We start from the raw sequence: 57,225 nt of genomic DNA, 5'->3' as shown, positions 1-57,225 counted from the left end.
CCGCTGGTGCGCACCCTCGCCTCCCACCTCGCCTACTACCAGCGCTGGGCGAAGACCTGGGAGTTCCAGGCCCTGCTCAAGGCGCGCGCGGTCGCCGGCGACCCCGAACTGGGCGCCCAGTACATCGAGGCCATAACTCCGCTCGTGTGGCAGGCCGCCGAACGCGAGAACTTCGTGGCCGACGTCCAGAAGATGCGCCGCCGCGTCGTCGACAACATCCCCGCCGCCCAGGTCGACCGCGAGCTCAAACTCGGCCCCGGCGGCCTGCGCGACGTCGAGTTCGCCGTCCAACTGCTCCAGCTCGTGCACGGCCGCAGCGACGCCACCCTCCACTCCGGCACCACCCTCGACGCCCTGCACGCCCTCGCCGCCGGCGGCTACGTCGGTCGCGCCGACGCCGCCCAGCTGCACGACGCGTACCGCTTCCTGCGCGCCATGGAACACCGCATCCAGCTCTACCGGCTGCGCCGCACCCACCTCGTCCCCGAGGACGAGAACGACCTGCGGCGCCTGGGCCGGTCCATGGGCCTGCGCACCGAACCGGTCGCCGAACTCAACAAGGCCTGGCGCCGGCACGCCTCCGTGGTCCGGCGCCTGCACGAGAAGCTCTTCTACCGGCCGCTGCTCGACGCCGTCGCCCAGCTCGCCCCCGGCGAGACCCGGCTCTCCCCGCGCGCCGCCGGCCAGCGCCTGGAAGCCCTCGGCTACGCCGACCCCGCCGCCGCCCTGCGCCACCTCGAAGCCCTCGCCTCCGGCGTCAGCCGCAAGGCCGCGATCCAGCGCACCCTGCTGCCCGTGATGCTCGGCTGGTTCGCCGACTCCGCCGACCCCGACGCAGGACTCCTCAACTTCCGCAAGGTCTCCGACGCCCTCGGCCGCACCCCCTGGTACCTGCGGCTCCTGCGCGACGAGGGCGCGGCCGCCGAGAACCTCGCCCGAGTGCTGTCCGCCGGGCGCCTGGCCCCCGACCTGCTGATGCGCGCGCCGGAGGCGGTCGCGCTGCTCGGGGACCCCGAAGGCCTCCGGCCCCGTACGCACGAGGCGCTCGAACAGGAGGTCCTGGCGGCCGTCGGGCGGGCCGAGGACCCGGAGACCGCCGTCGCCGCGGCCCGCGGGGTCCGCCGCCGGGAGCTGTTCCGTACCGCCGCCGCCGACATCATCGCCTCCTACGGTACGGAGGACAGCCCCGCCGAAACGGACCACGGCGCCCTCGTCGACCGGATCGGCCGGGCTGTCTCCGACCTCACCGCGGCCACCGTCGGCGGAGCCCTGCGCGCCGCCGTACGGTCCCACTGGGGCGAAACCCTGCCCACCCGCTTCGCGGTCATCGGCGTCGGCCGCTTCGGCGGACACGAGCTCGGCTACGGCTCCGACGCCGACGTCCTGTTCGTCCACGAGCCCCGCGAGGGCGTCGACGAGCAGGAGGCCGCGAAGGCCGCCCAAGCGGTGATCGCCGAGATGCGCAGGCTGCTCCAGCTGCCCACCGCCGACCCGCCGCTGCTCATCGACGCCGACCTGAGGCCCGAGGGGCGCTCTGGCCCGCTGGTGCGCACCCTGGCCTCCTACGCCGCGTACTACCGCCGCTGGTCGCTGACCTGGGAGAGCCAGGCCCTGCTGCGCGCCGAACCGGTCGCCGGCGACCCCGAACTCGGGGCAAGGTTCATCGAGTTGATCGACCCGCTGCGCTACCCGACGGACGGCCTGGGCGAGAACGCGGTCCGCGAGATCCGCCGGCTCAAGGCGCGCATGGAGACGGAACGGATGCCGCGCGGCGCCGACCCCACCCTCCACACCAAACTCGGCCGCGGCGGGCTCAGCGACGTCGAGTGGACGGTCCAGCTCACGCAGATGCGCCACGCCTGGCACGAGCCGGGTCTGCGCACGACCCGGACCCGTGAGGCCCTGGCCGCGGCGCACGCGGCGGGTCTCATCCCGGCCGAGGAGGCGCAGATCCTGGACGAGGCCTGGGTGCTGGCCACCCGCGTCCGCAACGCCGTCATGCTGGTCCGCGGCCGGGCGGGGGACACCTTCCCCTCCGAGGCGCGCGAACTGGCCGCGGTGGGTCGCTACCTCGGCTACGCGGAGGGCACGGTCGGCGACATGCTCGACGACTACCGCCGCATCACCCGCCGGGCACGAGCGGTGGTGGACGAGCTGTTCTACGGCGGCTAGCACGCGCCCCCGGACCCGGCACGCGCGCCGGCGCAGGTCCGCCCCGCGCGCCCAGCCGGGAGAGATCGGGAGAGGGCGGCAGGACCTAGCGCCGGAAGCGGTGCACCAGCGCGGCCGTCACCGGGTGCGGGTCCGTGGCACGGGGGTGGCGGGGCAGCCGGTGGGGGAGGGAGCGGTACCAGAGGCCCGAGGCCGTGTACCCGAACGCCAGGCAGAGCATGCCGCCCGCGGCGTCCAACCAGAAGTGGTTCGCGGTGGACACGATGACCACCAAGGTCGCCGCCGGGTACAGCAGGCCGAGCACGCGGGCCCACGGGGCGGACGCGACCGCGAAGATCGTCAGCCCGCACCAGAGCGACCACCCTATGTGCATGGACGGCATCGCCGCGTACTGGTTCGACATGTGCTTGAGGTTCCCCGAGGCCATCGAACCCCAGGTGTGGTGGACCAGCACCGTGTCGACGAAGTGCTGCCCGTTCATCAGCCGGGGCGGCGCCAGCGGGTAGAAGTAGTAGCCGAGCAGCGCCACGCCCGTGGTCGCGAACAGGACGAAACGGGTGGCCGCGTAACGACCCGGGTGGAAACGGTAGATCCAGACCAGTACGCCGATCGTCACGACGAAGTGGAGCGTGGCGTAGTAGTAGTTCATGCCCACGATCAGCCACGTCACCGAGTTGACGGCGTGGTTGACGCTGTGCTCCACGGCGATGCCGAGCGTGTGCTCGGCCCTCCAGATCCAGTCGGCGTTCGCCAGCGCCGCCGCCTTCTGCTCCGGTACCGCGTTGCGGACCAGCGAGTAGGTCCAGTAACTGATCGCGATGAGCAGGACCTCGAACCAGATCCTCGGGCGACGCGGCGACCGCAGACGGGCGAGGAGAGAGCCCTGCGGCCCCGGGCGGGTCTCCTGCTCGGTCACGGGGGGTGACGAGACGTCCGTCCGGGTTTCCAGTGTCTTCACGCTCGCTTCACCCATGGGGAAAGAGTCTGCCAGATGGCTTCCTGCCCACGATCATCCCTCGGGACGGTCTTGGGCGCAGCCGCTCAGCCCTGGGGAGTACCCCGCACCCTTACGTGGCCCGCCGCTGACCCGGCCCCGAGGCGGTCGATCCGCGTACCACCAGCTCCGGCAGGAACACGAACTCGCTGTGCGGCGCCGGAGTACCGCCGATCTCCTCCAGCAGCGTGCGGACCGCCGCCTGCCCCATGGCCTGCACCGGCTGCCGGATGGTGGTCAGCGGCGGATCGGTGAACGCTATGAGAGGGGAGTCGTCGAAGCCGACCACCGACACGTCCTGCGGCACCCGCAGCCCCTGCTGCCGCGCCGCCCGGATCGCGCCGAGCGCCATCATGTCGCTCGCGCAGACGATCGCCGTGCAGCCGCGCGAGATCAACGCGGCCGCCGCGGCCTGACCGCCCTCCAACGAGTACAAGGAGTGCTGGACCAGCTCCTCCGTCTCGGCCTCGCCCAGACCGAGCCGCTCGCGCATGCCGAGGCGGAACCCCTCGATCTTGCGCAGCACGGGCACGAACCGCTTCGGACCGACCGCCAAGCCGATCCGGGTGTGCCCGAGGGCGCTCAGGTGCGTCACGGCGAGCTGCATCGCGGCCCGGTCGTCGGGGGAGACGAACGGGGCCCGCACCTTGTCGGAGAAACCGTTGATGAGTACGAAGGGGACGCCTTGGCCGCGCAGTTGGTCGTAGCGACCCATGTCGGCGGTGGTGTCCGCGTGCAACCCCGAGACGAAGATGATCCCGGAGACCCCGCGGTCGACCAGCATCTCCGTCAGCTCGTCCTCGGTGGACCCACCGGGCGTCTGCGTCGCCAGCACCGGCGTGTACCCCTGCCGGGTCAGCGCCTGACCGATCACCTGGGCGAGCGCCGGGAAGATGGGGTTGTCCAGCTCGGGGGTTATCAGTCCGACCAGGCCGGCGCTGCGCTGGCGCAGCCGTACGGGCCGCTCGTAGCCGAGCACGTCGAGCGCGGCCAGCACGGACTCGCGGGTGCCCGCGGCCACACCGGGCTTGCCGTTGAGCACGCGGCTGACTGTGGCTTCGCTGACCCCCGCCTGGGCTGCGATGTCGGCTAGCCGTGCGGTCACGGCATTGGACTGTACCGGTCGCGCGTCACAATGCCCACCACGTGCACGACTCCGCCGGCAACAGCACCGTGCGCCCGTCCGTCTCCACCGGCGCGCTCGACAGCACGGGCCGCCCGGGCGAGGGCAGTTCGAGCGGCGTCGGCCGGCTGTTGAGGGTGCAGGCGAAGCCGGGCCGGGTGAACAGGAGCACCCCTTCGGGGGCCGGCAGCCAGGTCAGGGCACCGGCCTCCGGCGCACCCAGCCCCGGCAGCGCGCGGCGCAGCTCCAGGGCGGCCCGGTACAGCTCCAGCGTCGAATGCGGGTCACCGGTCTGGGCGGCGACGCTGAGCCCCGCCCAGTCCGCCGGCTGCGGCAGCCACGTACCGCCGGGTCCGAAGCCGTACGGGGGCTCCTGGCCGGACCAGGGCAACGGGATGCGGCAGCCGTCGCGCAGTCCCTCCTGCCCGGCCGAGCGGTGGAACGCCGGGTCCTGTCGTACGGCGTCCGGCAGGTCCACCACCTCCGGCAGGCCGAGCTCCTCGCCCTGGTACACGTACGCGGAGCCGGGCAGCGCGAGCATCAGCAGCGCGGCGGCCCGCGCCCGGGCCAGGCTCCCGTACCGGGTGCGGTGCCGTACGACGTCGTGGTTGGACAACACCCAGGTCGTCGGCGCCCCCACCGAGGCGGTGGCCGCCAGGGACTCGTCGATCACGGTCCGCATCGCCGCCGCGTCCCACGGGCAGTTCAGGAAGCGGAAGTTGAAGGCCTGGTGCAGCTCGTCGGGCCGGACGTACAGGGCGAGCCGCTCGGAGGTCGGCGCCCACGCCTCCGCGACCCCGATCCGCGCGCCCCCGTAGGAGTCGAGCAGCCGTCGCCACGAGCGGTGGATCGCGTGCACGCCGTCCTGGTCGAAGAACGGCAGGGGCTGGGTGCCGATCAGCGTCGCCTGCGCGCCGTGCCCGATGTCGGGCAGGCCGGGGGCCTTGACCATCCCGTGCGCCACGTCGACCCGGAACCCGTCCACGCCGAGGTCCAGCCAGAACCGCAGGACCGAGGCGAACTCCTCGGCCACCTCGGGGTGGTCCCAGTCGAGGTCCGGTTGCTCGGGCGCGAACAGGTGCAGGTACCACTGTCCGTCCGCGACCCGCGTCCACGCGGGGCCGCCGAAGACGGACTCCCAGTCGTTGGGCGGCAGCGAGCCGTCCGCCCCGCGCCCCGGCCGGAAGTGGTAGCGGGCGCGCGCCGCGGGGTCGACGAGGGCCTCGCGGAACCAGGGGTGCCGGTCCGAGGTGTGGTTCGGCACCACGTCCACGATGACCCGCAACCCCAGCTCGTGCGCGGCCCGGACGAGGTCGTCGGCGTCGGAGAGGTCACCGAACAGGGGGTCGACGGCGCGGTAGTCGGCGACGTCGTAGCCGCCGTCCGCCTGCGGGGAGACGTAGAAGGGGGTCAGCCAGAGGGCGTCGACCCCGAGCCGGGCCAGGTGCGGCAGCCGTTCGCGCACGCCGCGGAGGTCGCCCACGCCGTCGCCGTCGCTGTCGGCGAAGGACCGGACGTACACCTGATAGATGACGGCATCGCGCCACCAGCCGCCGTTCGCGGTCCCGTCGCTGGAAGCGCTTGCAAGGCGGGACGCGGTCAGCTCATGGGTCATATCGGGGTCAACGCGAGCACACGGCCCCTGGTTGCGGGCCTGACGACTCGAAGGTGGGTCGAACCAACAGCAAGGCGCGGCAACCGTACGGACACACGGATGTAACGATCACCAGCGCTTGCAGAAAATTGCCGCAAGGTCTTTCGGTCGGCTTTCAGTCTTGTTACGTTCCTGGCAACTCGGGACCGCGAGGGCGCGGCCGGGATCATCGAAGGAGTTCATATGCGGCGTGGCATAGCGGCCACCGCGCTGGTCGCGACCCTGGCACTCGCGGCGACGGCTTGCGGCGGTGGTACCAAGGACGACGGCGGCGACACCCGGTCCGGCGGGGAGCTCTCCGGGACCGTGACGTGGTGGGACACCTCCAACGACGCGGAGAAGGCCAGCTTCCAGAAGATCGCCGAGGCGTTCACCGCGAAGCACCCGAAGGTCACCGTCAAGTACGTCAACGTGCCCTACGGCGACGCCCAGAACAAGGTCAAGAACGCGTTCAGCAGCGGTTCCGAGGCCCCTGACGTGATCCGCGCCGACGTCGGCTGGGTCGCCGACTTCGCCTCGCTCGGCTACCTCGACGAGGTCCCGGCCGACACGGTGAAGAAGGTCGACGCCGAGTTCCTGCCCCAGGCCGCGGCCAGCGGCAAGTACGAGGGCAAGACCTACGCCGTCCCCCAGGTCATCGACACCCTCGGCCTCTTCTACAACAAGAAGATGCTCGCCGACGCCGGCGTCGAGCCCCCCAAGACGCTGGAGGAGGTCAAGACCGCCGCCGCCGCCATCAAGGCGAAGACCGGCAAGGCCGGCCTGTACCTGCGCGGCGACGACTCCTACTGGTTCCTGCCGTTGATCTACGGCGAGGGCGGCGACCTCGTCGACGCGAAGAACAAGACGGTCACCGTCGACAACCCGGCGGGCGTCAAGGCCTTCAAGACGGCCCGTGACCTGGTCACCTCCGGCGCGGCGATCACCAACGCCACGGACGGCTGGACCAACATGCAGACCGCCTTCAAGTCCGGCGAGGCCGCCATGATGATCAACGGTCCCTGGGCCGTGGCCGACACCTACGCGGGCGACCAGTTCAAGGACAAGACCAACCTCGGCGTCGCGCCCGTCCCGGCCGGCTCCGTCAAGGCCGGTTCCCCGCAGGGCGGTCACGACCTCGCCGTCTACGCCGGTTCCAAGAACCGCGCCGCCTCGCACGCCTTCGTGGAGTACATGACCTCGCAGGAGGTGCAGGTCCAGTCCGCGAAGGAGCTGAGCCTGCTGCCGACCCGTACGGCCGCCTACGAGCAGCCGGACGTCAAGTCCAGCGAGATGGTCCAGTTCTTCAAGCCGGCCGTGGACAAGGCCGTCGAGCGTGCCTGGATCCCGGAGAACGGCTCCCTCTTCGAGCCGCTCAAGGTCGAGTACACCAAGGCCATCACCGGCGCGGCGACCCCCGAGGACGCGGCCAAGGCGGCCGGAGTCGAGTTCCGCAAGATCCTCAAGGGCTGGAAGTAGAGAAGAAGATGGCTGCTCACACCAGCCAGTCGGTGGCGAAGGCCGCGGACGGCGAGGGCGTCGAAGCCCTCGCCGTCCGCGGCCGGAGCCGCAGGACTGACAACCGCGGGGGAGCGAGGCGCGCCCTCGCCACCCACTGGTACGCCTGGGCCATGATCGCCCCGGTGGTGCTCGTGCTCGGCGTGATCATCGGCTGGCCGCTCGTCCGGGGCGTCTACCTCTCGCTGACCGACGCCAACGAACGCAACGTCGGCCGCACCATCGGCGCCAACCACATCGAGGCCACCTACAAGTTCGTCGGCCTCGACAACTACGCGGACGTCCTCGCCGACCCGGTGTTCCTGCAACGGCTGGTGTGGACCGTCGCCTGGACCGTCCTGTGCGTGTCGATCACCTTCGCGCTCGGACTGGCCCTCGCCGGCATGCTCAACCGCGAGTTCCGCGGCCGCGCCGCCTACCGGATGGCGCTCATCCTGCCCTGGGCCGTCCCGGGCTTCGTGTCCGTCTTCGCCTGGCGGTTCCTCTTCAACCGCGACAGCGGCATCCTCAACAAGCTCCTCGAAGGCGGCGGGATCTCCGCGATCCCGTGGCTCGACGACCCGACCTGGGCCAAGGTCTCCGTCATCGCCGTCAACGTCTGGCTCGGCGTCCCCTTCATGATGGTCGCCCTCCTCGGCGGGCTGCAGTCCATCCCGGGCGAGCTGTACGAGGCCGCCGAGATGGACGGGGCCGGCCCCTGGCAGCGGTTCCGGCACATCACGCTGCCCGGACTGCGCGCGGTGAGCATGACGGTGATCCTGCTCTCCACCATCTGGACCTTCAACATGTTCCCGGTGATCTTCCTGCTGACGCGGGGCGGCCCCGGCGACTCCACCGAGATCCTCGTGACCCAGGCCTTCCGCGAGGCCTTCGTGGCCAGCCCGCGCGACTTCGCCGGCTCCGCCACCTGGGGCGTGCTGATCCTCGCCCTGCTCATGATCTTCGCGCTGGTCTACCGGCGCTCGCTGCGCAAGCAGGGAGAGGTGTGGTGACGACCGTGACGACCCCGCGCACGACGAACGCCGGCGGCAAGGCCCCGCGCGGCAGGGGGCAGCGCTCCCCGCTCGCCTCGGCGGGCCTGCACCTCACCCTGATCGTCGCCTCCGTGATCGCCGTCTTCCCGGTGCTGTGGGTCCTCCTGACCTCCGTCAAGCCCGCGAAGTTCGCCATCTCCACGGACTTCGTGAAGGAACCCACCCTCGACAACTACCGCTACCTGGTGGAGTCGACCTCCTTCTTCACCTGGTTCGCGAACTCGGTCCTGGTCGCCGGGATCACCACGGTCCTCGGCGTGTTCATCGCCGCCACCACCGGCTATGCGGTCAGCCGGTTCAAATTCCCCGGCATGAAGCCGCTGATGTGGACCCTGCTCATCACGCAGATGTTCCCGATGGCCATCCTCATCGTCCCGCTCTACAACCTCATGGGACAGCTCGGTCTGCTCAACCAGCCGATCGGCCTGGTCATCACCTACCTCACCATCGCCGTGCCGTTCTGCGCCTGGATGATGAAGGGCTTCTTCGACACCATCCCGATCGAGATCGACGAATCCGGTCGGGTCGACGGACTCAACCCGTTCGGCACCTTCTGGCGCCTCATCCTGCCCCTGGCCAAGCCGGGCCTCGCGGTCACCGGCTTCTACGCCTTCATCACCGCCTGGGGCGAGGTCGCGTACGCCTCCGCCTTCATGGTCGGCGACGAGCACCTCACCCTCGCCGGCGGCCTGCAGACCTTCGTCACCCAGTACACCTCCAACTGGGGTGCGATGAGCGCCGCTTCCGTCCTCATCGCCATCCCCGCGGCGTTCTTCTTCCTCTTCGCCCAGCGTCACCTCGTCGCCGGGATGACGGCGGGCGCGACCAAGGGCTGACCACCCTGCCCGCTTCCCGTTCCGGCCCGACCTCTCCAAGGACACCATGACCCAGCACCTCGCCGACGCACTCCCCGCCCCGACCGCCACGCGGCCCGGCTGGTGGAGAGAAGCGGTGATCTACCAGGTCTATCCGCGCAGTTTCGCCGACTCCAACGGGGACGGCATGGGGGACCTCGAAGGCGTCCGCAGCAGGCTTCCCTACCTCAAGGAGCTGGGCGTCGACGCCGTCTGGCTCAGCCCCTTCTACGCCTCCCCGCAGGCGGACGCCGGCTACGACGTCGCCGACTACCGGGCCATCGACCCCATGTTCGGCACCCTGCACGACGCCGACGCCGTGATCCGCGAAGCCCACGCGCTGGGCCTGCGCATCATCGTGGACCTCGTCCCCAACCACTGCTCCGACCAGCACGAATGGTTCAAGCAGGCGCTGCGCGAGGGGCCGGGCAGCCCGCTGCGCGAGCGCTTCCACTTCCGCGCCGGCCGGGGCGAGGACGGCTCCCTGCCCCCGAACGACTGGGAGTCGATCTTCGGCGGGCCGGCCTGGACCCGGGTGCCGGACGGACAGTGGTACCTGCACCTGTTCGCGCCCGAACAGCCCGACTTCAACTGGGAACACCCGGCCGTGCAGGACGAGTTCCGCTCCATCCTGCGCTTCTGGCTCGACCTGGGCACCGACGGCTTCCGCATCGACGTCGCGCACGGCCTCGTCAAGGCCCCCGGCCTGCCCGACCTCGGCCGCGACGAACAGCTCAAGCTGCTCGGCAACCAGGTGCTGCCCTTCTTCGACCAGGACGGCGTCCACGAGATCTACCGCTCCTGGCGCACGGTGCTCGACGAGTACGCGGGCGACCGCATCGGCGTCGCCGAGGCGTGGACGCCGAGCGCGGACCGCACCGCGCTCTACCTGCGCCCCGACGAGCTGCACCAGGCCTTCAACTTCCACTACCTGAACACCGGTTGGGACGCGGACGCGTTGCGCGCCGCCATCGACGAGTCGCTCGACGCGATGCGGCCGGTGGGGGCGCCGACGACCTGGGTGTTGTCCAACCACGACGTAGTACGGCACCGCACCCGGTACGGGAGCCTGGCCCGGGCGCGGGCCGCCGCGCTGCTGATGCTCGCGCTGCCCGGCTCCGCGTACGTGTACCAGGGCGAGGAGCTCGGCCTGCCGGAGGTGGTGGACCTGCCGGACGCCGTGCGCCAGGACCCGTCGTTCTTCAAGGAGAACGGCCAGGACGGGCTCCGGGACGGCTGCCGCGTGCCGATCCCGTGGTCCGGGACCGAGGCGCCGTACGGCTTCGGGGACGGCGGCAGCTGGCTGCCGCAGCCGGCCGAGTGGGCGGCGCTGAGCGTCGAGGCGCAGACCGACGACCCCTCCTCCACGCTGGAGCTGTACCGGGCGGCGCTGCGCATCCGCCGCGAGCGGGCGGAGCTCGGTGCGGGCGACGCGGTGGAGTGGCTGGACGCGCCGGCCGGCGTCCTGGCCTTCCGGCGGGGCGGGTTCGTGTGCACGGTCAACACGACGGGAGACGCCGTACGGATGCCGGCGGCGGGCCGGGTGCTGCTGACCAGCACGGACCTCACCGAGCCGGATGTCCTCCCCGCCAACAGCGCGGTGTGGTGGCTGGGGTGACTTCCCCGCTGCGGCTGACGGACATCGCCGCGCAGGCCGAGGTCAGCGAGGCGACCGTCAGCCGTGTGCTCAACGGCAGGGCGGGCGTGGCGGCCGGCACCAGGCACAAGGTGCTGGCCGCCATGGACCTGTTGGGCTACGAGCGGCCGGTGCGGCTCAAGCGCCGCAGCAACGGCCTGGTGGGGCTGCTGATCCCGGAGCTCACCAACCCCATCTTCCCGGCGTTCGCCCAGGTCATCGAGCAGGCTCTGGCGGGGCACGGGTACACGCCGGTGCTGTGTACGCAGACGCCGGGCGGGGCCACCGAGGACGAACTGGTGGAGCAGTTGGAGGAGCGGGGGGTCACGGGCATCGTCTTCCTGTCCGGCCTGCACGCGGACGCGTCCGCCGACCCGGCGCGCTACCAGCGGCTCGCTGCTCGCGGCGTGCCGTTCGTGCTGATCAACGGTTTCAACGAGGCCGTGAACGCCCCCTTCATCTCCCCGGACGACCGGGCGGCGGCCGACATGGCCGTGCGCCACCTGGAGGACCTGGGACACCGGCGGATCGGGCTGGCCATCGGACCGACCCGGTACGTGCCTTCGGCGCGCAAGGAGCAGGGGTTCCTGGCGGCGGTCCCGGGGGCGGAAACCGAGGGCCTGATCCAGCGCACCCTGTTCACGGTCGAGGGAGGCCACGCGGCGGGCGGCGCCCTGCTGGAGCGCGGGTGCACCGCGATCGTGTGCGGCAGCGACCCGATGGCGCTCGGGGTGATACGGGCGGCGCGTGAGCGAGGGCTGAGGGTGCCGCAGGACGTGTCGGTGGTCGGCTTCGACGACTCCCCGCTGATCGCCTTCACGGACCCGCCCCTGACGACGGTCCGCCAACCGGTCCGCGCGATGGCGACGGCAGCGGTCGGAGCGCTCCTGGAGGCGGTCGCCGGCACCCCGGTCCAGCGCACGGAGTACGTGTTCCAGCCGGAACTGGTGGTCCGCGGCTCGACGGGCCAGGCGCCGGAGTCCCAGTGAGGCCCGCCCGGAGCCCCGGCGTCTCCCGCCTCGCCGGGGTGTGAGCTCCGCGTCCGGGGCGGAGCCCGGAGGGCCCCCGAGCGTGGCGATGTGACACAGCCGCGGGCGCGACGTATCACTACGCGCGCCCGCGGCTGCCCGGTGACCGCGGCCCGTCGGGGCCGGGGCGAGGCCCCGGCCCCGACGGGTCAGGCCGGGGATCCGAGGAGGGCCGAGGCGGCTTGCAGGGGGGTGAGCCTCGGGGCCGGGCGGGGCGCGGCTTCCGTACGGCAGGTGAAGCCGAGCGCGGTCATGGCCCGGAGGACCTCGGCGGAGCTGAAGTCGCGCCGGTCCTGGCGGGTGACGACCTCACCCACCTGCTTCACGGGGTACTGGCGACGCCCGATGATCACGGAATCGCCCTTGACCGGTTCGGGCTTGACGCCCTTCATCGTCTCCAGCACGCCGTTCTTGGTGAGCTCGAAGGGGAAACGGGCGATGACGCAGCGCATGGGACCTCACAGGGGAGTGGGAGGGGACTGTCGGAACGGCTGTGAGTGGTGCTACGCCGCCGTGCCGAAGGACCGACGGTTGCCGCCGGGGCGGCGACCGCGGCGGGCCGCGCCACCGCGGGAGGGGCGGGCGGAGGGCGGCGCCGTGATGGTGACGGGGACGCCGGACGGGGCCTGGGCGCCGGTGATGCGGTTCAGCTCCGCCTCGCCCGAGCGGACCTGCGTGGTCTGCGGGGTGATCCCGGCGGCGGCCATCAGGCGCACCATGTCGCGCCGCTGGTTCGGGGTGACCAGGGTGACGACGCTGCCGGACTCCCCGGCGCGGGCGGTGCGGCCGCCGCGGTGCAGGTAGTCCTTGGGGTCGGTCGGCGGGTCGACGTTGACGACGAGGTCGAGGTTGTCGACGTGGATGCCGCGCGCCGCGACGTTCGTGGCGACGAGGACGGTGACGTGCCCGGTCTTGAACTGCGCGAGGGTGCGGGTGCGTTGCGGCTGGGACTTGCCGCCGTGCAGCGCCGCGGCCCGCACGCCGCTGTTCAGGAGGTCCTGCGTCAGGCGGTCCACCGCGTGCTTGGTGTCCAGGAACATGATCACGCGTCCGTCACGGGCGGCGATCTCGGTCGTGGTGGCCATCTTGTCGGTGCCGTGGACGTGGAGCACGTGGTGCTCCATCGTCGTGACCGCGCCGGCCGAGGGGTCCACCGAGTGCACGACCGGGTCCGTCAGGTAACGGCGGACCAAGAGGTCGACGTTGCGGTCCAGGGTCGCGGAGAACAGCATCCGCTGCCCCTCCGGGCGCACTTGGTCCAAGAGGGCCGTGACCTGGGGCATGAAGCCCATGTCGGCCATCTGGTCGGCTTCGTCGAGCACGGTGACGGCCACCTGGTCGAGCCGGCAGTCACCCCGTTCGATGAGGTCCGCCAGGCGGCCCGGGGTCGCGACGACGACTTCGGCGCCGCCGCGCAGCGCGCTCGCCTGTCGGCCGATGGACATGCCGCCCACGACGGTGGCCAGCCGCAGTTTCAGCGAGCGGGCGTAGGGCGTCAGGGCGTCGGTGACCTGCTGCGCCAGTTCGCGGGTGGGTACGAGGACCAAGGCGAGCGGCCGGCGGGGTTCGGCGCGCTGTCCGGCGGTGCGGGCCAGCATCGCGAGACCGAAGGCCAGGGTCTTGCCCGAGCCGGTGCGGCCGCGGCCCAAGGCGTCGCGTCCGGCCAGGGTGTTGGGGAGCGTCGCGCCCTGGATCGGGAACGGCACGGAGACCCCCTCGGCCGTCAGGGCGGCCAGCAGCTGCTCCGGCATGTCGAGGTCGGCGAAGGCCTCGACGGCCGGGAGCGCCGGCGTGTGGGTGACGGGCAGGGCGAATTCGCCCTGGAGCGCGGAGGGGCGGCGGCCGTAGCCGGCGCCTGCCGGGCGGCCGCTGCCGGCCGGGCGGCCCGAGCCGCCGGAGCGGGCGGGAGCCGGGGAGCCGAAACGGCTGCCGCGGCCGGCGGAGCCGGCGCCGGCGCGGGTACGGGAAGAGCGGTCGTTCGTGCGTGTGCGGTTCATGCTGAACCTTCCTCGATACGGGGCGGCACGCGTCGAGGAAATTCAGCGGCGAAATAGTCGCGCGAATTCACAGGAACGAGCCGATGGAATGCGGACGGCGGTGGCGGCGTCGAATGCCGGCCGAAATGCCGTGGTGTGGGGCGCCGCCGTGGATGCCGGGGTGCGACCGCTTTTCGGGCGGGAAATCCGGGGGAAGACGGGCGCCCGGTGCGTGCTCGCGCGGGCCGTCGCAGGCGGGCGGAGCCGGGGGGTAACGCAACGAGCCGGGGCCCGCACCCCAAGGTGCGGGCCCCAGCTGCGTGGTGATGCTTCAGCGTCAGGCGGTGACGATGTTCTCGGCGGTCGGGCCCTTCTGGCCCTGCGCGATGTCGAAGCTCACCTTCTGGCCTTCCTGAAGCTCACGGAAGCCCTGCGAGGCGATGTTCGAGTAGTGGGCGAACACGTCAGGACCGCCGCCCTCCTGCTCGATGAAGCCGAAACCCTTTTCGGCGTTGAACCACTTCACGGTGCCATTAGCCATGTTGAATCTCCCTCGGGGCACAGCCCAGAGTCCGCACTGTGCGGATCTCAAGTCGCCGCGATGATCGCCCTCCCGGAAAATTCCGGCACACAGAAGCCTTCCGCCGGATTTTGGTCCGGCGGTGAGGCTGAAAGTTTGGGAACCACAACTGCAACTGAAATCACAGTAGCACGGCAGGGCGGAGTAGGCGGCGGGAAAACGCGCGGATGCGCCTGGGGAGGGGAAATGCTCATCGGGCCCGGTCCGCAATTCTGTGCTTGCCGCGACAGGTATGGGGGAAATTCCGGGACGGATTTTCCGGAATATTCGAGGAGGCCGACGGCCGGAGTGCGGGCGCGGCAGGGCTTCGGGCCCCCCTGACCCGACCGACGGGACGTGGGGCGCGCTCCCGGGGGCGACACGCGCAGGAAACATTTCTGCAATCTCTTGCGCAAGGTCTTGCAGGTGGTCCGTCCGGCACCTACGGTCGCTGCAATCCCCGCCTGTTCGATGCTCGTTCCCCGCCTGTTCTGCGCCTCTTCCGCCAGGAGGAACCCCCCCCATGCCCACTACGCCGCGCATCCCCAGAGCCCTGCTCGCCGGCGCCGTGCTCGCCGCCGCGAGCGTGACGGCGACCGCTCCCCACGCGGTGGCCGCCCCGCCCGGGGGGAAGGACGTCACCGCCGTGCTGTTCGAGTGGCGGTTCGACTCCGTCGCCAAGGCCTGCGGGGAGAGCCTCGGGCCCGCCGGGTACGGGTACGTCCAGGTGTCGCCGCCGCAGGAGCACGTCCAGGGGCCGCAGTGGTGGACCTCGTACCAGCCCGTCAGCTACAAGATCGCCGGGCGGCTCGGTGACCGGGCCTCCTTCAAGGCCATGGTGGACGCCTGCCACGCCGCCGGCGTGAAGGTGGTCGCCGACTCCGTCGTCAATCACATGGCCTCCGGTGACGGGACCGGGACGGGCGGCACTTCGTACACGAAGTACGGCTATCCGGGCCTGTACTCCGGCTCCGACATGGACGACTGCCGGGCGACGATCTCGAACTACCAGGACCGGGCCAACGTGCAGAACTGCGAACTCGTGCAGTTGGCCGACCTGGACACCGGCGAGGAGTACGTGCGCGGCCGGATCGCCGGGTACCTCAACGACCTCCTCTCCCTCGGGGTCGACGGCTTCCGGATCGACGCCGCCAAGCACATGCCCGCCGCCGACCTGGCGAACATCAAGTCCCGGCTGACGAACCCGAACGCCTACTGGAAGCAGGAGGTGATCTACGGCGCCGGCGAGGCGGTCTCGCCCACCGAGTACCTCGGCAACGGCGACGTCCAGGAGTTCCGCTACGCCCGCGATCTCAAGCGGGTGTTCCAGAGCGAGAACCTGGCGTACCTCAAGAACTTCGGCGAGGCCTGGGGCTACCTCCCCTCCGGGCAGGCGGCCGTCTTCGTCGACAACCACGACACCGAGCGCGGCGGGGACACCCTCGACTACAAGGACGGCTCCGACTACACCCTCGCCAACGTGTTCATGCTGGCCTGGCCCTACGGTTCTCCCGACGTCCACTCCGGCTACGAGTGGACCGACAAGGACGCCGGTCCGCCCAACGGCGGCACGGTGAACTCGTGTTACACCGACGGCTGGAAGTGCCAGCACGCCTGGCGGGAGATCTCCTCCATGGTCGCCTTCCGCAACGCGGCGCGCGGCCAGGCCGTCACCGACTGGTGGGACGACGGAGGAGACCGGATCGCCTTCGGACGCGGGACGAAGGCGTACGTCGCCATCAACCACGAGGGCTCGGCCCTGACCCGGACCTTCCAGACCTCCCTGCCGGCCGGCGCCTACTGCGACGTGCAGAGCGGGCGGCCGGTCACCGTCGACTCGTCGGGCCGGTTCACCGCCACCCTCGCGGCCGGCACCGCGCTCGCCCTGCACGCCGACGCCCGCACCTGCGCCGGGACCGCGGCCCCGGCCGCCGTCGGCGCCTCGTTCGCCGTCACCGCCACCACCGTCCCCGGCCAGAACGTCTTCGTCACCGGTGACCAGGCCTCCCTCGGCACCTGGGACACCGCCCGCGCCCTCAAGCTCGATCCGGCGGCCTACCCCGTCTGGAAGCTCGACGTCACCCTCCCGGCCGGGACCGCCTTCGCGTACAAGTACCTGCGCAAGGACGCGGCCGGGAACGTCACCTGGGAGAGCGGTTCCAACCGCACCGCCACCGTGCCCGCCGACGGCAAGGTCACGCTGACCGACGCCTGGCGCGGCTGACCTTCCCGTCCCCTCCAAGGAGATCCGCAGTGATACGCCCCGTCGTCGCAGGAGTGCTCGCGGCCGCTCTGGCCGTGACGTTCCTGCCCGCCCTTCCGGCGGAGGCCGCCGCCAAGGCGCCACCACCCCCGCCCTCGGACGCGAAACTCGCGGCCGAGCCCGCCCGCCACGACCTGACCCGGGAGCAGTTCTACTTCGTCCTGCCCGACCGGTTCGCGAACGGCGATCCGCGCAACGACCGGGGCGGGCTGACCGGCAGCCGGCTGGAGACCGGCCTGGACCCGACGGACAAGGGCTTCTACCAGGGCGGTGACCTCAAGGGGCTGACGGACCGGCTCGACTACATCAAGGGACTCGGCACCACCGCCATCTGGATGGCGCCGATCTTCAAGAACCAGCCGGTGCAGGGCACGGGGAAGGACGCCTCCGCCGGGTACCACGGTTACTGGATCACCGACTTCACGCAGGTGGACCCGCACTTCGGGACCAACGCGGACTTGGGCCGGCTGATCGACACGGCGCACAAGAAGGGGATGAAGGTCTTCTTCGACGTCATCACCAACCACACCGCCGACGTCGTCGACTACCGCGAGGGCTCCTCCGGCTACCTGTCGGAGGGTGCCTTCCCCTACCTGACCAAGGACGGGGTGCCCTTCGACGACCAGGACTACGCCGACGGGAAGCGGAAGTTCCCGGCGACCGGCCCCGGCTCCTTCCCCCGCACCCCCTTCGTCCCCGAGGCGAAGAAGAACCTCAAGTCCCCTGCCTGGCTCAACGATCCGACGATGTACCACAACCGCGGTGACTCGACCTTCGCCGGCGAATCCGCCGAACAGGGCGACTTCTCGGGCCTGGACGACCTGTGGACCGAGCGTCCCGAGGTCGTCACCGGGATGGAGAAGATCTACGAGAAGTGGGTCGCGGACTTCGCCGTCGACGGGTTCCGCATCGACACCGTCAAGCACGTCGACACCCCCTTCTGGACCCAGTGGGCGACCGCGCTGGACGCCTACGCGGCCCGGCACGGCCGGAAGAACTTCTTCATGTTCGGCGAGGTGTACTCCGCCGACACCGCCGTCACCTCCCCCTACGTGACCCGCGGCCGCCTCGACGCCACGCTCGACTTCCCGCTCCAGGACGCGATCCGCGCCTACGCCTCGCAGGGCGCGGCGGCGGGGCGGCTGGCCTCCGTGTTCGCCGACGACTACCGGTACACCACCGACAAGGCCAACGCCTACGAGCAGGTGACCTTCCTCGGCAACCACGACATGGGCCGCTTCGGTTCCTTCCTGGAACAGGACCGGCCCGGGGCCGGGGAACAGGAACGGCTGGACCGCTACCGGCTCGCCAACGAGCTGATGTTCCTCTCCCGGGGAAACCCGGTGATCTACTCCGGTGACGAGCAGGGCTTCACCGGCTCCGGCGGTGACAAGGACGCCCGACAGCCGCTGTTCGCGACCCGGATCGCCGACTACCTCGACGATGACCAGCTCGGCACCGCCCGCACCCACGCGAGCGACGCCTACGATCCGGGGCACCCCCTCTACAAGCAGATCAGCGCTCTCTCGAAGCTGACCAAGGACCACCCCGCCCTGCGCGACGGCGTCCAGAGCGAACGCTTCTCCGACGGCTCCGTCTACGCCTTCGCCCGTACGGACACCCGCGGCCGCACCGAGTACCTGGTGGCCGCCAACAACGGGGACCAGCCCCGTACGGTCACGCTCGACGCGCCGGCCGGCGCCGGGTACCGCACCCTCTACGGCGGCTCCGCCACCCCGCGCGCCGACGCCGCCGGGAAACTCACCGTCACCGTCCCCGCCCTCGGCTCCGTGGTCCTCCAGGGCACGACCCCGCTCCCCGCCCCCACCGGCCGTCCCGCCCTCGCCCTCAAGGCCCCGGCGGCGGCGACCGGCACCGTCGAGATCGGCGCCGATGTCACCGGCGGCGGCGGAAACCGCGTCGTCTTCGCCGCCCAGAGCGGCAACGACCCCTGGCAGGTCCTCGGCTCCGCCGACCACGCCCCCTACAAGGTCACCCAGAACGTCACCGCGCCCGCCGGCACCCCACTGCGCTACAAGGCCGTCGTCATCGACGCCGCCGGGCACACCGCGAGCGCCCTCGCCGCCTCCACCGCCGGCCAGGCCCCGCCCGTCGGGGTCCCGACCGCCACGCAGCGCGAGTACGCCGTCGTCCACTACCACCGGCCCGACGGCGACTACGCGAACTGGCGGCTCTACGCGTGGGGCGACCTCGCGGACGGCGAGGCGACCCCCTGGCCCGCCGGGCACGATTTCACCGGCCGCGACGCGTACGGCGCCTTCGCCTACGTCCGGCTCAAGCCCGGCGCCTCCTCCCTCGGCTACCTCGTCATCGACAAGGACGGCACCAAGGACGTCGCCGCCGACCGCACCCTCGACGTGACCAAGTCCGGCGAGGTCTGGCTCGAACAGGGCCAGGACGCCGCCCGCACCGACCGCCCCGCCTACCCGCCCCAGGACACCACCAAGGCGGTCCTCCACTACCAGCGCCCCGACGGCGCCTACGACGGCTGGGGCCTGCACGTGTGGACCGGGGCCGCCACCCCCACCGACTGGGGCAAGCCGCTCCCGCCCGTCCGCACCGACTCCTTCGGGGCCGTCTACGAGGTCCCCCTCGGCGCCGGCGCCACCAGCTTGAGCTACATCCTCCACAAGGGCGACGAGAAGGACCTCCCCACCGACCAGTCCCTCGACCTGAAGGCCGCCGGGCACGAGGTGTGGATGCTGGGCGGACGCGAGAAGTACCTCCTGCCGCAGCCCGCCGGCTCAGCCGCCGCCCTCGACCTCACCAAGGCCGAGGCGGTCTGGATCGACCGCGACACCGTCGCCTGGAACGCCCCCGAGGCGGCCGCCTCCGTACAGCTCCTCGCCTCCGGCGAAGGCGCCGTCACCACCGAGGGCGGCGCCTTGCACGAGGGCGGCGCGCAGTGGCTGCGCCTGGGCCGCTCCCGGCTCACCGCGGCCCAGAAGCAGAAGTTCCCGCACCTCGCCTCGTACGCCGCCTACACGATCGACCCCCGCGACCGCGACCGCGTACGGGGCGCCCTGCGCGGGCAGCTCGTCGCGAGCGCCCGCGCCGCGAACGGCGCCGTGCTGGCCGCGACCGGAGTGCAACTCGCCGGGGTCCTGGACGACCTGTACGCCACCACCACCGCCCTCGGCCCCGTCTTCCAGGACGGCCGCCCCACCCTCTCCGTGTGGGCGCCCACCGCCCGACAGGTCTCCCTCGAACTCGACGGCCGGACCGTCGCCATGCGCCGCGACGACACCACCGGCGTCTGGTCGGTGCGCGGCGAGCGGAGCTGGACCGGCAAGCGGTACCGGTACGCCGTCACCGTCTGGGCCCCCACCGTCCGCCAGGTGGTCCGCAACCTGGTCACCGACCCGTACTCCACCGCCCTGACCACGGACTCCGCCTACAGCCTGGCCGTGGACCTCGCCGACCCCAAGCTGGCGCCGCCCGGCTGGCGCGACCTGCGCAAGCCCGCGCCCGTGCCCTTCACCTCCGCGCAGATCCAGGAACTGCACATCCGGGACTTCTCCGTCGCGGACCGCACCTCCAGCCACCCCGGCCAGTACCTGGCCTTCACCGACACCGCCTCGGCGGGTATGCGGCACCTGCGCGAACTGGCCGCCTCGGGCACCTCGTACGTGCACCTCCTGCCGGCCTTCGACATCGGCACCATCCCGGAGAAGCCCTCCGACCGCACCGAACCGGCTTGCGACCTCAAGGTCTACGCCCCCGACTCCGAGCAACAGCAGGCCTGTGTGGCGGCCGCGGCCGCCAAGGACTCCTACAACTGGGGCTACGACCCGCTGCACTACACCGTGCCCGAGGGCTCGTACGCCAGTGACCCCGAGGGCACCGCCCGCACGGTGGAGTTCCGCCGCATGGTGCAGTCGCTGAACGGCGCCGGGCTGCGCACCGTGATGGACGTGGTCTACAACCACACGGTGGCGGCGGGCCAGTCCGACAAGTCCGTCCTCGACCGCATCGTGCCCGGCTACTACCAGCGGCTGCTCGCCGACGGCAGCGTCGCCACCTCCAGCTGCTGCGCCAACACCGCTCCCGAGAACGCCATGATGGGCCGTCTCGTCGTCGACTCCGTCGTCACCTGGGCCAAGCAGTACAAGGTGGACGGCTTCCGCTTCGACCTGATGGGCCACCACCCGAAGGCCAACATCCTGGCCGTGCGCGCCGCCCTCGACGCCCTGACCGTCGAGAAGGACGGCGTGGACGGGAAACGGATCGTCCTCTACGGCGAGGGCTGGAACTTCGGCGAGGTCGCCGACGATGCCCGCTTCGTCCAGGCCACGCAGAAGAACATGGCCGGCACCGGCATCGCCACCTTCTCCGACCGCGCCCGGGACGCGATCCGCGGCGGCGGCCCCTTCGACGAGGACCCGCGCGTCCAGGGCTTCGCCTCCGGCCTGTTCACCGATCCCAACGCGGCCGCCGCGAACGGCGGCCCCGAACAGCAGCGGGCCCGGCTCCTGCACGACCAGGACCTGATCAAGGTCGGGTTGACCGGCAATCTCGCCTCCTACGCCTTCACCGACAGCACCGGCCGCCACATCAGGGGGTCCGAGCTCGACTACAACGGCGCCCCGGCCGGGTACGCGGCGGCCCCCGGCGACGCCCTCGCCTACGCGGACGCCCACGACAACGAATCGTTGGCCGACGCCCTGACGTACAAACTCCCGGCCGGGACGGCGGCCGCCGACCGGGCCCGGATGCAGGTCCTGGCCCTGGCCGTCACCACCCTCTCGCAGGGCCCGTCGCTGTCCCAGGCCGGGACCGACCTGCTGCGCTCCAAGTCCCTGGACCGCAACTCCTTCGACAGCGGCGACTGGTTCAACGCCATCCACTGGGACTGCCACGACGGCAACGGCTTCGGCCGGGGCCTGCCGCCCGCCGCCGACAACCGGGCCAAGTGGCCCTACGCGAAACCCCTGCTGACCACCGCGCCCCCCGGCTGCGCGGAGATCGACGGCGCCTCGGCCGCCTACCGCGATCTGCTGCGCATCCGGACGACGGAACCCGCCTTCGCCCTCACCACGGCCGAAGCGGTCCAGTCGGGCGTGGCGTTCCCCCTGTCGGGGACGGCCGAGACGCCCGGAGTGATCACGATGACCGCCGGTGACCTCGTGGTGGTGTTCAACGCCACCCCCACCGCGCAGACCCAGCGCGTGGCGGCCCTCGCGGGCACCGCCTACGCCCTGCACCCGGTGCAGGCGGCGGGCGCCGACGGCACGGTCAGGCAGGCGACGTACGACGCCGGCACGGGCGAGTTCAAGGCCCCGGCCCGCACGGTCGCCGTCTTCACCCGGGCCCGCTCCTGACGGGCGCCCCACGCCCGCCGAAGCGGCGGTGCCGGCCACGGACCGGCACCGCCGCTTCGGCGTTCACCGCATCAGAGCATCACAGCATCAGAGCATCAGACTGTCCGGTGGTCCCCACGTACACGGGGTTGCCGCTCACCGCGTTCAGCCGGCCGTGGTCCGCGACATGGGCCTGCGCCGTCACCGGCCCGGTCCCGACCCGGACGCCGAGCGCCTCCATGCGCCGGCCCTGCCCCGTCGTCCCGGCCACCGCGCCGTTGCGCACCGTCGACTGCCGGCCGACGTCCTGCACACGGGCCGCGTAACACACCAAGCGGGCCTTCGGGGTGAGCGTCCGCTGTCGGCCGCCGCCTCCACCTCCCGGACCACCGAGGCCGGCGCCGGCAGCGCCGTACCGCGCACGCCCACCGGGGCGCCCGCCGGTGCCGGCGCCGACGGCTGCCCCTGGGCCTGCGCCACGCCCCGCGGCCCCCAGCGCGCCCGACAGCGCCTCGTGCGGTTGTGGCGTGGGCAGGTGCTGTGCCTCCCCGACCGTCGTGGACGCCTCAGACGTCCAGGCGCCGTTCCAGCAGGATCACGCCGTACACCCGCCCGTCCGCGGCCTGCTTGGACGGGCACTCCCCGACGATCCGGTACCCCGCGCCCCGGTAGTAACGCAGGAGCCTGGGGTTGGTCGAGACACAGTCCAGCCGGGAGCGCTCCCGGCCGGTGCGGGCGATCCGCCACTCGGCGTGTTCGAGTATGCGTCGGCCCGCGCCCGGGGGAGCGGCCTCGCGCTCCACCATCAACCGGTGCACGTAGCCGGCGACGGGCGGCTGCACGCCCCAGGCCTCTTCGTCGGACCACCACAGCTCGTACGCGCCGACCACCCGGCCGTCGGCGTCCTCCGCCAACCACACCTCGCCGTCGCGCATCCGCGCGCGGAAGTGCGCCACGTCCTTCTCGCCGGGCTTCCACTGGTCGATCCCGTGCTTGCGCATCCACCGGGCGGCCTGGTCGTACAGCTTCACCAGCGTGCCGGCGTCCTTCTCCTCGGCCTGCCGGAACAACATCCCGTCGTCAATGATCACGCGGGCATTATCACGCGGTGCCGGGGGCACGTCATGATCACGTGGTGCCCGGTACCAGCGCCGCCAACCGCCCCACGAGCACACCGAACGGCCCGTCGGCCGGCTCCGCGGACAGGATGCGCACCAGGATCTGCGCCATCTCCTCGTCGTAGGCGGCGCTCACGGCGGCCAGCGCGGCGAAGTCGTGCACCAGCTGCAGTTCCAACTCCGAACGCGGGATGCGCCGCCCGTCCAACCAGATCAGCGCGGTGGACTCGGCGAGCGACACCCACGACCGCACGACGAGCTCCAGCCGGGCGGGCGGGGCGTCGGGCGAGACGCCCAGGTGCTTGAGGATCTCCTCGTACGCGGCCTGACGGACCTCGTCGATCATCGCGTTGGCGCGGCTGCTGCCGGCCGCCGGACCGCCCCGCATCAACGCCGAGAAGCCGGGCCCGTGTTCGTCGACGAACGCGAAGAACCGCCCCATCACCCGCAGCAGCCGGGCCCCGAGCGGTCCCTCCTGCGGCTCCACGAACCGCAGCGCCAGCTCGTCCGCGGCCCGGCGCAACGCCGCCTCGTACAGGCTCAGCTTGCCGGGAAAGTAGTGGTAGACGAGTGGCCGCGATATGCCCGCGGCCGCCGCGATCTCGTCTATCGACACGTCGTCGGGAGAGCGGTGGCTGAACAGCTCCAGGGCCACCCCGATCAGCTGCTGCCGCCGCTCCTCGACACCCATCCTGCGCCGCACCCCGGTTGTCATGCGGACACCCTACTTCCACACCGGCGTGGTTCTCGGCGGGGTGTCGGCGCCGCTACGCGTCCAGGACCAGGCGGTCCGAGGCGGCGCGGGAGACGCACAGGAGCATCGAGTCCTCGCGTTCCGCGTCGGTGAGGAGTTCGTCGCGGTGTTCCACCTCTCCCTCCACCACCCGGTGTCGGCAGGTGCCGCAGAAGCCCTGTTGGCAGGAGTACGGGGTGGCGGGCAGCGCGCGGCGCACCGCCGTCAGCGCGCTCTCGTCCGCCGCGACCTCGACCGTGCGCCCGGAGCGGCGGAGTTCGACCGTGAAGGGCTTCGCCGCGCCCGTGGGCGCGGAGCCGGTGAAGCGTTCCAGGCGCACCGCCGAAGGGTCGGGGGCGGCGGCCAGGACCGCGGCGATCAGGGGCTCCGGGCCACAGCAGTAGACCGCGGCGGCGGGGGTCGCGGCGAGCGCGCTCAGGTCCGGCAGGCCCGCCTCGTCCTCGGGGACGATCGTGACCCGGTCCCCGTAGGCGGCGAGTTCGGCGAGGAAGGGCATCGACGCGCGGGTGCGCCCGCCGTAGAGCAGCGTCCAGTCGGCCCCCGCCGCCGTGGCCGCCCGCAGCATCGGCAGGATCGGCGTGATGCCGATCCCGCCCGCCACGAACGCGTACGCCGGGGCGGGCACGAGGGGGAACCGGTTGCGGGGCGCCCGCAGTCGCAGCGCGGTGCCCTCCACCAGTCGGGCGTGCGCCTCGCGGGAACCGCCGCGACCGTCCTCGATCAGTCGCACCGCGATCGTGTAGCGCCCGGCGTCCGCGGGGTCGCCGCACAGGCTGTACTGGCGCACCAGCCCCGACGGGAGTACGACGTCCACGTGCGCCCCCGGACTCCAGGCGGGCAGCTCCGGTGATTCCAACGTCAGCAGCACGACGCCCTCCGCGGGCTCGCTCCGCGCGACGACCGGGACCCGCAGCAACCGGCGCGGGGAGTGTCCCGAGACGGGCACCTCCAGCGCCGGCAGCGGCCACAGGGGGGAGCGCCGGATGCGCCGGCGGAGCGCGCGCCGGGTGAGGAACGCGGCGCCGGCCGCCGCCGTCAGCGTCAGGGCGCGCCTCATGCCCGCCCCCCGCCGTTCGCGCCGGGCGAGGTGGCGAGGTAGGCCACGGCCTGGGCCGTCGAGCCCTCCTGCGAGGGGTGGTAGGTGCGGGAGAGGTAGGTGGGGATGGACTTGAGCATCGAGCCCGTCGAGGGGAGGACGCCCTGCCGGCCGGCCCGGAAGAGCTGACCCAGCGAGGCCTTGGCGGCCGGCAGTTCGGGGTCGTTCTCCATGAAGAAGCGGGCGCCGCGCTGCCAGAGGAACGTCAGGGCCGCGAAGGCCGTCGCCCAGGTCCGCACCCGGCGCCGGTAGCCGCCGTCGAGGTGCATGAACAGGTCGAAGGCCACGGCGCGGTGCTCGACCTCCTCCGCCCCGTGCCAGCGCAGCAGGTCCAGCATCATCGGATCGGCGCCCCGGCGGTCGAGCTCGTCGGCGTTCAGGACCCAGTCGCCGAGGAACGCCGTGTAGTGCTCGACCGCAGCGATGATCGCGACCCGTTCCATCAGCCACCACGTGCGCGCCCTGCCCGGGGGCAGGGTCCGGTCGCCCAGCAGCTTCTCGAAGAACCAGTCGACCTGTGCCGTGTAGGGGGTCGGGTCCAGGCCCAGTCGCTTCAGGTGAGGGAGCACGTCGTCGTGCGCGGCGGCGTGCATGGCCTCCTGGCCTATGAAGCCGACGACGTCCGCGCGCAGCCGCTCGTCCGTGATGTACGGGAGCACCTGCTTGTAGACGTGGACGAACCAGCGCTCCCCCGCGGGCAGCAGCAGGTGCAGGACGTTGATGGTGTGCCCGGCGAACGGGTCGCCGGGGAGCCAGTGGAGGGGGGTGTCGTCCCAGGAGAAGGACACGTTCCGCGGCTGGAGGCCCGTGTGCTCGTACAGGCGCGGGTGCTCCGACGCCACGGGGGCGGGCGCGTGCGGCGTGTTAGACATGGCGTCAATGTACTGAGGGGTAGGGGCGAGCAGAAGCCCTCGCACCCGGATTTTCCGCGCGGCCGTCGCCTTCGTCAGCGCAGGGCTTCCGCCTTCGTGCCGTCCGTGAGCCGGCCCGAGAGGTCGACCTGCGCGCCCTGGGCCGCCTTCACCGCGAGCCGGTTCCCGTTCGCGCTCCCGTTCACCCCGCCCCCGGACGCGGAGAGGGAGGTGAACTGGGCGCTGCCCGCCGCCAGGACGTACCACTGGCCTCCCTTCGACTTCCACAGCACGCCCGCGAGCACCCGGGGCTGCCGGGGACCGCACGCGGGGGAGCCCTCCGCCTTGGCGGCCTGGGCCGCGAGCGGCGCGCCCGGAGCCAGGAACTGGGCCTGGACCCGGTCCGCGGTGCCCTGCCAGGTCTCGGCCCGGCTGCACAGCCAGGTCGCCGTCCCGTCCCCCTCGGGCAACGGCTGCTTCGCGTACGTCCAGGCGTTGACGGTGCGCACCCCGTGCGAGCGGACCGAGGGCAGCAGGCACGCCGTCCGCGACCACTCGCCCAGCTCGGCCGCCTCCGTCACGTCGCGCTCGGCGCCCGGCGCGCCCGAGGTCAGTCGGACCGGGGTCAGTTCACCGAGGTCCGTCACCAGCCGGGTGGCGCCGTCGCCCGTCAGGGCCAGGGCGTTCCAGCTCGTACAGGAGCCCGTCGGGGCGGGGCCGGGTACCGGCGGCGTCATCCCGTCCGGGGTCAGCTTCAACGGCGAGGGCGACTCGCCCGGCTTGAGCAGGTCCCGCAGCGCGGCACCGAGCACCCAGGGGGCCGCCAGGTAGCGGACGTTGCCGTCGACCCGGCTGAGCACCAGAGCCGTCGCGGAGTCCGCGGAGGCCCCGTCCGTGCGGGCGAAGTCGAGGGCGGCGCCGGCGGTGCCGCCGCGCGGCTCGGCGTAGCGGACCACGCGCAGACCGTCGTACAGCAGGACCACCACGGCCTGGTCCACGGCCCCCGCGAACAGAAGCTGCGGCGGGCCCATCGGCGGCCCCGACGGGGTCCCGGGGGTGGCTGAGACGACCACCGAGCGGCCGGGGCGGGCCCACACCGCGAGCGCCCGGCGCAGCAGCGCGGTGTCGTCGGCACGGTCGCCGCGGGCCGGCCAGGCGGAGAAGTCCGTACGGGAGGAGGTGCGCCAGAGGGTGGGCGGGACGCGGACCAGTTGCCCGGGGTCGAGCGCCTGCTCCGCCACGGCGTTCTTCGCGTACGGCGGGGCGGCGGGCCCGTCCGAGCCCCAGCCCCCGCCCGGCAGGGCGAGCAGGGTGCCGCACACCGCGAGGGCGGCCGCGGCGGCGATCCCGGCCCGGGTGAACCGACGCCGCCGCAAGAGGTCGGTGGGCCGGGCCTGGAGCACGCACGGATCGAACTCGGGGGAGGCGAAGAGGGCGTCGTGCACCGGGTCGCCGGACTCCGCGACCGCCCCCGCCGGGTTCGCGACCCCGGCGTCCGCGAGCACCCTCAGGACGTCCGGCTCCGCCAGCCCCTCCAGCGCCCGCAGCACGCAGGCCGCCCGCCCGGGACCGCTCAGGGTGGTCAACCACTGGTCCAACGCCAGTTCCTCGGCCCCGCCCGAGCGCGGGAACAGGCGCAGCCCCCAGACCTGGGGGAGCACCCGGGGCAACTGCCCCCGCAGCGGGAGCGCCCGGAAGGTGAACGGGACGCCCGCCTCCAGGGCGGCGCGCAACACGCGCAGCCGCACGTACGGGTACCCCGACTCGGGGCCCTCCAGGCCGTCCCGCTGCGCCGGGACCCCACCGCGCACCGCGTCATCGCTCCCCCGGCGGCCGCGCGGCAGTGCCCGCTGGGTCAGCGAGTGGGCCGTGAGCACCCGTCGGTTGCGCCCGAGGGAGGGCGGCAGCACCAGGTAGGCGAGCCGCACCAGCCGCGGGTAGTGCTCGACGATGGCGGCCTCGGCCTGTTCCAGGCCGGGCGTCAGGGGAGGCAGGGGGCGGGTGGCGGTATCCGGCGCAGTCACGTTCAGCAGAACGAACGAATCGTCGGATGGTCACCCGCTTCCGCGCACCCGTTCGGGCGATTCCGCGCTGCGTCGGCGGTCCGGCGCCCTCAGGCGATCAGGTGGGTCCGTAGCGCCTCGACGGTCTCGTCGGCGACGCCGAGCCCCTCCCGCACGTACTTCTCCATGGAGCCGAAACGGGTGGCGACCTCCTCCAGCGCCGTCTGGAGGTAGGAGGGGAACACCCCGATCAGCGCCAGGGCGATCTCGGGGTCGCCGCCGGCCGCCGTGAAGCCCTCGATCATGGGCGCGAAGGTCCGCTTGACGGCCGGGTTCACCGACATGTATTCGGCCATCAGGGTGTCTTCGTCCGCGCCGAGGAGCGAGAGGATGACGGTCGCGCCCCACCCCGTGCGGTCCTTGCCCGCGGTGCAGTGGAACAGCAGCGGGCCGGCCTGCGGATCGGCGGCCTCGGTGAGCAGCAACCGGTAGGCGGCGTGCGCGGAGGCCGAGTTCACGAAGGACCGGTAGACCTCCCCGAAGACGGCCTGCGCCTTGCCCCCGCCCAGGTACTCCTCGGCCACGATCGGATCCGCCATCAGGTCCTTGAGCTGGGCGGCCGGGGGCACCTTCCCTATGCCGGCCCGGAGGCGGTCCGCCAGGACGTCGCGTGCCAGCAGCCGCGCCCCGGTCGGCAGCCGGTCGGGGTGGTCGGCGCGCTCGGCGTCGGTGCGGAAGTCGATGACCGTGCGGATGCCCAGCCCGGCCACCGCCGGATCGGCGTCCGGGTCGAGCCGGTCCAGCGCGCCGGAGCGCAGCACCAGCCCCGGGCGGACGGTGCGGCCGTCCGCGAGCGGGGTGCCGCCGAGGTCGCGGAGGTTCGCGACGGTGGTGGAGGGGGTGGCGGTCATCGGGCGGCTCCGGCTCGTTTCATACGGGTCTGGTGGGGCCGATTTTCTGATGGTTCACCCCGGAAGGACAATCGACGGCCAGGGAGAGGGCGATGCCGATCCCCAGCGCGACGAGGTGTCCGACGTCGGTGAAGGTGCGCCCGCGCCGGAGCACCGGTCGGGCGGCGAGGGCCAGGAGCCCCACCCGGGCGGCGCCGCGTACGGGCCCGCGCGGCAGTGCCGAGGTGAGCGCGCCGAGCACGGCGTTGAACCCGTAGCTGGTGCCCACGTCCAAGGCCCGGCGCGTCTCGCGGTCGGCCCCGCGCCGCAGCACCCCGTACACGAGCAGGGTCGCGCTCGCGTGCCCGAAGAGGAACACGGACGCCGTCCACCAGGCGCCGTGCGCGTACTCCGCGTACCCGAGCACCGCGACCAGCAGCAGCGCGTAGGGCAGCGGCATGGGCTCCTCGACCGTGAAGGCACTGCTGAGCAGGGTCTCCCAGCGGCCCGCGTCCAGGTTGTCGACGTTCGTCGAGCAACGGCGCAGCACCCGGTCCCGCGTCCGCGGGCCCAGCCGCTCCAGCGCGTGGGCACCGAGCTGGACCCCGCCGGTGTAGACGACCCCGAGCGGCACCGCCCAGGAGGACGGCGCCCGGGAGGACGGCGACCAGGAAGACGGCGGCGACGACCACGGCGACCAAGAGGACGGCGACGACCACGGCGGCAGTTTCACCCGACCATGATCCGACACGGCCTCCTCGTGGGCGGCGTCGGGGTCATGGGAACATGAGCCGGACATGTCTGACTCCCGCGCGCCGATGCGTGCCCTGCGGGCCGCGATGTTCGCGGCGGTGTGCGTCGCCTTGGGCGGGGTAGGGCATTCGTTCATGTCCGGGAGGGATATCCCGGCTTCGGGGTTTCTGTCCTCCTTCGCGGTGATCGGTGCTCTCGCCTGGCTCGCCGCCGGGCGACGGCGGGGTCCGCTCGCGATCACCGCCGCCCTGCTCGCCGCCCAAGGGGCGCTGCACCTGGCCTTCACCGGGAGTCAGGCGGCCGGGCGGGATTCGGTCACCGCGTCCGCGCCGATGCCCACGCACCACCACATGGCGGGCATGGACATGAGCGCCATGGGCGCCGACACCCCCGGTATGGCGGACATGGCCGGCATGGCCGGTCACGGGCACGGCGGCCTCGGCATGATCGCGGCGCACGTCCTCGCCGGGGTCTTCTGCGCCGCCTGGTTGGCCTGGGGCGAGGCGGCCGTGTTCCGGCTCGCCGCGACCCTGGGAGCCGCCGCGCTCCTCGCGGCCCGCCCGCTCGCCCGCGCGTTGGTCCTCCTGCGGACCCGAATGGCCCCCGAGCCGGCGCCGGTCGGGTACCGCGCCCCGTACGAACCGCCGCGTCGGCTGCGCGGGGCCGTGCCGGCCCACACCGTCGTCCGGCGCGGGCCCCCGGTCCGGCGAGACACCCGAGCAACGGCCCCCGGCCGGTCCATCCCCGCCTGAGAGGCGCGTGCGGCGAGGCCAGGGGCCCGTCACCCATGCCTTCGCCGACTTTCAGGACACCCATGTCTTTTGACGAGCTCCAGGCCGATCCCACGCGGACGGCCGACGCCCCTGTCTCCGACGCGCGCGCCGACGGACCGACCGCGCGCACCCCGGGAGCCTGGGCCGCGCTGCGACCGCTGCTCCTGCGCACGCACTTCTACGCCGGCCTGCTGATAGCCCCGTTGTTGTTCCTCGCCGCCGCCACCGGGCTGCTGTACGCCGGCTCCTGGCAGGTCGAGAAGATCCTCTACTCCGACGAGTTGACCGTCGCCCGCGTCGGTGACCATGCCCTGCCGCTCGGCGACCAGGTCGAGGCGGCCGAGAAGGCCGCGCCGAAGGGCGAGGTCGTGGCCGTGTGGCCCGCGCCCGACGCCGAGGCGACCACCCGGGTGATCATGAACAGCCCGGGCCTCGCGGACGACGAGACCCTGACCGTGTTCGTCGATCCGTACACGGCGGACGTACGCGGGCAACTCACCACCGCCGGGGACGCCCTGCCGTTGCGCGCCTGGCTGAGCGGACTCCACGCCGACCTCCGGTTGGGCGCGTTCGGCCGCGCCTACAGCGAACTGGCCGCCAGCTGGCTGTGGGTGGTGGCGCTGGGCGGTCTCGCCCTGTGGATCGGCCGCCGCCGCGCACGCGGGGTCCGCCTCGTCCTGCCCGACCGCGCCGCGACCGGTCGCCGCCGGACCCTGTCCTGGCACGGGGCGGTGGGCCTGTGGGCCGCGGCGGGACTCGTCGCCCTCTCCGCCACCGGTCTGACCTGGTCGGAGTACGCCGGTGAGCACATCGGACGGCTCCAGGACGGCCTCGGCGGCGCCACCCCGTCCGTCTCCGCCGGGCTGTCCGCCCCGCACGCGCCCGCCGTTGCCGGAGCCGAGGGCGGGGGCGAGCACGCGGGCCACGTCATGCCCGACGGCATGGAGATGCCGCCGCAGCCGCCGACGGCGGACATCGGCATCGACCGCGCCGTGGCCGCCGCCCGGGCCGCCGGCGTCACCGAGTCGCTCCGGGTGACGCTGCCCGCCGGGGGCAAGGGGTACGTCATCAAGGAGGCGGACAAGCAGGTGCCCGTACACCTCGACTCCGTCGCCGTCGACCCCGCCGACGGCAAGGTCATCGACGAACTGCGCTTCGCCGATTACCCGTTGCTCGCGAAGATGACCCGCTTCGGCATCGACCTGCACATGGGCCTGACCTTCGGGATCGTCAACCAACTGGCCCTGGCGGCACTGGCCGTCGCGCTGATGTTCCTCGTCTTCTGGGGATACCGGATGTGGTGGCTGCGGCGGCCGACCAAGGAACGCGTGTTCTCGGCCGGTCGCGCCCACCCGTGCGGGGCGTGGCGCAAGCTGCCCGTGACGCTGTTGTTGCCGCTCGCGGCGGTGACGGCGGTGGTGGGCTGGTTCGTGCCGATGCTGGGGATCAGCCTGACGGCCTTCCTGGCGGTCGACGCACTCCTCGGCTTCGCCGCCCGCCGCCGCCCGGCCGGCGTCTAGGGCGACGAGCGGGTGGGCCCGTACGCGCCTCCTCGCGCGTACGGGCCCACCCGGCGGCCCGCCGGCTCAGGGGGCGTACTTGTAGCCCACCCGGCGTACGGTCTGGATCGCGTCGCGGTGGGCCGCGCCCAGCTTGCGGCGCAGGCGGGCGATGTGGACGTCGACCGTCCGGCCGTCACCGACATGGCCGTAGCCCCAGACCGTGGTGACCAACTGGTCCCGGCTGTGCACCCGGTGCGGGTGCGCCACCAGGTGGGCCAGCAGCTCGAACTCCAGGTACGTCAGGTCCATGACGCGGCCGTCGACTTCGGCGGTGCGCCGCGCCGGGTCGATCCGTACGAGGGCGTCGCCGGTGGTCTCCGGGGTCGCGGGGGCGGTCTTCGCCGGAGGAACGGAATGCGGGGCGAAGGCGATGGGGGGCTGCTGATCGGCCGGTACGAGGACCAGGTAGCCGACCATCGGCGGGTGCCCGGGTAGCGCCGGCAACGAGTGCTGGGGCGCGGGCAACCAGGTGGCGCCGGGCGGGAGCAGGTCCACCACCCGGGCCACCTCGTCCCGGTCCACGGCGCGCAGCCGGTGGCGCGGGCCGGACGGATAGGTCAGGGGGGCGGAGGTCGCAGCGGACGCGGCAGAAGTGATGGAGCGGGTGTTCGCCATGAGTGGTCAGCTCTTTCACGCGGAGTGGTCGGCAGGAGACGTACCTACGTCGTCGTTGTCGTACCGCGCAGACCGAAGGCCTCGGGGAGGTTCTGAGTAGAGGGGTCCCGGAGGCTTTAGAGGGCCGGCGCGTTCTCCGCGCGGCAACACACCCGGTCGAAATCGTGGTTCTGACGGGACGGCCAGAACGGCTCCAGGTCGCTGCGACCTGACGAGGTGTGCGAGTGGCTGGCCATGGGCGTCATTCAAGCAGATGTGCGGGGTCCGGGGCAGAGTGCGTCTCACTTGGTGGATCGGAATCTCATATTCAGTCGCACCGACCGTGCGATACCACCCCGAACCGAACAAAACGTCGGGTCTTCGAACCCGGCTGAGGGGCCCCGGTTCCGCTTTCCGTATCGCATGCCGGGCAGATCCGTCCCGGTGGCCCGCCGACCGCGGGGAGGTCGGCGGGCCGGGAGCGGTCAGGGAGCGGTCAGGCGAGGCCGTCCCGCTCCAGGCCGGTGCAGCAGGTGTCGGTGATCAGACGGGTCACCACGTACGGGTCCACGTTGGCGTTCGGGCGGCGGTCCTCGATGTACCCCTTGCCGTCCTTCTCCACCTGCCACGGGATGCGGACCGACGCGCCCCGGTCGGAGACCCCGTAGCTGAACTCGTTCCACGGCGCCGTCTCGTGCAGACCCGTCAGGCGCTCGTCGATGCCGGCGCCGTAGTTCTTCACGTGGTCCATCGGCTTGGAGCCCTCGCCCAGGGCCTCGCACGCCGAGATGATCGCGCGGTAGTCCTCGCGCATCGCCTTCGTGGAGAAGTTGGTGTGCGCGCCCGCGCCGTTCCAGTCGCCCTTCACCGGCTTCGGGTTCAGCGTCGCGGAGACGTTGAAGTCCTCGGCCGTGCGGTACAGCAGCCAGCGGGCGATCCACAGCTGGTCGGAGACCTCCAGCGGACCGACCGGACCGACCTGGAACTCCCATTGGCCGGGCATGACCTCGGCGTTGATGCCGGAGATGGCGAGTCCCGCCGCGAGGCAGTGGTCCAGGTGCTTCTCGACGATCTCGCGCCCGAAGATCTCGTCCGCGCCGACGCCGCAGTAGTAGCCGCCCTGCGCGGCCGGGAAGCCGTTCACCGGGAAGCCGAGCGGGCGGGTCCCGTCGAAGAAGGTGTACTCCTGCTCGATGCCGAAGATCGGCTCCTGTCCGGCGAACTTCTCCGCGACGGGACGCAGCAGCGCGCGGGTGTTCGACTCGTGCGGGGTCATGTCGATGTTCAGCACCTCGCACAGCACCAGCACGTTCGCCCCGCCGCGAATCGGGTCCGGGCAGGAGAAGACGGGCTGGAGCACGCGGTCGGAGGCATGTCCCTCGGCCTGGTTGGTGCTCGAACCGTCGAAGCCCCACACCGGGAGCGCGCTCCCTTCGGCGGGGCCCGCGAGCGGGGCGGGGTCCCCGCTGATGATCTTCGTCTTGGAGCGCAGCTTCGCCGTCGGCTCGGTGCCGTCGATCCAGATGTACTCAGCCTTGTAGCTCACGGGCCCCATCCTTCGGTACGTCGCTCCGGCGCCGCCCCCGCGCTCGCCGTGGGTCGCGGCACTACTCTGCCGATCGCAGCGTGCCCCTTCGCGATTTCTCTTCCGTTGCCCGGCTGTGAACCCCGTGTTACCGGGGTTTACACCGCAGCTCGGGGTGGTTGTGCGGGTCGGGGGCGGGCCACCGGTTCGGGTGCGGCAGACTGGGCGGGTGAGCATTTCGTACGATTTGAACTCGTCCGTCGATCCCGTTCCGCACGCCGACGGGGGCCCCCGCCTCCGGGTCGGCCTGCTCGGCACCGGCCCGTGGGCGCACCGCACCCACGCCCCCGCCCTCGCCGCCCACGCCGGGTCGGACTTCGCCGGAGTGTGGGGCCGGCGCCCCCAGGCGGCGGCCGAGCTGGCGCGGGTCCACGGCGTGAAGGTGTACGAAGACCCGGACGCGCTGTTCGCGGACTGTGACGCCGTGGCCTTCGCCCTGCCGCCGGACGTACAGGCGCCGCTCGCCGTGCGCGCGGCGGCCGCCGGATGCCACCTGCTGCTCGACAAACCCGTCGCGACGACCGTGGGGGAGGCCCGGGCGGTCGCCGACGCCGCCGCGCTGCACGGCGTGGCCTCCGTCGTCTTCCTCACCCTCCGCTTCGCGGAGCCGACCGCCTCCTGGGTCGAGGAGCAGGCCGGGCGGAGCGGCTGGTTCACCGCTTCCGCCCACTGGCTCGGCGCGGTCTTCCCGCCCGACGGCGAGGCGAGCCCCTACGCCGCCTCGCCCTGGCGCAAGACCAAGGGCGGACTGTGGGACGTCGGGCCGCACGCGCTGTCCGTACTGCTCCCGGTGCTGGGCGACGTCACCGCCGTCTCGGCCACCCGCGGGCCGTCCGACGTGGTCCAACTGGCCCTGCGCCACACCTCGGGCGCGCTCAGCACGGCCGTGCTCAGCCTGGGCGCGCCGCGCGCCGCGGCGGGGGTCGGCCTGGAGCTGCGCGGCGCCGAAGGCGTCTTCGCCCTGCCCGACTGGAGCGACGTACCCGGCGCGTACGGGCGGGCGCTGGACGCGCTGGTCACCGCCGCCCGGACGGGGAAGCCCGATGCGCGCGGGGCGGAGTTCGGGGCGAGGCTGACGGAGATCCTCGCGGAGGCGGAACGCTCGGCGGCGGAGGCCTGAGGCAGCTGCCCTGGGGCGCGGCAGACCGGGGGACGCGGCGCCGGGCACGGGGGCTATTTGATGACGGCGTTGGCCACGATGATCACCACCCCGATCGCGGCGTCCGCCATGCCGATGAACAGCGCGCTGCGCCGCCGGTAGCCGACCCGCAGGGCGGCGAAGATCCCCCAGCCGAACAGCAGCGCGGTGTTCAGGATGAGCGCGACGCCGGTCACCTCGTACTCCGGCCACCCCGTGAGTCCGGCGAGCATCAGCAGGGCGACGCTGGGCAGGGTGGCCGCCACCAGGGGCCACTCTTGCCACACGGCATGGCCGAGACCCGTCCACAGGTGCCCGGGGGAGCCCGGCTGATGACTGGTCATGTGGTGGGCGTAACCGTGGGCGAGCGCCGCCACCACCGCGGTGACCAGGACCCAGGTGGCGTCGTAGAAGGGCGAGTACTGCTCACCCGTGCGCTCCAGCGCGGCCAGCAGCCCGCTGGCGAGGAGCGTTCCGTACACCCCGCTGAACGTCCAGGCGGCCCGGCGGCGGGCCGGGGGCGGCGGAAGGGCGTGTTCCTGCGGTGATGCCATCGCGGTGGTCCTTTATGCCGTATCAGGCGGTTATGTACTCCTTTTCCTCGGTCCAGGGTAGGGGGTCGGCGGGGGCGCGGGTCAGGTGCGCGCCGGCAGGGCCGACCGGGCCGCCTCCTCGTCCGCGTCCGCCAGCCAGAAGTACACAGGCGACAGGGTGAGTTCGACGACCATCAGCGCCACCTGGAACCCGTGGGGCCACCCCGCGACCGCGATCGACAGCACGCGGGCGAGTCCGCCGAGCAGGAAGACGCCGATCAGCACGCGTACGGCCGTCGCCGGCACGGGCGTCTGGCGGGCCACCCACAGCCAGGTGAGCCCGTACCCCGCGAAAGCGGCACCGAGGAACCGGCCGAGGCTGTCGACGGTCGCGCCCGCGTCCTGCGCGCCCGGGATTGCCGCGTTGCCGCCCACGACGTGGAGCAGGCCGATCGCCACGCAGGCGATCCCCATCGCCCGCGCGAGCAGCCTGAGTGCCTTCGCCTTGCCGCCCTTGCCGCCCATGCCGCACACCCCTCAGCCTTGGTTGACGCGTGTCTACTTAAGTTAGCGGCGCCTGGTAGACGTGTGTCAAGTAACCTGCGGGCGTGCCTCCTCCCACGCCCAAGCGCAAACGGCTCACACCGGCGGACCGCCGGGCCCAGCTCCTCGACGTCGGCGCACGCCTGTTCGCCGCCCGTCCGTACGACGAGGTGCTGATGGAGGAGGTGGCGGAGCGGGCGGGCGTGTCGCGCGCGCTGCTCTACCGGCACTTCGCGAGCAAGCACGACCTCTTCGCCGCCGTGTACCGGCGGGCGGCCGACGACCTGCTCGCCGAGACGCGTTTCGACCCGGACCGCACCTTCGTCGAGCAACTGGCCCAAGGCCTCGACGCGCACCTCGACTACTTCATCGCCAACCGGCACGCCGTCCTGGCCGCCAACCGCGTCCTGGCCGGCGACCCGGTCATTCAGACGATCATGAACGATGAACTGGACGCCCTCCGCGCGGGTTTGCTCACCGCGCTACCGCTCGCGGACGCCGATGCCCGGGAGGCGGTCTCCGGCGTCCTGGGGAGCTGGCTCGTCTTCGTGCAGGTGCTCTGTGTGGACTGGCTCTCCCGGGAGACCTGCACCCGGGCCGAACTGCGGGACGTCTGCGTCGGAGCCGTGGTGGGCGCCATCCGGCCCCTCCTCGGCTCCGACCCGGCCCCGGACTGGCCGCCGCCCCGGCCGGGCAAAACCTAGCGGCGGGAGAGGGCGTCGCGGACCGCGTCCTCGGAGCGGGCCACCACCGCCGTGCCGTCCTCGGCGGTGATGATGGGCCGCTGGATCAGCTTCGGGTGCGCCGCCAGGTGTGCGATCCAGCGCGAGCGCGCCTCCTCGGTCTCCTCGCGCGGCAGTTCCCGTACGCCCGTCTCCTTCGCCAGCGGGTCGGAGGTCCGGGTGATGTCCCAGGGCTCCAGGCCGAGGCGGCCCAAAACCTCGCGGATCTCGGCCTCCGACGGCACGTCCTCCAGGTAGCGGCGCACCGTGTAGTCGGCGCCCTCGGCGTCCAGCACGGTCAGCGCGGCGCGGCACTTGGAACAAGCGGGATTGATCCAGATCTCCATGCGCCCCAGGGTATCCGGGTGCCGTCTGGCCAGGGGCGATTGTCAGTGGGCCCCCGTAAAATCGAGGGAGCACGACAGGAAGCCAACTACCGTTTGGGAGGCTGTAGATGGCCGCTGCCGCGATCATTTCGATGCCCAAGAAGAAGCCACTGCCGGCCGGGCTGCCGCGCGAGTGGTACGAGAGCCACAACCGCCGTCTCAAGGCGATGCGGTTGGCGATATCCCTGCTCGACACGGGGACGTACGACGCCAAGCGCGCCACCAACCGGAAGATACGGACCATGGCGGTCCGGGTGGGCATCCACCGTCCGTCCAACACCACCTGCCGGATGGTCCGCTCCTTCATCCGCGACGGCGGCTGACACCAGGCGGCGGGGGCCGCCCGGCGGGCGTCGGTCGGAACCCACGGGCCGGGACCTACGGGCCGGGACCACGGGCGGGGACCGACGGGTCCGGCGCCGCAGCGGCCTCCGCCGCCGACAGCACCAGTACCGCCACGTCGTCGCCCGGGCCGCCCTCGGTGAAGGCCAGCAGGTCCCGCCACACCGCGCGCGGCAGCCCCTCGGGGTCCCTCGCCAGCGTCGGGACCCGATCAGCCAGCGGGTAGAAGTGCCCGGCGGCGTCGCGCGCCTCGGTGACCCCGTCCGTGTGGACGACCAACCGGTCGCCCGGGAGCAGCGGGACCTCCGTGATGCGCGCGGGCGCCGGGCCCGCGAGACCGAGACCCAGCGGTGGGCTGGGTTCCGCGACCAGTTCGCGGGCCTCGAAGTCCCGGAGCAACAGCACCGGCGGGTGCCCGCAGGAGGCGATCCGCACGACGTCCCGTTCCGGCGGGAACTCCAACAGCACCGCCGTCGCGAACAGCTCCGGGTGCTCCTCGGACCCGGTCGCCGCGTCCTCCAGGAGCCGCCGGTCCAACCGGGCCGCCACCGCCTCCAGTCCGGGATCGTCCAGCGTCGCCTCCCGGAAGGCGCCGAGCAGCGCGGCCACCGTGCCGACCGCCGCCAGCCCGTGGCCCCGTACGTCGCCGACCACCGCCCGCACCCCGTACGGTCCGGCCCGCACGTCGAAGAGGTCGCCGCCCACCAGGGTGCCCCGTTGGGCGGCCCGGTACAGGCCGTCGCAGCGCACCCGGCCCACCCGCTCCGGCACGGGCGGCAGCAGGGCGAGCTGCGCCGCCTCGGCGACCGTGCGGACGTTGACCAGCTGGGCGTCCCGGCGGCGCCGGACCCAGGCGATGACCACGCTGAGCAGGCCGACGGTGGCCACCGTGGCCAGGTCGGTCCCGCGGGCGTGCCCGACGCCCAGCCGGTGCACGCCGAGCAGGACCAGGACCACGCCGGCGAAGGCGGCCGTGCCGGTGGCCCCGTAGGAGAACGCGGCCACGGCGGGGAGCGCGGCCAGGAAATAGCCGAGTTCCTTGATGCCGGGGGTGAGCCACTGGACGCACGTCAAGACCACCAGGGCCACCAGGGGCGCGGCCCGGGCCCAGCGGGGCGGCGGCGCGCCCCGGAGCCGGCCGGGCTCCTCGCGTCCGTGCATCACCCCTCCACCCTGGCTCCGCCGGACGGGCGCCGCACGCCGGGTGGTGCCGAACGCGCCGGCGCACGACAGTGGTGCCGTGACGGAAACGGCGGACACCCGCAGCGCGACGATCAGCAGTCGGCTGAACTGGCTGCGGGCAGGGGTGCTGGGCGCCAACGACGGGATCATCTCCACGGCCGGCCTGGTGGTCGGCGTGGCGGGGGCGACGACCGCGCGGGGGACGATCTTCGAGGCGGGAGTGGCCGGGCTGCTCGCGGGGTCGCTGTCCATGGCGGCGGGGGAGTACGTGTCGGTCAGCTCCCAGCGCGACTCCGAGCGGGCCGCGCTGGAGACGGAGCGGCAGGAGCTGGTGGAGGAGCCGGAGGCGGAGCTGGAGGAGCTGACCGGGCTGCTCACGGACCGGGGGCTGAGCCCGCGGCTCGCGCGGGAGGCGGCCGAGCAGCTGACGGAACGCGACGCGTTGCGGGCGCACGCGCGGGTGGAGCTGGGGATCAACCCGGACGAGCTGGCGAACCCCTGGCACGCGGCCTGGGCCAGTCTGATCGCCTTCACGGTGGGGGCGTTGCTGCCACTGCTCGCGATCGTGCTGCCGGGGCCCTCGGCGCGGGTGCCGGTCACGGTGGCGGCGGTCCTGGCGGCGCTCACGCTCTGCGGGGTGGTCAGCGCCCGGCTGGGCGGCGCCCCGGCGGGGCGGGCCGTGGTGCGGAACGTGGGCGGCGGGGCGCTGGCCATGGCGGTCACGTACGCGGTGGGGACGCTGCTCGGCAACACCGGCTGACGGGTGGCCGGCCTGTCCGGCCCCGGGCTGACGGGCGCGAGGCGGACGGGCGCCGGGCCGGCCGGCGGCACGCCGTACGGTCCCCTTCGAAGCCGGCCACCGCCCCCGACCCGCACACTGGGCCCATGCGAATCGCCGTCACCGGATCCAGCGGTCTCATCGGGAGCGCCCTCGTACGGGCCCTGCACGCCGACGGGCACGAGGTCGTGCGCCTCGTGCGGCGCGCCCCCGCCCGGGACGGCGAGGCGACCTGGGACCCCGCGCGCGGGTACGTGGACCCCGCCGGGCTCGCCGGCTGCGCGGCCGTCGTGCACCTGGCCGGCGCCGGGGTCGCGGACCACCGTTGGACGGCCGCCTACAAGCGGGAGATCCGCGACAGCCGGGTGCTCGGGACCGCCGCGATCGCCCGGGCCGTGGCGGCGATGGAGGTGCCCCCGGAGGTGCTCGTCTGCGGGAGCGCCATCGGGTACTACGGCGACACCGCCGACCGCGTCGTCGACGAGGACGCCCCGGCCGGGAAGGGGTTCCTGCCCTCCGTCTGCGTCGAGTGGGAGGCCGCCGCCGCGCCCGCCCGGGCCGCCGGGGTGCGGACCGTGTTCGCCCGTACCGGCCTGGTGGTCTCCGCCGAGGGCGGCGCCTGGGGGAAACTCTTCCCGATCTTCCGCGCCGGACTCGGCGGCCGGCTCGGCAGCGGCCGCCAGTACTGGTCGCACATCTCGATGCACGACGAGATCGCCGCCCTGCGCCACCTCGTGGACACCCCGCGGCTGTCCGGCCCGGTCAACCTGACCGCCCCGGAGCCGCTGACGAACCGTGAGGTCACGGCCGCCATGGGCCGGGTCCTGCGCCGACCGGCGGTGTTCGCCGTCCCGGCCCCGGCGATGCGCGTGCTGCTCGGGGAGTTCGCCCAGGACGTGCTGGGCAGCCAGCGGGTGCGTCCCACCCGCCTGTTGGAGTCGGGCTTCGTCTTCCGCTACCCCGGCATCGACGCCTCGATCCGCGCGGCACTGGCCGGGTAGGGCGTGCTTCGACCCCGGCCACGGCGGCCCGGGGGGTAGCGCCGGACGCACATGTGCGACCGTTCGTGACCCACGTGCGACCGCGATGCGACCGGAGTTGTGCGCAATACCCCACAGGACTTGGGTTCTGCCGGAGCCGGAGTGGGGAAGGAGGACCCCACACAGCCGCGCCGACCTCGGGGAGGGGCACGTGCTCAGCAGCGCACACCACGCGGACGTAGTCATCGTAGGAGCCGGAGTCTCAGGACTCGCGGCCGCACACCACCTGATCGCCCAGGGGGTCACCGTCACCGTGCTGGAGTCCGCCGACGACCCCGGCGGCCGGATGGCCACCTCGTCGGTCGACGGATTCCGGCTCGACCGGGTCGGCCAGCTCCTGAACACCTCGTACACGGAGCCCGCCCGCACCCCCGGCCTGGACGCCCTCACCCTGCGCACCTTCGCGCCCGGCGTCCTCGTCCACGGCGCCGACGGCAGGCAGCAGCGCGCGGGGGCCCTCACCCCCGCCCGCGCGCTGGCCAGTGGCTCACTCGACCAGGCCCGGCTCAGCGCGGCCCTCGCCCGGCTCGCCGCCCAGCCCGAGGAACGCCTGCTCGCCCGGCCCGAACGCACCGCCCTCGCCGCCCTCGCCGCACGCGGCCTGCCCCCGCGCACCCTGGCCGGCGTGGTGCGTCCGCTCCTGGCCGCCCTGCTGCGCGACCCGGACCTCACCACCTCCAGCCGGGTCGCCGACCTCGCGCTGCGCGGCTTCGCCCGGGGCCGGTTGGCCGTCCCCGAGGGCGGCGCGGCGACCCTGCCCACGCTGCTCGCCGCCGGCCTGCCGCCCGGCACCGTGCACACCGGGGTCCGCGTGCGCTCGGTGGCGACCAACCTGGTCACCACCGAGCGGCACGGCGACTTCCGCTGCCGCTCCGCCGTCCTCGCCACCGGCGCCCGGGCCGCCGCCGAACTGCTGCCCGGACTGCGCGTGCCGGACTTCCACGAGGTCACCGTCGTGCACCACGCGACGCCCACCGCGCTGCCCTGGGACGGCTCGCTGCTCCTGGACGCCGACCCGAAGTGGCCCCTCGCCCACACCACGGTGATGAGCGCGATCGACCCGACGCGCGCCCCCGCCGGACGCGGCCTGGTCACCACCACCGTGCACGGGCCGCCGCCGCCCGCCCGGACGGTCGCCTCCCGGCTCGCCCGGCTCTACGACACCTCCACCCGGGAATGGGAGCTGCTCGCCGTCCACCACACCCCGGAGGCGGTGCCCGCCATGCCGCCGCCGTACGACCTGCGTCGTCCGGTGCGCGTGCTGGCCGGGCTGTACGTGTGCGGGGACCACCGGGACTCCAACACCGTGGAGGGCGCCCTGCACTCCGCCCGCCGCGCCGCGGCCGCCGTCCTGCGCGACTTCGGCATCCCCGTTCCGGCCGCCACCGAGCGCCCGCTGCGGGCGGCGGCCTGAACACGGCTCCCGGCCGGGTCACGGCTCACGCCAGAGCCGCGACCCGGTCCCGGTAGGTCCGTACCGCCGGCGCGTCCCGGTACGGCTCCAGCCGGCGCTCGAAGTCCCGTACGTACTCCACCGCCCGCACCGAACGCATCTCCATCGCCTGCTGCGCCGCCTCCGCGCCGAGCGCGCAGGCCTGGTCCAGCTCACCCAGCCCCAGCCGCGCGGTGGCCAGCACCACCCGGCAGAACAGCCGAGAGCGCGCGTACGCGGGGGCCCGCAGTTGCAGGGAGCGCTCCGCGTGCTGCGCCGACGCCCGGTACTGCTGGAGGTCCCGGTGGCAGTGCCCGAACTCGTCGGCGAGCTGCGCCTCGTCGAAGTCCCGGGCCCAGTGCGGTACGTCGTCCCCCGGCCGGGCCGCGCCCAGCGCCCGCTCGGCCCGCACCAGCGAGGCCGTCGCGGCCCTCACCTCGCCGAGCACCGCGTGTCCCCGCGCCTCCGCCGAGTGCAGCAGCGCCTGCACCACCGGCGGCGGCCCCGACCCCACGCCCTGCTGCGCGACCCGGGCCAGCTGTACCGCCTCGCGTCCGTGGCCGAGGTAGACCGCCTGCCGGCTCATGGTGGCCAGCACGTACGACCCGTACGGCCGGTCCCCCGCGGCCTGCGCCAGCCGCAGCGCCTGGACGAAGTACCGCTGGGCGAGACCGTGGGCGGCGATGTCGTACGAGGTCCAGCCCGCGAGCCGGGTCAGGTCGGCGGCGGCGGAGAACAGCCGCCTTCCGGTGGTCTCCCCGTAGGTGCCGCGGAGCATGGGCTCCGCCTCGTGCTCCAGGTACCGCACCAGGGCCTGACGCGCGTGCCCGCCGCCGTAGGCGTGGTCCAGCGCCCGGAACAGCTCGCCCACCGAGCGCAGGGCCGCGATGTCCCCGCCGGTCACCCGCTGTCCCGGACCGCGGTCGATCTGCCGCTGCCGGGGCACCGAGGCCCTGCCCTGGAGCGGCACGCGGGCGGCGACGGCGTCCGGGCCCCGTCCGACCCGCTCGTCGGCGCGGCCGATCAGCCAGTCCCGGCTGGGGACCACCAGCCCGGCCGGGGTGAAGGCGATCTTGCGCAGCTCGGCGTGGGACCCGGAGTCCTTGCGCCACAGCCCGCTGGCGATGTCCACGGCCTCCTCGGGGGTGGCCGCGAACTCCAGCCCCGCGTAGACGGGCGCGCAGGCGTCCAGCCCCAGGTCCTGCGCCGAGAGCCGTCTGCCCAGGCGCCGCGTGAAGACCTCCGCGATCAGCGCGGGCGTCGTGCCCCGGGGCTGCTGTCCGCGCAGCCAGCGCGTGACGGAGGTCTTGTCGTACCTCAGGTCGAGACCGTGCTCCAGGCCTAGCTGGTCGACGCGGCGGGCGAGCCCGGCGTTCGAGAATCCGGCTTCGGCGATCAGCGCCGCGAGCTGCCGGTTGGGGACACGCTGGGCAGGTCGTTCCGTCATCGGCTCCACGGTTTCCTGACGTGACGGACCGGAGTCACCGGCCCTGTGAACGGCGTGAATGTAGCGGCGAACTCCGTCCTTACCGCCCGCTCTGTCCCACATTCATCCGATCGTGTGCAGAACCGGTATGACCCTTTACGGATGCACCCCCTCCACCCACATAGGCTGCGACCCATGACCCGCCGTTCCACCGAGGCGCAGTTCCCCGACGACTACGCAGAGTCCGCCGCCCCGCTGCCCGCGCCGGAGCTGACGGAGGCGGAGTGCCGCCGTTGCGGCACCTACATCGCGGGGCTCGACGGGCGGTACGCGTGCGGGGTGTGCGGGTGGGTCAACGATCATTCGGAGGGCCACCGACGGCTGCCGCGCGCGGACGAGGACCCGGATAGGCCGCCCCCGGGGAGGCGACGGCCGAAGCGGCCGCCGGGGCCGTTGCCGGGGCCGTTTCCGGGGCGGTGAGGGGCCGCCGCCGGGGTCCTTAGGGGCCGCGCCGGGACCGCCGTACCCTTGCTGGTGCGATACGTGCACACAGCAGGTTCAACGAGGAGGCGCTGCGGTGACTGACCTTCGGTTTGTCCATCTGGGCTTCGGGCCGGATTACGTCGAGTACACCGAGGCCTGGGAAGAGCAGCGCCGCGTCCACGCCGCCCGCTTCGCGGACGAGATCGAGGACACCTGCCTGCTGCTGGAACACGAGCCGGTCTACACGGCAGGCCGCCGCACGGACCCGAGCGAGCGCCCGCTGGACGGCACCCCCGTGGTCGACGTGGACCGGGGCGGGAAGATCACCTGGCACGGCCCCGGTCAGCTGGTGGGTTACCCGATCATGAAGCTGCCCCGGCCGGTGGACGTCGTCGCCCACGTCCGCCGCCTGGAGGACGCCCTGATCCGCACCGCCGCCGACTTCGGCGTGGAGACCTCCCGGGTGGAGGGGCGCAGCGGGGTGTGGGTGCTCGGCGACCCGGTGGAGGAGCGCCCGGCGCTCGGCGGCCTCAGCCTGGACTTCGACCCCCGGTTGCACGACGAGCAGTTCGACCCCCGGCTGAACGGCCCCGAGTACGCCCCCTCCAACGCCGGCCAGCGGCGCGAGGACCGCAAGCTCGCGGCCATCGGCATCCGGGTCGCCAAGGGCGTCACGATGCACGGCTTCTCGCTCAACGTGAACCCGGACAGCACCTGGTTCGACCGGATCATCCCCTGCGGCATCCGGGACGCGGGTGTGACCTCGCTCTCCTACGAACTGGGTCGCGAGATCACCATCGCCGACGTGCTCCCGGTCGTGGAGCGCCACCTCAAGGACGTCCTGGAGCACGCGGAGCTGCGGCCCAGGGAGATAGAGCCGGCGGTCGGCTGACGCTCGGGAATGGTCCCGGCGGCCCTCGGGTTGCCCGACGTAAGAGCGTACGAAATTACGGGCGTACCCTGGTGGACGCCGAAGAATCGAAGTCACAGGGAGCCGGTCGTGTCCGCAGTCGCACCCGACGGACGCAAGATGCTGCGCCTGGAGGTCCGTAACAGCCAGACCCCCATCGAGCGCAAGCCCGAGTGGATCAAGACCCGGGCGAAGATGGGTCCCGAGTACACCAAGATGCAGGCCCTGGTGAAGGGCGAGGGGCTGCACACGGTCTGCCAGGAAGCCGGCTGTCCCAACATCTACGAGTGCTGGGAGGACCGCGAGGCCACCTTCCTCATCGGTGGCGACCAGTGCACCCGGCGCTGTGACTTCTGCCAGATCGACACCGGCAAGCCCGAGGCCCTCGACCGCGACGAGCCCCGCCGCGTGGGCGAGTCCGTCGTCACGATGGACCTGAACTACGCCACCATCACCGGCGTCGCCCGCGACGACCTGCCCGACGGCGGCGCCTGGCTGTACGCGGAGACCGTGCGCCAGATCCACGGGCAGACGGCGGGCCGCGAGGCCGGCCACACCAAGGTCGAACTGCTGGCCCCCGACTTCAACGCGGTGCCGGAGCTGCTGGAGGAGGTCTTCGCCTCCCGCCCCGAGGTCTTCGCCCACAACGTGGAGACCGTGCCGCGCATCTTCAAGCGCATCCGCCCGGGCTTCCGCTACGAGCGCTCACTCGACGTGATCACCAAGGCGCGCGCATACGGCCTGGTCACCAAGTCGAACCTGATCCTCGGCATGGGCGAGGAGCGCGAAGAGGTCACCCAGGCCCTGCGCGACCTGCACGAGGCGGGCTGCGAGCTCATCACGATCACCCAGTACCTGCGGCCCTCGCCGCGCCACCACCCCGTGGAGCGCTGGGTGAAGCCGGCGGAGTTCGTGGAGCTGGCCAAGGAGGCCGAGGAGATCGGCTTCTCCGGCGTGATGTCCGGGCCGCTGGTCAGGTCGTCGTACCGCGCGGGTCGCCTCTACCAGCAGGCGATGGAGAAGCGCGCGAACGTCTGACCGCCGACCGTGTGAAGTCCCGCACATGCGGCTACCAATCGGTAACACCGCGATGACGCGGCCCCTAGGCTCTTTACGTGAGAGCCCGGCGGGCCGCGTCGCCTTGTACAACGTGTCGATCACATTTGACCGGCCGGTCATGCCCTGGTAACACCGTTCAGTGACGATTGATCCACGCACCGCACACACCGACGCACACCGTTCCTCCCCGTGAGCACCGTTCCGTGAGCCGTTCCGTGAGCACTGTGAGCACCGTGAAAGGGATCGACATCATGCAGGCCGCGCCCGTACGCGCCATCGCCATCCCGACCTTCTCCGACGCCTTCCGCGGCATCGAATCGCTGCTCATGAGCGGCGCCCGCCGCAACGCGTGGACGGCCGTCCTCGAAGACCGCCGCAGGGCGAAGGACCGGGTCGAAACCGAACACGTACTGGAGGCCGCGGCGACCCGGACCCCGCAGGCCACGTAAACTTCGCCCTATGGCGAGGAAGTCAAACGCAGAGACTGCTGCGAACCCCGGGCGACTGAAGCAGATCGCCCTGACGTACAAGATGACGCGCAAGGCCGACCCCAAGGTCGGTCTGATCGTCGCGGGCCTGGGAATCGTCACCTTCGGTGTCTTCCTTGCGATCGGCTTCCTGATCGACCACCCGGTCTACCTGGGCATCCTGGGCCTCCTGGTGGCGTTCCTCGCGATGGCGATCGTCTTCGGACGACGGGCCGAGCGGGCTGCCTTCGGGCAGATGGAGGGGCAGCCGGGCGCCGCCGCGGCCGTCCTGGACAACGTGGGGCGGGGCTGGACGACCACTCCGGCCGTCGCCATGAACCGCAGCCAGGACATCGTCCACCGGGCCGTCGGCAAGGCGGGCGTGGTGCTGATCGCGGAGGGCAACCCGAACCGGGTCAAGAGCCTGCTCGCGGCCGAGAAGAAGAAGCTCGCCCGGATCATGCCCGACATTCCCGTCCACGACTTCATCGTGGGTAACGGTGAGGGCGAGGTCCCGCTCAAGAAGCTCCGTACGACGCTGCTCAAGCTGCCGCGCGTACTGGCCGGCCCGCAGATCACGCAGGTCAACGACAAGCTCCGGGCCATGGGCGACCTCATGAGCAACATGCCGATCCCCAAGGGCCCCATCCCCGGCCGCGCCCGCGGCGGCCCGAGGCCGCCCCGCGGCTGACCGCCGACAGGAGTTCGCGGGCCGAGGGCGTGAAGTCCCGCCCGGCCCGCGACCCCCGGCACCGCGCCTCGCCGCGATGTCCGAAGCGCCCGCTTACGCGCAGTAGGCGGGCGCTTCTGCGCTGTGCGCACGGCACCGGACGCCGCGGGTCGCGCGGGTTCTCCTCCGGCTCCACCCCGGTCGCCCTCGGGCTGCCCCGGCAGGGCCGTGCCGGGCTCGACCGCCACGACCCGGGGCGCCGGTTCGTCCTGCCCGCCCACCGGGGATGACAGGGGCGTCGACTCGGACATCCGGTCGCCCGCCGCACGGCGACGGCGGCACCCACGCACGGCCGGGTGAGGGGCCGGCGCGAGGGCGCGCCCGTGTCGGCATTGCATACGAGGCGCACGGGGTATGAGAAAGGGCCGCCCGGGAGGTGGTCACCCCCCGGACGGCCCCGCGCGTCCCGATCGTCAGATCCGCACCTGTCAGATCCGCACCTGTCAGATCCGCACCTGGACGGCGCGCGCCAGCCGGTCGTGCAGGCCGCGGCCGTCGCGGTCCCATACCAGCGCCGGGATGACGAGGGCCAGCAGGACCGTGCGCAGCAGCACACGCGCGACGCCGAGGCGCCCGCCGTCCTCCGCGACCACCCGGAGGCCGACGATCCGCTTGCCTGGGGTGAAGCCCACGGTGGCGACCGTCAGGACGGACAGGACCACGAAGACGGCCAGCGTCCAGTTGCCCGTGGCGCGCAGGTCGCCGTGCGTGATCAGCCCGTAGGCGATCAGCTGGCAGCCGACCCAGTCGATGGCCACGGCCCCGAGCCGGCGCCCGAACCGCGCCACGGACCCGGGCCCCGACTGGGGCAGGCCGAGACGTTGGCCGCGGTAACCGAAGTCGACGCCCATGTCCTCGGCGGCCGCGCGGGGGCCGGAGAGCCACGATCCGATTGCTTGCCTGTTGTCCACTCGACCACGGTACCGGTGGCGCTCCACGCGACCTGGACGGGCCCCTGGTTAACTTGTGCGAAACAAATGGGTCATGCTTGAGAAATCCCGTCTGCTTATGGTCGGGTCAGCGTGCGGCACCGCACTGACGCACCACGAGCTATACAGCCCGTCCCTGCCCCGGGGTCGGGAGTAGGAGGAGTTGGATGTTCCAGAACGCCGACGAAGTGAAGCAGTACATCGAGGAGAACGACGTCAAGTTCGTCGACGTCCGCTTCTGCGACCTGCCTGGTGTGATGCAGCACTTCACCATCCCGGCTCGGGCGTTCGACCCGGCCGAGGAGCTCGCCTTCGACGGCTCCTCGATCCGCGGGTTCCAGGCCATCCACGAGTCCGACATGGCTCTGCGTGCCGACATCACCACCGCGCGTCTGGACCCGTTCCGCAAGGACAAGACGCTCAACATCAACTTCTTCATCCACGACCCGATCACGGGTGAGGCCTACAGCCGCGACCCGCGCAACATCGCGAAGAAGGCCGAGGCGTACCTCGCGTCCACCGGCATCGCCGACACCGCGTACTTCGGGCCCGAGGCCGAGTTCTACGTCTTCGACAGCGTCCGCTTCGCGACCTCCGCGAACGAGTCCTTCTACCACATCGACTCCGAGGCCGGCGCCTGGAACACCGGTTCCGAGGAGAACAACCGCGGCTACAAGGTCCGCTACAAGGGCGGCTACTTCCCGGTGGCCCCGGTCGACCACTTCGCGGACCTGCGCGCCGAGATCTCCCTGGAGCTCGACGCCCAGGGCCTCCAGGTCGAGCGCCAGCACCACGAGGTCGGCACCGGCGGCCAGGCCGAGATCAACTACAAGTTCAACACGCTGCTGGCCGCGGCCGACGACCTGATGCTCTTCAAGTACATCGTGAAGAACGTCGCCTGGCGCAACGGCAAGACCGCGACCTTCATGCCGAAGCCGATCTTCGGTGACAACGGTTCGGGCATGCACGTCCACCAGTCCCTGTGGAACGGCGGCGAGCCGCTGTTCTACGACGAGGCCGGCTACGCGGGTCTGTCGGACACCGCCCGCTACTACATCGGCGGCATCCTCAAGCACGCCCCGTCGCTGCTGGCGTTCACCAACCCGACGGTGAACTCCTACCACCGCCTGGTGCCCGGCTTCGAGGCCCCGGTCAACATGGTGTACTCGCAGCGCAACCGCTCCGCCGCCATGCGCATCCCGATCACCGGCTCGAACCCGAAGGCCAAGCGCGTCGAGTTCCGCGCCCCGGACCCGTCCTCGAACCCGTACCTGGCGTTCTCGGCCCTGCTGCTGGCCGGCCTCGACGGCGTCAAGAACAAGATCGAGCCGATGGAGCCGATCGACAAGGACCTCTACGAGCTCTCCCCGGACGAGCACGCGAGCGTCCCGCAGGTCCCGACCAGCCTGGACGCGGTCCTCAAGGCCCTCGAAGAGGACCACGAGTACCTCCTCGCCGGCGGTGTCTTCACCCCCGACCTGATCGAGACCTGGATCGACTACAAGCGCACGCACGAGATCGCCCCGATCGCCCTGCGCCCGCACCCCCACGAGTTCGAGATGTACTTCGACCTCTAAGCCGCGCCGCCGAAGCCCCGGCCTTCTCCACGGAGAAGGCCGGGGCTTCGCCGTTTCCCGGCTAGGTTCGGCGCATGGACGATTCCTGGAAGACCGTCGCCGCGCTGGCGGCCCGCTTCGACGAGCACGACCGGGCGCGGGGGGTGGCCCGCGAGGAGAGCGTCACGGTACAGATCCTCAAGATCGGCGAGGAGTTCGGCGAGGCCGCGCAAGCCGTCATCGGGGCCAAGGGCAGCAATCCGCGCAAGGGCGACTCCCACACCTGGGACGACGTGGAGGCGGAGGTCGCGGACGTGATCGTCACGGCCATGGTCGCCCTCGCCCGTCTGCGCCCCGACGCCCCGGCGTTCTTCGCCGCCCACCTCCGGGAGAAGTCCGCCCGGTTCCTGTGAGGGCGCTCGGGCTCAGCGCAGGAGCGGGGTGGTGCCCGTGAGGGCGTGCAGGCAGCGCAGGGCGAGTTCGGCCGGGGAGCCGGGGCCGGAGGTGGGGGCGTCGGTCGCCGACCAGAGTTCGAGCGCGATCCGGATGGAGTCGGTCGCCGCCGCGGCCAGCAGGCGGATGTCGAGGGGGTCGGCGTCCGGGCCGGCGAGCCGGGCGATGACCGGCACCAGCCGCTCCTCGGAGTCCTGGTTGACCCGGTACCAGACCCCCCGCAGGGCCTCGTCGGTCGCCGCCGCGCGGAGCAGGCCGCGGGTGACCTCCAGGCCCTCCTCGACGGACTGCAGGTCGCTGAGCGAGCGGGTCACCGCACGGTCCAGCGCCTCCGCGAGCGGGGTGCCGGGTTCCTCCTCGGCGAGGAGCGCGCGCCATGCGTCACCGCCGCCCGCCAGCAGCGGGGCCACGGCCTCCTGCTTGTTGCGGAAGTAGCGGTAGAAGGTGCGCAGCGCCACACCGGCCCGGTGGGCGATGTCCTCGGCGGTGGTGCCGTCCGGGCCGTGCTCGGCGAAGAGTTCGCAGGCCGCGCGGGCGATGTCGAGCTGCGTGGCGGCCTTGCGTCGCTCGGTCAGCGACTGCGCTCCGGGGCCGGCCTGGGGGGTGTACGGACGAGGGGATCTCACGGGTGAAGCCTACCGCCCGGGAGTCCCACTGCCTGCACGCTTTGACACTCTGGCAAAACGTGTCACTACGCGGGTAGGCTCCTCCCATGAACCGTTACGAAGGACGTCGCGTCCTCATCACCGGCGGCGGCTCCGGCATCGGCCGGGCCACCGTCCACCGCATCCTCGCCGAGGGCGGACGCGTCCACACCGTGGACGTCAGCGAGGCCGGCCTGAAGGCCACCGCCGAGCAGGCCGGCGCCGACGGGCACGCGGACCGGCTGACCACCGCCGTACTCGACATATCCGACGAGGCGGCCGTGCGGGCCGGCGTCAGCGCCGCCGTCGACGCCCTCGGCGGCCTCGATGTCCTGGTCAACGCCGCCGGCATCCTGCGCTCCGCGCACACCCACCAGACCACCCTCGACTTCTGGAACAAGGTCATCTCGGTCAACCTGACCGGCACCTTCCTGATGATCCGCGAGTCCCTCCCGGCCCTGCTGGAGGGCGACCAGCCGGTCGTCGTCAACTTCAGCTCGACCTCGGCGTCCTTCGCACACCCCTACATGTCCGCCTACGCGGCCAGCAAGGGCGGCATCCAGTCGATGACGCACGCCCTCGCCGCCGAGTACAGCAAGCAGGGCCTGCGCTTCGTCTCCGTCGCCCCGGGCTCCATCGAGAGCGGCATGACCACCGGCAACGGTCCGGGCCTGCCCGAGGACACCGACTGGAGCCTGTTCACCAAGCTCGCCCCGGCCCTCGGCCAGGGCTTCGCCGGCCCGCAGACGGTCGCCGGCGTCGTCGCGATGCTCGGTTCCGAGGACGGCGCGTTCATCACCGGTACGGAGATCCGCATCGACGGCGGCACGCACTACTGAGCGTCAGCTCCTGAACCGCTCCCACAGCCGGGGGAAGCGCTCCGCGAGCACGGCTTCGTCCTCGAAGTCCAGCGGCGCGCCCTCCGGCTCGGCCGCCTGCAGCGCGATGCCCAGGTCCGGCGCGACCGAGCCCGTCAGCTGCTCGTACGCCTCGTCGGCCGCGTACCCCAGCTCCTCGCCGTCCCCGTCGATCTCCTCGTCGAAGTCGGTGAGCAGCTCCGCGAGCGCGTCCGGGTCGTGCACCCCGCCCTCGAACACCTCCCGCCCCTGGCCGATCAGCCAGCACCGGAAGTAGTCGAACGCGTCGTCGCTCGCCCCGTCGAGCAGCACCCAGGCCGCGCCCCACAGGTCCCACGTGTACGCCCGGTTGTACCGGGACTCGAAGTGCCGCGCGAAGTCGAGCACGGAGTCCGGGTCGAGCTGCGCCAGCCGTTCCACGAGCAGCTCGGCGTGCTCCTCGGGGTCGCCCTCGGCGGCCTCGCGGGTACGGTCGACGATCTCCCAGAACTCCGTCTCGTCCATCACGGCTCCAGCATCACGGGTCCACCCCCGCGCCGCCACCGCTCATACGGCCAAAGGCCGGTGAACGCCCCCCGCGTGGCCGCAAAGCCCCGACACGGAAACGGCGAGGCGGCCCGCCCCCTCCAAGGGACGGACCGCCTCACCGGTGTACCGCGCGGGGCCTACAGGCCGTAGCGCTCCCGGGCTTCCTTGATGGCGGACGCCGGGACCTCGCCGCGGCGGGCGAGCTGGGCCAGCGCGGCCACCACGATCGACTGCGCGTCGACGCCGAAGTGGCGGCGGGCTCCCTCGCGGGTGTCGGAGAGGCCGAAGCCGTCCGTGCCCAACGAGGTGTAGTCCTGCTCCACCCACTGGCTGATCTGGTCCGGTACCTGACGCATCCAGTCGGAGACGGCCAGGACGGGGCTGGTGACGCCCTCCAGCGCGCGCGTGACGTACGGGGTGCGCATCTCGCCGCGCAGCAGCGCCTCGTCGCACTCCAGCGCGTCGCGCCGCAGCTCGCCCCAGGAGGTGGCGGACCAGACGTCGGCGGCCACGTTCCAGTCGGCGGCGAGCAGCCGCTGCGCCTCCAGCACCCAGTGGATCGCCGTACCCGAGGCCATCAGCTGGATCTTCGGCGAGTCGGCGGCCGGGGCCGCCTCCGCCAGGTCCGCCGCCGTGTTGAAGCGGTAGAGACCCTTGAGGATGCCCTCTTCGACGCCCTCGGGCATCGCCGGCTGCACCTTCGGCTCGTTGTAGACCGTCAGGTAGTAGAAGACGTCTTCCGGCTTCTCGCCGTACATGCGGCGCAGACCGTCCTTGACGATCACCGCGATCTCGTACGCGAAGGCCGGGTCGTAGTTCAGCGACGCCGGGTTCGTGGACGCGATCAGGTGCGAGTGGCCGTCCGCGTGCTGGAGGCCCTCGCCGGTGAGGGTCGTACGGCCCGCGGTCGCGCCGACGATGAAGCCCTTGCCGAGCTGGTCGGCGAGCTGCCACATCTGGTCGGCGGTGCGCTGCCAGCCGAACATCGAGTAGAAGATGTAGAACGGGATCATCGGCTCGCCGTGCGTCGCGTACGACGTACACGCGGCGATGAAGTCGGCCATGGCGCCGGCCTCGGTGATCCCCTCGTTGAGGATCTGGCCGTCCTTGGCTTCCTTGTAGTACATCAGCTGGTCGCGGTCGACCGGCTCGTACGTCTGACCCAGCGGCGAGTAGATGCCGGCGGACGGGAAGAGGGACTCCATGCCGAAGGTACGGGCCTCGTCCGGGACGATCGGCACCCAGCGCTTGCCGGTCTCCTTGTCCCGCATCAGGTCCTTGACGAGCCGGACGAAGGCCATGGTGGTGGCCATCTCCTGCTTGCCGGAGCCCTTGAGCAGCGGGGCGAAGGAACGCTCGGCCGGCGCGGGCAGGGCCACGTGGTGGACCTTGCGGGCGGGAGCCGGGCCACCGAGGGCCGCGCGGCGCTCGTTCAGGTAGCGGACCTCGGGGCTGTCCGCGCCCGGGTGTCCGTACGGGACCTGGCCGTCGGCGAAGGCGCTGTCGGGGATCGGGAGGTCAAGGAGGTCACGCATGTCCTTGAACTCGTCGATCGTCAGCTTCTTCATCTGGTGGTTCGCGTTCTTCGACTCGAACCCGGCGCCCAGCGTGTAGCCCTTGACGGTCTGCGCGAGGATGACGGTCGGCGCGCCCTTGTGTTCGAGGGCGGCCTTGTACGCGGCGTACACCTTGCGGGGCTCGTGGCCGCCGCGGGAGCTGTGGAAGCACTCGGCGATCTTCGCGTCGGACAGGACGGCCGCCAGCTGCACGAGCTCGGGGTTCGCGCCGAAGAAGTGTTGGCGGATGTAGGCCACGTCGCGGGTCGCGTACGTCTGGAACTGCGCGTCGGGTACCTCGCGCAGGCGGCGTACCAGCGCGCCCGTGGTGTCGAGCTGGAAGAGCTCGTCCCAGGCGGAGCCCCACAGCGACTTGATGACGTTCCAGCCGGCGCCGCGGAACTGGGCCTCCAGCTCCTGGACCACGCGGAAGTTGGCGCGGACCGGACCGTCGAGGCGCTGCAGGTTGCAGTTGACGACGAAGGTCAGGTTGTCGAGCCGCTCACGGGAGGCGAGGGCCAGGGCGGCGGTCGACTCGGGCTCGTCCATCTCGCCGTCGCCCAGGAAGGCCCAGACGTGCGAGTTGGCGGTGTCCTTGATGTTCCGGTTTTGCAGGTAGCGGTTGAAGCGCGCCTGGTAGATCGCGGAGAGCGGGCCGAGGCCCATGGACACCGTCGGGAACTCCCACAGCCAGGGCAGGCGCCGCGGGTGCGGGTAGGAGGGCAGACCGTTGCCGCCGGACTCCTGGCGGAAGTTGTCGAGCTGCTGCTCGGAGACACGTCCGTCGAGGAAGGCGCGGGCGTAGATGCCGGGGGAGGCGTGGCCCTGGATGTAGAGCTGGTCGCCCGATCCGTCGGCCTCCTTCCCGCGGAAGAAGTGCTGGAAGCCGGTCTCGTAGAGCCAGGCGGCCGAGGCGAAGGTGGCGATGTGGCCGCCGACGCCGTACTTGGAGCCGCGGGTCACCATCGCGGCCGCGTTCCAGCGGTTCCACGCGGTGATCTTGGCTTCCATCTCCATGTCACCGGGGAACTCGGGCTCCGCGGAGGTGGGGATGGTGTTGACGTAGTCCGTCTCCAGCAGCTTCGGCAGGGCGAGGCCCGCGGCTTCGGCGTGCTGGAGGGTGCGACGGAGCAGGTATTCGGCGCGGCGCGTACCGGCGGCCTGTGCGACGGCGTCGAGGGAGGCCGCCCATTCGGCGGTCTCCTCGGTGTCGCGGTCCGGGAGCTGGTCGAGCTCGCTCGGAAGCTTTCCTACGGGGTCGGACATCGGTGTGCGCCGCCTTCCGGACAAAGGAGAGGTGGTGAAGAAATCCCTGACGGGCAGGACAGGGTCGACGGACCCGGGTAGGGGTCCGCGATGACTGTAAGTCGCTGATCGATGATCGATCAAACGAATGTGGCGAAGAAATGTCGATCCGGCGAAAGTCGGCACCGGGTGCCATGAAAATAGGCACCCAGTGCCGGTCAAACTAGGACAACTCAACCGGTCAGGCTCGGGGCGCACACCCCAGGACATGCCGCTTCACCAGCACGCCGATGTCCGGATCCTGGTTGCGGAAGGCCTCCACGAGGGCGGCGTGCTCCTCCGCGTACGACTTCTGCACCGTTCCGAGCCAGCGGATGGACAGCGCCGTGAACACCTCGATGCCCAGGCTCTCCCAGGTGTGCAGCAGCACGCTGTTGCCGGCGGCCCGCACCAGCTCGCGGTGGAAGCCCACCGTGTGCCGCACCTGCGCCGTCCCGTCCTCGGTCCGGTCCGCCTCCCACAACGCGGCCACGTGCGGCTCCAGCGCCGTGCAGTCCGCCGCCAGGCGAGGCGCCGCCAGTTCGGCCGCGATCTGCTCCAGACCGGCCCGGACCGGGTAGATCTCCTCCAGATCGGCGGCGGAGAGGTTCCGTACGCGGACCCCCTTGTTCGGCGCCGATTCGATCAGCCGCAGCGTCTCCAGCTCGCGCAGGGCCTCGCGGACCGGCGTCTGGCTGACCTCCAGCTCGACGGCGATCCGCCGCTCGACGATCCGCTCGCCGGGCTTCCAGCGGCCGCTGACGATCCCCTCCACGATGTGCTCGCGGATCTGCTCGCGCAGCGAGTGCACGACGGGTGGGGTGATCATCGGCGCTTCATCTCCTGGGGCCGCGCGGGGCTGATGCGTAGACAATACGGCGGTGTCGGCCGACGCGATGCGTTCCTGGTCAGGGACCCGGGGTGAGGCTCGTTACAAGGCCGGAAGACATCGGGACGGACGACGGCGCCCCCGCCCGGAAGGTTCCGGACGGGGGCGCCGTACGCGACAGCTGTGCGGCTACCGCCGCGGCTGGTTCCCTACAGGCCGAGCTCGACCTCGAACTCGCCGGCCTCCAGGATGGCCTTCACGGCCGAGAGGTACCGGGCCGCGTCCGCGCCGTCCACCAGGCGGTGGTCGTAGGACAGGGTCAGGTACGTCATGTCACGGACGCCGATGACGGTTCCCTCGGGCGTCTCGATGACCGTCGGACGCTTGACGGTGGCACCGATGCCCAGGATGGCGACCTGGTTCGGCGGCACGATCACCGTGTCGAACAGCGCGCCGCGCGAGCCGGTGTTGCTGATGGTGAAGGTCGCGCCCGACAGCTCGTCCGGCGTGATCTTGTTACCGCGGACCTTGGCGGCCAGGTCGGCGGTCGCCTTGGAGATGCCCGCCAGGTTGAGGTCACCGGCACCCTTGATGACCGGGGTCATCAGGCCCTTCTCGGAGTCCACGGCGATGCCGATGTTCTCCGAGTCGAAGTAGGTGATGGTGCCCTCGTCGTCGTTGATCCGGGCGTTGACGACCGCGTGGGCCTTCAGCGCCTGGGCGGCGGCCTTGACGAAGAACGGCATCGGCGAGAGCTTGACGCCCTCCCGGGCCAGGAAGGAGGCCTTGGCCTTCTCACGCAGCTTCATGATCTTGGTGACGTCCACCTCGACCACGGAGCTGAGCTGCGCCTGCGTGTGCAGGGCCTTCATCATGTTGTCGCCGATGACCTTGCGCATGCGGGTCATCTTGACCGTCTGACCGCGCAGCTCCGACGTCGCGGCCGGGGCCTGGACGGCGGGGGTGGCAGCGGCGGCGGCCGGAGCCGGGGCGGCGGCGGCCTTGGCGGCCTCGGCGGCGGCCAGGACGTCCTGCTTGCGGATACGGCCACCGACGCCGGTGCCCGAGACCGTGGACAGGTTGACGCCGGCCTCCGAGGCGAGCTTGCGCACCAGCGGGGTCACGTACGCGCCCTCGTCACCGGCCGTGGCCGGGGCGGCGGGGGCGGGCGTGGCGACCGGGGCCGGGGCGGCAGCCGGGGCCGATCGGCCGTCACGGAGCGTCACCCAGCGGTGCCGGCCCTGCCGGGCATGTCGAGCGAGCCGGAGAATCCGTCGATGCCGACCTCGTCCTCCAGGCCCGCGCCGGGGGCACGCGACTTCCGGGCC

The 57,225-nt window shown here is 72.3% G+C and carries 50 protein-coding genes and 1 pseudogene (1 of these 51 only partly in view); 24 read left to right on the top strand and 27 right to left on the bottom strand.

Annotated elements, in window-relative coordinates:
• Nucleotides 1-2,172: the 3' portion of a bifunctional [glutamine synthetase] adenylyltransferase/[glutamine synthetase]-adenylyl-L-tyrosine phosphorylase gene (locus E6R62_RS23745; protein ID WP_136215544.1), read on the top strand. It extends 816 nt beyond the left edge of the window; the window shows 2,172 of its 2,988 coding nt (coding positions 817-2,988); its start codon lies off the left edge, out of view; it ends in the stop codon at nt 2,170-2,172.
• An 85-nt stretch (nt 2,173-2,257) separates the two neighbouring features.
• On the opposite strand, the gene E6R62_RS23740 is transcribed toward E6R62_RS23745, so the two are convergent.
• From E6R62_RS23740 to E6R62_RS23730, 3 genes are all read right to left on the bottom strand, one after another.
• Entirely contained in the window at nt 2,258-3,145 is an 888-nt protein-coding gene (locus tag E6R62_RS23740) for a phosphatase PAP2 family protein (RefSeq protein WP_136215543.1), read from the bottom strand.
• A 94-nt stretch (nt 3,146-3,239) separates the two neighbouring features.
• Nucleotides 3,240-4,271, bottom strand: coding sequence for a LacI family DNA-binding transcriptional regulator (locus tag E6R62_RS23735; RefSeq protein ID WP_136215542.1), 1,032 nt, complete (start codon nt 4,269-4,271; stop codon nt 3,240-3,242).
• Nucleotides 4,272-4,296: 25 nt separating this feature from the next.
• Nucleotides 4,297-5,904, bottom strand: coding sequence for a glycoside hydrolase family 13 protein (locus E6R62_RS23730; protein ID WP_136215541.1), 1,608 nt, complete (start codon nt 5,902-5,904; stop codon nt 4,297-4,299).
• A gap of 222 nt (nt 5,905-6,126) precedes the next feature.
• Between E6R62_RS23730 and E6R62_RS23725 the strand changes: the two genes are divergently transcribed.
• From E6R62_RS23725 to E6R62_RS23705, 5 genes are read left to right on the top strand one after another with little or no spacing between them, the layout of a single operon-like run.
• Nucleotides 6,127-7,401: an extracellular solute-binding protein gene (locus E6R62_RS23725; protein ID WP_136215540.1), complete on the top strand. Its 1,275-nt coding sequence runs from the start codon at nt 6,127-6,129 to the stop codon at nt 7,399-7,401.
• An 8-nt stretch (nt 7,402-7,409) separates the two neighbouring features.
• Complete coding sequence (locus E6R62_RS23720; RefSeq protein WP_136215539.1) at nt 7,410-8,432, top strand: carbohydrate ABC transporter permease; 1,023 nt, start codon at nt 7,410-7,412, stop codon at nt 8,430-8,432.
• Nucleotides 8,433-8,437: 5 nt separating this feature from the next.
• Nucleotides 8,438-9,310, top strand: a complete 873-nt coding sequence (locus E6R62_RS23715; protein WP_136215602.1) for a sugar ABC transporter permease — start codon at nt 8,438-8,440, stop codon at nt 9,308-9,310.
• Between the two features lie 46 nt (nt 9,311-9,356).
• A complete protein-coding gene (locus E6R62_RS23710) occupies nt 9,357-10,946 on the top strand; it encodes a glycoside hydrolase family 13 protein (RefSeq protein WP_136215538.1) in 1,590 nt (529 codons plus the stop codon).
• Entirely contained in the window at nt 10,934-11,953 is a 1,020-nt protein-coding gene (locus E6R62_RS23705; protein WP_240801847.1) for a LacI family DNA-binding transcriptional regulator, read from the top strand. The genes E6R62_RS23710 and E6R62_RS23705 overlap by 13 nt, the downstream gene beginning before the upstream one ends.
• Before the next feature lie 188 nt (nt 11,954-12,141).
• Here the strand turns inward: E6R62_RS23705 and E6R62_RS23700 are convergent, their stop codons facing one another.
• From E6R62_RS23700 to E6R62_RS23690, 3 genes are all read right to left on the bottom strand, one after another.
• Entirely contained in the window at nt 12,142-12,444 is a 303-nt protein-coding gene (locus tag E6R62_RS23700; RefSeq protein WP_136215536.1) for an SCO5918 family protein, read from the bottom strand.
• Nucleotides 12,445-12,495: 51 nt separating this feature from the next.
• Nucleotides 12,496-13,989: a DEAD/DEAH box helicase gene (locus E6R62_RS23695; RefSeq protein WP_136215535.1), complete on the bottom strand. Its 1,494-nt coding sequence runs from the start codon at nt 13,987-13,989 to the stop codon at nt 12,496-12,498.
• A 316-nt stretch (nt 13,990-14,305) separates the two neighbouring features.
• The gene (locus E6R62_RS23690) at nt 14,306-14,509 is read right to left on the bottom strand and encodes a cold-shock protein (RefSeq protein WP_053678014.1); all 204 of its coding nucleotides are present in this window, start codon (nt 14,507-14,509) and stop codon (nt 14,306-14,308) included.
• A gap of 541 nt (nt 14,510-15,050) precedes the next feature.
• Between E6R62_RS23690 and E6R62_RS23685 the strand changes: the two genes are divergently transcribed.
• On the top strand, nt 15,051-16,751 hold the full coding sequence (locus E6R62_RS23685; RefSeq protein ID WP_136215534.1) for a carbohydrate-binding module family 20 domain-containing protein: 1,701 nt from the start codon (nt 15,051-15,053) through the stop codon (nt 16,749-16,751).
• 29 nt (nt 16,752-16,780) lie between these two features.
• Nucleotides 16,781-22,132, top strand: a complete 5,352-nt coding sequence (pulA, locus tag E6R62_RS23680) for a pullulanase-type alpha-1,6-glucosidase (protein ID WP_240801846.1) — start codon at nt 16,781-16,783, stop codon at nt 22,130-22,132.
• Between the two features lie 79 nt (nt 22,133-22,211).
• Here the strand turns inward: pulA and E6R62_RS23675 are convergent, their stop codons facing one another.
• The 8 genes from E6R62_RS23675 to E6R62_RS23640 all read right to left on the bottom strand — a co-directional run bounded on the left by E6R62_RS23675 (nt 22,212) and on the right by E6R62_RS23640 (nt 29,556).
• Nucleotides 22,212-22,424 carry a hypothetical protein gene (locus tag E6R62_RS23675; RefSeq protein ID WP_168714152.1) on the bottom strand — a complete coding sequence of 71 codons (213 nt, stop codon included), beginning with the start codon at nt 22,422-22,424 and terminating at the stop codon, nt 22,212-22,214.
• A 253-nt stretch (nt 22,425-22,677) separates the two neighbouring features.
• Nucleotides 22,678-23,202, bottom strand: coding sequence for a GNAT family N-acetyltransferase (locus E6R62_RS23670; protein WP_136215532.1), 525 nt, complete (start codon nt 23,200-23,202; stop codon nt 22,678-22,680).
• Between the two features lie 37 nt (nt 23,203-23,239).
• Nucleotides 23,240-23,944 carry a TetR/AcrR family transcriptional regulator gene (locus E6R62_RS23665; RefSeq protein ID WP_136215531.1) on the bottom strand — a complete coding sequence of 235 codons (705 nt, stop codon included), beginning with the start codon at nt 23,942-23,944 and terminating at the stop codon, nt 23,240-23,242.
• Nucleotides 23,945-23,996: 52 nt separating this feature from the next.
• Entirely contained in the window at nt 23,997-25,040 is a 1,044-nt protein-coding gene (locus E6R62_RS23660) for a PDR/VanB family oxidoreductase (RefSeq protein WP_136215530.1), read from the bottom strand.
• Nucleotides 25,037-25,951: a metal-dependent hydrolase gene (locus E6R62_RS23655; protein WP_136215529.1), complete on the bottom strand. Its 915-nt coding sequence runs from the start codon at nt 25,949-25,951 to the stop codon at nt 25,037-25,039. The genes E6R62_RS23660 and E6R62_RS23655 overlap by 4 nt, the downstream gene beginning before the upstream one ends.
• 74 nt (nt 25,952-26,025) lie before the next feature.
• Nucleotides 26,026-27,954: a hypothetical protein gene (locus tag E6R62_RS23650; RefSeq protein WP_240801845.1), complete on the bottom strand. Its 1,929-nt coding sequence runs from the start codon at nt 27,952-27,954 to the stop codon at nt 26,026-26,028.
• A gap of 89 nt (nt 27,955-28,043) precedes the next feature.
• The gene (locus E6R62_RS23645) at nt 28,044-28,844 is read right to left on the bottom strand and encodes a tyrosine-protein phosphatase (RefSeq protein ID WP_136215527.1); all 801 of its coding nucleotides are present in this window, start codon (nt 28,842-28,844) and stop codon (nt 28,044-28,046) included.
• A 19-nt stretch (nt 28,845-28,863) separates the two neighbouring features.
• Nucleotides 28,864-29,556, bottom strand: coding sequence for a rhomboid-like protein (locus E6R62_RS23640; protein ID WP_206308826.1), 693 nt, complete (start codon nt 29,554-29,556; stop codon nt 28,864-28,866).
• 64 nt (nt 29,557-29,620) lie between these two features.
• Between E6R62_RS23640 and E6R62_RS23635 the strand changes: the two genes are divergently transcribed.
• Together E6R62_RS23635 and E6R62_RS23630 are read left to right on the top strand one after the other, a co-directional pair.
• Nucleotides 29,621-30,328, top strand: coding sequence for a hypothetical protein (locus E6R62_RS23635; protein ID WP_136215526.1), 708 nt, complete (start codon nt 29,621-29,623; stop codon nt 30,326-30,328).
• A 62-nt stretch (nt 30,329-30,390) separates the two neighbouring features.
• A complete protein-coding gene (locus tag E6R62_RS23630) occupies nt 30,391-31,869 on the top strand; it encodes a PepSY domain-containing protein (protein ID WP_136215525.1) in 1,479 nt (492 codons plus the stop codon).
• 66 nt (nt 31,870-31,935) lie between these two features.
• Here E6R62_RS23630 and E6R62_RS23625 read toward each other — a convergent pair whose 3' ends face one another.
• Entirely contained in the window at nt 31,936-32,526 is a 591-nt protein-coding gene (locus E6R62_RS23625) for a winged helix-turn-helix domain-containing protein (protein WP_136215524.1), read from the bottom strand.
• Between the two features lie 475 nt (nt 32,527-33,001).
• Nucleotides 33,002-34,051 (bottom strand): glutamine synthetase, encoded by a 1,050-nt coding sequence (gene glnII, locus E6R62_RS23620; RefSeq protein ID WP_136215523.1) that lies wholly within the window; start codon nt 34,049-34,051, stop codon nt 33,002-33,004.
• 214 nt (nt 34,052-34,265) lie between these two features.
• On the opposite strand from glnII, the gene E6R62_RS23615 reads away from it, so the two are divergent.
• Nucleotides 34,266-35,210 (top strand): Gfo/Idh/MocA family protein, encoded by a 945-nt coding sequence (locus E6R62_RS23615; protein WP_240801854.1) that lies wholly within the window; start codon nt 34,266-34,268, stop codon nt 35,208-35,210.
• A gap of 53 nt (nt 35,211-35,263) precedes the next feature.
• Here the strand turns inward: E6R62_RS23615 and E6R62_RS23610 are convergent, their stop codons facing one another.
• Complete coding sequence (locus E6R62_RS23610; RefSeq protein ID WP_136215522.1) at nt 35,264-35,782, bottom strand: hypothetical protein; 519 nt, start codon at nt 35,780-35,782, stop codon at nt 35,264-35,266.
• An 81-nt stretch (nt 35,783-35,863) separates the two neighbouring features.
• Nucleotides 35,864-36,286 carry a DUF4345 domain-containing protein gene (locus E6R62_RS23605; protein WP_136215521.1) on the bottom strand — a complete coding sequence of 141 codons (423 nt, stop codon included), beginning with the start codon at nt 36,284-36,286 and terminating at the stop codon, nt 35,864-35,866.
• Nucleotides 36,287-36,369: 83 nt separating this feature from the next.
• Here E6R62_RS23605 and E6R62_RS23600 point away from each other — a divergent pair, with 83 nt between their 5' ends.
• Nucleotides 36,370-37,008: a TetR/AcrR family transcriptional regulator gene (locus E6R62_RS23600; RefSeq protein WP_136215520.1), complete on the top strand. Its 639-nt coding sequence runs from the start codon at nt 36,370-36,372 to the stop codon at nt 37,006-37,008.
• Here the strand turns inward: E6R62_RS23600 and E6R62_RS23595 are convergent.
• Entirely contained in the window at nt 37,005-37,373 is a 369-nt protein-coding gene (locus tag E6R62_RS23595) for an ArsC/Spx/MgsR family protein (RefSeq protein ID WP_136215519.1), read from the bottom strand. The genes E6R62_RS23600 and E6R62_RS23595 overlap by 4 nt on opposite strands.
• Nucleotides 37,374-37,480: 107 nt before the next feature.
• On the opposite strand from E6R62_RS23595, the gene E6R62_RS23590 reads away from it, so the two are divergent.
• Nucleotides 37,481-37,735, top strand: a complete 255-nt coding sequence (locus E6R62_RS23590) for a hypothetical protein (RefSeq protein WP_136215518.1) — start codon at nt 37,481-37,483, stop codon at nt 37,733-37,735.
• A gap of 55 nt (nt 37,736-37,790) precedes the next feature.
• Here the strand turns inward: E6R62_RS23590 and E6R62_RS23585 are convergent, their stop codons facing one another.
• Nucleotides 37,791-38,915 (bottom strand): PP2C family protein-serine/threonine phosphatase, encoded by a 1,125-nt coding sequence (locus tag E6R62_RS23585; protein ID WP_240801844.1) that lies wholly within the window; start codon nt 38,913-38,915, stop codon nt 37,791-37,793.
• A gap of 79 nt (nt 38,916-38,994) precedes the next feature.
• On the opposite strand from E6R62_RS23585, the gene E6R62_RS23580 reads away from it, so the two are divergent.
• From E6R62_RS23580 to E6R62_RS23570, 3 genes are all read left to right on the top strand, one after another.
• The gene (locus E6R62_RS23580; protein WP_136215516.1) at nt 38,995-39,696 is read left to right on the top strand and encodes a VIT family protein; all 702 of its coding nucleotides are present in this window, start codon (nt 38,995-38,997) and stop codon (nt 39,694-39,696) included.
• A gap of 125 nt (nt 39,697-39,821) precedes the next feature.
• Entirely contained in the window at nt 39,822-40,715 is an 894-nt protein-coding gene (locus E6R62_RS23575; protein WP_136215515.1) for a TIGR01777 family oxidoreductase, read from the top strand.
• 190 nt (nt 40,716-40,905) lie between these two features.
• Nucleotides 40,906-42,168 (top strand): FAD-dependent oxidoreductase, encoded by a 1,263-nt coding sequence (locus tag E6R62_RS23570; protein ID WP_136215514.1) that lies wholly within the window; start codon nt 40,906-40,908, stop codon nt 42,166-42,168.
• 25 nt (nt 42,169-42,193) lie between these two features.
• Here E6R62_RS23570 and E6R62_RS23565 read toward each other — a convergent pair whose 3' ends face one another.
• Nucleotides 42,194-43,633, bottom strand: a complete 1,440-nt coding sequence (locus tag E6R62_RS23565) for a regulator (protein WP_136215513.1) — start codon at nt 43,631-43,633, stop codon at nt 42,194-42,196.
• A 174-nt stretch (nt 43,634-43,807) separates the two neighbouring features.
• Between E6R62_RS23565 and E6R62_RS23560 the strand changes: the two genes are divergently transcribed.
• The 5 genes from E6R62_RS23560 (at nt 43,808) to E6R62_RS23540 (ending at nt 47,222) form a co-directional block, all read left to right on the top strand.
• A complete protein-coding gene (locus E6R62_RS23560) occupies nt 43,808-44,092 on the top strand; it encodes a hypothetical protein (RefSeq protein WP_136215512.1) in 285 nt (94 codons plus the stop codon).
• A gap of 97 nt (nt 44,093-44,189) precedes the next feature.
• Nucleotides 44,190-44,987 (top strand): lipoyl(octanoyl) transferase LipB, encoded by a 798-nt coding sequence (gene lipB, locus E6R62_RS23555; RefSeq protein ID WP_136215511.1) that lies wholly within the window; start codon nt 44,190-44,192, stop codon nt 44,985-44,987.
• Between the two features lie 108 nt (nt 44,988-45,095).
• On the top strand, nt 45,096-46,043 hold the full coding sequence (lipA, locus tag E6R62_RS23550) for a lipoyl synthase (protein WP_136215510.1): 948 nt from the start codon (nt 45,096-45,098) through the stop codon (nt 46,041-46,043).
• Nucleotides 46,044-46,315: 272 nt separating this feature from the next.
• Complete coding sequence (locus E6R62_RS23545) at nt 46,316-46,513, top strand: hypothetical protein (protein ID WP_136215599.1); 198 nt, start codon at nt 46,316-46,318, stop codon at nt 46,511-46,513.
• A 10-nt stretch (nt 46,514-46,523) separates the two neighbouring features.
• Nucleotides 46,524-47,222, top strand: a complete 699-nt coding sequence (locus tag E6R62_RS23540; protein WP_136215509.1) for a DUF4191 domain-containing protein — start codon at nt 46,524-46,526, stop codon at nt 47,220-47,222.
• 482 nt (nt 47,223-47,704) lie between these two features.
• Here the strand turns inward: E6R62_RS23540 and E6R62_RS23535 are convergent, their stop codons facing one another.
• Entirely contained in the window at nt 47,705-48,172 is a 468-nt protein-coding gene (locus E6R62_RS23535) for an RDD family protein (RefSeq protein WP_136215508.1), read from the bottom strand.
• Nucleotides 48,173-48,357: 185 nt separating this feature from the next.
• Here E6R62_RS23535 and glnA point away from each other — a divergent pair, with 185 nt between their 5' ends.
• Together glnA and E6R62_RS23525 are read left to right on the top strand one after the other, a co-directional pair.
• A complete protein-coding gene (gene glnA / locus E6R62_RS23530; RefSeq protein WP_136215507.1) occupies nt 48,358-49,767 on the top strand; it encodes a type I glutamate--ammonia ligase in 1,410 nt (469 codons plus the stop codon).
• 74 nt (nt 49,768-49,841) lie between these two features.
• Nucleotides 49,842-50,159 carry a MazG-like family protein gene (locus E6R62_RS23525; RefSeq protein ID WP_136215506.1) on the top strand — a complete coding sequence of 106 codons (318 nt, stop codon included), beginning with the start codon at nt 49,842-49,844 and terminating at the stop codon, nt 50,157-50,159.
• Between the two features lie 12 nt (nt 50,160-50,171).
• Here E6R62_RS23525 and E6R62_RS23520 read toward each other — a convergent pair whose 3' ends face one another.
• On the bottom strand, nt 50,172-50,825 hold the full coding sequence (locus E6R62_RS23520) for a TetR/AcrR family transcriptional regulator (RefSeq protein WP_136215505.1): 654 nt from the start codon (nt 50,823-50,825) through the stop codon (nt 50,172-50,174).
• A gap of 86 nt (nt 50,826-50,911) precedes the next feature.
• Between E6R62_RS23520 and E6R62_RS23515 the strand changes: the two genes are divergently transcribed.
• Nucleotides 50,912-51,682: an SDR family NAD(P)-dependent oxidoreductase gene (locus E6R62_RS23515; RefSeq protein WP_136215504.1), complete on the top strand. Its 771-nt coding sequence runs from the start codon at nt 50,912-50,914 to the stop codon at nt 51,680-51,682.
• Between the two features lie 3 nt (nt 51,683-51,685).
• On the opposite strand, the gene E6R62_RS23510 is transcribed toward E6R62_RS23515, so the two are convergent.
• The 4 genes and pseudogenes from E6R62_RS23510 to sucB all read right to left on the bottom strand — a co-directional run.
• Complete coding sequence (locus E6R62_RS23510; protein ID WP_136215503.1) at nt 51,686-52,204, bottom strand: DUF4240 domain-containing protein; 519 nt, start codon at nt 52,202-52,204, stop codon at nt 51,686-51,688.
• Nucleotides 52,205-52,365: 161 nt separating this feature from the next.
• Nucleotides 52,366-55,050, bottom strand: a complete 2,685-nt coding sequence (aceE, locus tag E6R62_RS23505) for a pyruvate dehydrogenase (acetyl-transferring), homodimeric type (protein ID WP_136215502.1) — start codon at nt 55,048-55,050, stop codon at nt 52,366-52,368.
• Between the two features lie 220 nt (nt 55,051-55,270).
• Nucleotides 55,271-55,894, bottom strand: a complete 624-nt coding sequence (locus E6R62_RS23500; protein ID WP_136215598.1) for a GntR family transcriptional regulator — start codon at nt 55,892-55,894, stop codon at nt 55,271-55,273.
• A gap of 212 nt (nt 55,895-56,106) precedes the next feature.
• A pseudogene (gene sucB / locus E6R62_RS23495) lies at nt 56,107-57,225 on the bottom strand (2-oxoglutarate dehydrogenase, E2 component, dihydrolipoamide succinyltransferase); the annotation flags it as partial.

Source organism: Streptomyces sp. A1136 (assembly GCF_004795055.1).
Lineage (GTDB): Bacteria > Actinomycetota > Actinomycetes > Streptomycetales > Streptomycetaceae > Streptomyces.
The sequence above is the reverse complement of the archived record's forward strand: the minus strand, read 5'-3'. Positions and strand labels throughout refer to the sequence as shown.

What these genes read in the sequence shown, in the direction of transcription:
- E6R62_RS23740 (WP_136215543.1), bottom strand. Translation starts at nt 3,145, where the DNA reads ATGGGTGAAGCGAGCGTGAAGACACTGGAAACCCGGACGGACGTCTCG.
- E6R62_RS23730 (WP_136215541.1), bottom strand. Translation starts at nt 5,904, where the DNA reads ATGACCCATGAGCTGACCGCGTCCCGCCTTGCAAGCGCTTCCAGCGAC.
- E6R62_RS23725 (WP_136215540.1), top strand. Translation starts at nt 6,127, where the DNA reads ATGCGGCGTGGCATAGCGGCCACCGCGCTGGTCGCGACCCTGGCACTC.
- E6R62_RS23720 (WP_136215539.1), top strand. Translation starts at nt 7,410, where the DNA reads ATGGCTGCTCACACCAGCCAGTCGGTGGCGAAGGCCGCGGACGGCGAG.
- E6R62_RS23710 (WP_136215538.1), top strand. Translation starts at nt 9,357, where the DNA reads ATGACCCAGCACCTCGCCGACGCACTCCCCGCCCCGACCGCCACGCGG.
- E6R62_RS23700 (WP_136215536.1), bottom strand. Translation starts at nt 12,444, where the DNA reads ATGCGCTGCGTCATCGCCCGTTTCCCCTTCGAGCTCACCAAGAACGGC.
- E6R62_RS23695 (WP_136215535.1), bottom strand. Translation starts at nt 13,989, where the DNA reads ATGAACCGCACACGCACGAACGACCGCTCTTCCCGTACCCGCGCCGGC.
- E6R62_RS23690 (WP_053678014.1), bottom strand. Translation starts at nt 14,509, where the DNA reads ATGGCTAATGGCACCGTGAAGTGGTTCAACGCCGAAAAGGGTTTCGGC.
- E6R62_RS23685 (WP_136215534.1), top strand. Translation starts at nt 15,051, where the DNA reads ATGCCCACTACGCCGCGCATCCCCAGAGCCCTGCTCGCCGGCGCCGTG.
- E6R62_RS23665 (WP_136215531.1), bottom strand. Translation starts at nt 23,944, where the DNA reads ATGACAACCGGGGTGCGGCGCAGGATGGGTGTCGAGGAGCGGCGGCAG.
- E6R62_RS23660 (WP_136215530.1), bottom strand. Translation starts at nt 25,040, where the DNA reads ATGAGGCGCGCCCTGACGCTGACGGCGGCGGCCGGCGCCGCGTTCCTC.
- E6R62_RS23655 (WP_136215529.1), bottom strand. Translation starts at nt 25,951, where the DNA reads ATGTCTAACACGCCGCACGCGCCCGCCCCCGTGGCGTCGGAGCACCCG.
- E6R62_RS23645 (WP_136215527.1), bottom strand. Translation starts at nt 28,844, where the DNA reads ATGACCGCCACCCCCTCCACCACCGTCGCGAACCTCCGCGACCTCGGC.
- E6R62_RS23635 (WP_136215526.1), top strand. Translation starts at nt 29,621, where the DNA reads ATGTCTGACTCCCGCGCGCCGATGCGTGCCCTGCGGGCCGCGATGTTC.
- E6R62_RS23630 (WP_136215525.1), top strand. Translation starts at nt 30,391, where the DNA reads ATGTCTTTTGACGAGCTCCAGGCCGATCCCACGCGGACGGCCGACGCC.
- E6R62_RS23625 (WP_136215524.1), bottom strand. Translation starts at nt 32,526, where the DNA reads ATGGCGAACACCCGCTCCATCACTTCTGCCGCGTCCGCTGCGACCTCC.
- E6R62_RS23610 (WP_136215522.1), bottom strand. Translation starts at nt 35,782, where the DNA reads ATGGCATCACCGCAGGAACACGCCCTTCCGCCGCCCCCGGCCCGCCGC.
- E6R62_RS23605 (WP_136215521.1), bottom strand. Translation starts at nt 36,286, where the DNA reads ATGGGCGGCAAGGGCGGCAAGGCGAAGGCACTCAGGCTGCTCGCGCGG.
- E6R62_RS23595 (WP_136215519.1), bottom strand. Translation starts at nt 37,373, where the DNA reads ATGGAGATCTGGATCAATCCCGCTTGTTCCAAGTGCCGCGCCGCGCTG.
- E6R62_RS23590 (WP_136215518.1), top strand. Translation starts at nt 37,481, where the DNA reads ATGGCCGCTGCCGCGATCATTTCGATGCCCAAGAAGAAGCCACTGCCG.
- E6R62_RS23585 (WP_240801844.1), bottom strand. Translation starts at nt 38,915, where the DNA reads ATGCACGGACGCGAGGAGCCCGGCCGGCTCCGGGGCGCGCCGCCGCCC.
- E6R62_RS23575 (WP_136215515.1), top strand. Translation starts at nt 39,822, where the DNA reads ATGCGAATCGCCGTCACCGGATCCAGCGGTCTCATCGGGAGCGCCCTC.
- E6R62_RS23565 (WP_136215513.1), bottom strand. Translation starts at nt 43,633, where the DNA reads ATGACGGAACGACCTGCCCAGCGTGTCCCCAACCGGCAGCTCGCGGCG.
- E6R62_RS23560 (WP_136215512.1), top strand. Translation starts at nt 43,808, where the DNA reads ATGACCCGCCGTTCCACCGAGGCGCAGTTCCCCGACGACTACGCAGAG.
- E6R62_RS23545 (WP_136215599.1), top strand. Translation starts at nt 46,316, where the DNA reads ATGCAGGCCGCGCCCGTACGCGCCATCGCCATCCCGACCTTCTCCGAC.
- E6R62_RS23540 (WP_136215509.1), top strand. Translation starts at nt 46,524, where the DNA reads ATGGCGAGGAAGTCAAACGCAGAGACTGCTGCGAACCCCGGGCGACTG.
- glnA (WP_136215507.1), top strand. Translation starts at nt 48,358, where the DNA reads ATGTTCCAGAACGCCGACGAAGTGAAGCAGTACATCGAGGAGAACGAC.
- E6R62_RS23525 (WP_136215506.1), top strand. Translation starts at nt 49,842, where the DNA reads ATGGACGATTCCTGGAAGACCGTCGCCGCGCTGGCGGCCCGCTTCGAC.
- E6R62_RS23515 (WP_136215504.1), top strand. Translation starts at nt 50,912, where the DNA reads ATGAACCGTTACGAAGGACGTCGCGTCCTCATCACCGGCGGCGGCTCC.
- E6R62_RS23510 (WP_136215503.1), bottom strand. Translation starts at nt 52,204, where the DNA reads ATGGACGAGACGGAGTTCTGGGAGATCGTCGACCGTACCCGCGAGGCC.
- aceE (WP_136215502.1), bottom strand. Translation starts at nt 55,050, where the DNA reads ATGTCCGACCCCGTAGGAAAGCTTCCGAGCGAGCTCGACCAGCTCCCG.